General features: G+C 55.7%; 57 protein-coding genes and 1 pseudogene. 24 read left to right on the forward strand and 34 right to left on the reverse strand.

All coding sequences use genetic code 11. From position 1 onward, the window contains the following. Window positions 1–194 precede the first annotated feature (194 nt). On the forward strand, window positions 195–614 hold the full coding sequence (locus tag E0L20_RS21925; RefSeq protein WP_063428959.1) for a translesion error-prone DNA polymerase V autoproteolytic subunit: 420 nt from the start codon (window positions 195–197) through the stop codon (window positions 612–614). A gap of 2 nt (window positions 615–616) precedes the next feature. Beyond that, entirely contained in the window at window positions 617–1,885 is a 1,269-nt protein-coding gene (locus E0L20_RS21930) for a Y-family DNA polymerase (protein WP_131635751.1), read from the forward strand. On the opposite strand, the gene E0L20_RS21935 is transcribed toward E0L20_RS21930, so the two are convergent. From E0L20_RS21935 to rstA, 4 genes are all read right to left on the reverse strand, one after another. Then, window positions 1,868–2,449, reverse strand: a complete 582-nt coding sequence (locus tag E0L20_RS21935) for a hypothetical protein (RefSeq protein WP_131635752.1) — start codon at window positions 2,447–2,449, stop codon at window positions 1,868–1,870. The genes E0L20_RS21930 and E0L20_RS21935 overlap by 18 nt on opposite strands. A 48-nt stretch (window positions 2,450–2,497) precedes the next feature. Beyond that, complete coding sequence (locus tag E0L20_RS21940; RefSeq protein ID WP_131635753.1) at window positions 2,498–3,172, reverse strand: SOS response-associated peptidase; 675 nt, start codon at window positions 3,170–3,172, stop codon at window positions 2,498–2,500. 419 nt (window positions 3,173–3,591) lie between these two features. Then, window positions 3,592–3,852 carry a hypothetical protein gene (locus E0L20_RS21945; protein ID WP_131635754.1) on the reverse strand — a complete coding sequence of 87 codons (261 nt, stop codon included), beginning with the start codon at window positions 3,850–3,852 and terminating at the stop codon, window positions 3,592–3,594. A gap of 262 nt (window positions 3,853–4,114) precedes the next feature. After that, a complete protein-coding gene (gene rstA / locus E0L20_RS21950) occupies window positions 4,115–4,831 on the reverse strand; it encodes a two-component system response regulator RstA (RefSeq protein WP_131635755.1) in 717 nt (238 codons plus the stop codon). Between the two features lie 127 nt (window positions 4,832–4,958). On the opposite strand from rstA, the gene E0L20_RS21955 reads away from it, so the two are divergent. Next, window positions 4,959–5,294 (forward strand): GlpM family protein, encoded by a 336-nt coding sequence (locus E0L20_RS21955; protein ID WP_014070008.1) that lies wholly within the window; start codon window positions 4,959–4,961, stop codon window positions 5,292–5,294. Here the strand turns inward: E0L20_RS21955 and folM are convergent. The 3 genes from folM to ydgH all read right to left on the reverse strand — a co-directional run bounded on the left by folM (window position 5,291) and on the right by ydgH (window position 8,564). Further along, entirely contained in the window at window positions 5,291–6,013 is a 723-nt protein-coding gene (folM, locus tag E0L20_RS21960) for a dihydromonapterin reductase (RefSeq protein ID WP_131635756.1), read from the reverse strand. The genes E0L20_RS21955 and folM overlap by 4 nt on opposite strands. 38 nt (window positions 6,014–6,051) lie before the next feature. Further along, window positions 6,052–7,434, reverse strand: a complete 1,383-nt coding sequence (locus E0L20_RS21965) for an amino acid permease (RefSeq protein ID WP_131635757.1) — start codon at window positions 7,432–7,434, stop codon at window positions 6,052–6,054. 185 nt (window positions 7,435–7,619) lie between these two features. Beyond that, window positions 7,620–8,564: a DUF1471 family protein YdgH gene (gene ydgH / locus E0L20_RS21970; protein ID WP_131635758.1), complete on the reverse strand. Its 945-nt coding sequence runs from the start codon at window positions 8,562–8,564 to the stop codon at window positions 7,620–7,622. 535 nt (window positions 8,565–9,099) lie between these two features. Here ydgH and pntA point away from each other — a divergent pair. Further along, window positions 9,100–10,629 carry a Re/Si-specific NAD(P)(+) transhydrogenase subunit alpha gene (pntA, locus tag E0L20_RS21975; RefSeq protein WP_131635759.1) on the forward strand — a complete coding sequence of 510 codons (1,530 nt, stop codon included), beginning with the start codon at window positions 9,100–9,102 and terminating at the stop codon, window positions 10,627–10,629. 10 nt (window positions 10,630–10,639) lie between these two features. Continuing rightward, window positions 10,640–12,028, forward strand: a complete 1,389-nt coding sequence (pntB, locus tag E0L20_RS21980; RefSeq protein ID WP_131635760.1) for a Re/Si-specific NAD(P)(+) transhydrogenase subunit beta — start codon at window positions 10,640–10,642, stop codon at window positions 12,026–12,028. Window positions 12,029–12,150: 122 nt separating this feature from the next. Here pntB and uspE read toward each other — a convergent pair whose 3' ends face one another. The 6 genes from uspE to E0L20_RS22005 all read right to left on the reverse strand — a co-directional run bounded on the left by uspE (window position 12,151) and on the right by E0L20_RS22005 (window position 19,024). Beyond that, entirely contained in the window at window positions 12,151–13,101 is a 951-nt protein-coding gene (gene uspE, locus E0L20_RS21985) for a universal stress protein UspE (protein WP_131635761.1), read from the reverse strand. A 138-nt stretch (window positions 13,102–13,239) separates the two neighbouring features. Beyond that, window positions 13,240–13,992: a fumarate/nitrate reduction transcriptional regulator Fnr gene (gene fnr, locus E0L20_RS21990; protein ID WP_006174991.1), complete on the reverse strand. Its 753-nt coding sequence runs from the start codon at window positions 13,990–13,992 to the stop codon at window positions 13,240–13,242. Window positions 13,993–14,175: 183 nt separating this feature from the next. Next, entirely contained in the window at window positions 14,176–14,691 is a 516-nt protein-coding gene (gene ogt, locus E0L20_RS23940) for a methylated-DNA--[protein]-cysteine S-methyltransferase (protein WP_207389465.1), read from the reverse strand. A gap of 9 nt (window positions 14,692–14,700) precedes the next feature. Next, window positions 14,701–16,227 (reverse strand): p-aminobenzoyl-glutamate transporter, encoded by a 1,527-nt coding sequence (abgT, locus tag E0L20_RS21995; protein ID WP_207389466.1) that lies wholly within the window; start codon window positions 16,225–16,227, stop codon window positions 14,701–14,703. 41 nt (window positions 16,228–16,268) lie between these two features. Beyond that, the gene (locus tag E0L20_RS22000; protein ID WP_131635762.1) at window positions 16,269–17,714 is read right to left on the reverse strand and encodes a M20 family metallopeptidase; all 1,446 of its coding nucleotides are present in this window, start codon (window positions 17,712–17,714) and stop codon (window positions 16,269–16,271) included. Beyond that, window positions 17,714–19,024 carry a M20 family metallo-hydrolase gene (locus tag E0L20_RS22005; RefSeq protein ID WP_131635763.1) on the reverse strand — a complete coding sequence of 437 codons (1,311 nt, stop codon included), beginning with the start codon at window positions 19,022–19,024 and terminating at the stop codon, window positions 17,714–17,716. Before E0L20_RS22005 ends, E0L20_RS22000 begins: the two co-directional genes overlap by 1 nt. Before the next feature lie 175 nt (window positions 19,025–19,199). On the opposite strand from E0L20_RS22005, the gene E0L20_RS22010 reads away from it, so the two are divergent. Next, window positions 19,200–20,111 carry a LysR family transcriptional regulator gene (locus tag E0L20_RS22010; protein ID WP_131635764.1) on the forward strand — a complete coding sequence of 304 codons (912 nt, stop codon included), beginning with the start codon at window positions 19,200–19,202 and terminating at the stop codon, window positions 20,109–20,111. A gap of 342 nt (window positions 20,112–20,453) precedes the next feature. Beyond that, complete coding sequence (smrA, locus tag E0L20_RS22015) at window positions 20,454–21,017, forward strand: DNA endonuclease SmrA (protein WP_131635765.1); 564 nt, start codon at window positions 20,454–20,456, stop codon at window positions 21,015–21,017. A 40-nt stretch (window positions 21,018–21,057) separates the two neighbouring features. Here the strand turns inward: smrA and tcp are convergent, their stop codons facing one another. Then, window positions 21,058–22,722: a methyl-accepting chemotaxis citrate transducer gene (gene tcp / locus E0L20_RS22020; RefSeq protein WP_131635766.1), complete on the reverse strand. Its 1,665-nt coding sequence runs from the start codon at window positions 22,720–22,722 to the stop codon at window positions 21,058–21,060. Window positions 22,723–22,863: 141 nt separating this feature from the next. Here tcp and E0L20_RS22025 point away from each other — a divergent pair, with 141 nt between their 5' ends. After that, a complete protein-coding gene (locus tag E0L20_RS22025; protein WP_131635767.1) occupies window positions 22,864–23,730 on the forward strand; it encodes an aldo/keto reductase family oxidoreductase in 867 nt (288 codons plus the stop codon). On the opposite strand, the gene E0L20_RS22030 is transcribed toward E0L20_RS22025, so the two are convergent. Then, entirely contained in the window at window positions 23,727–23,978 is a 252-nt protein-coding gene (locus tag E0L20_RS22030) for a hypothetical protein (protein WP_131635768.1), read from the reverse strand. The two genes, E0L20_RS22025 and E0L20_RS22030, sit on opposite strands and share 4 nt — an antisense overlap. A 256-nt stretch (window positions 23,979–24,234) precedes the next feature. On the opposite strand from E0L20_RS22030, the gene E0L20_RS22035 reads away from it, so the two are divergent. From E0L20_RS22035 to E0L20_RS22045, 3 genes are all read left to right on the forward strand, one after another. Beyond that, entirely contained in the window at window positions 24,235–25,623 is a 1,389-nt protein-coding gene (locus E0L20_RS22035) for a M24 family metallopeptidase (protein WP_131635769.1), read from the forward strand. Between the two features lie 210 nt (window positions 25,624–25,833). Then, complete coding sequence (locus tag E0L20_RS22040; protein ID WP_131635770.1) at window positions 25,834–26,253, forward strand: translesion error-prone DNA polymerase V autoproteolytic subunit; 420 nt, start codon at window positions 25,834–25,836, stop codon at window positions 26,251–26,253. A gap of 2 nt (window positions 26,254–26,255) precedes the next feature. Next, complete coding sequence (locus tag E0L20_RS22045) at window positions 26,256–27,530, forward strand: Y-family DNA polymerase (protein WP_131635771.1); 1,275 nt, start codon at window positions 26,256–26,258, stop codon at window positions 27,528–27,530. A gap of 9 nt (window positions 27,531–27,539) precedes the next feature. Here E0L20_RS22045 and E0L20_RS22050 read toward each other — a convergent pair whose 3' ends face one another. Continuing rightward, on the reverse strand, window positions 27,540–27,809 hold the full coding sequence (locus E0L20_RS22050) for a hypothetical protein (RefSeq protein ID WP_131635772.1): 270 nt from the start codon (window positions 27,807–27,809) through the stop codon (window positions 27,540–27,542). A 196-nt stretch (window positions 27,810–28,005) separates the two neighbouring features. On the opposite strand from E0L20_RS22050, the gene E0L20_RS22055 reads away from it, so the two are divergent. Next, entirely contained in the window at window positions 28,006–28,350 is a 345-nt protein-coding gene (locus tag E0L20_RS22055) for a DUF1294 domain-containing protein (protein WP_131635773.1), read from the forward strand. Window positions 28,351–28,373: 23 nt separating this feature from the next. Beyond that, entirely contained in the window at window positions 28,374–28,778 is a 405-nt protein-coding gene (locus E0L20_RS22060) for a YybH family protein (protein WP_131635774.1), read from the forward strand. 31 nt (window positions 28,779–28,809) lie between these two features. On the opposite strand, the gene yajD is transcribed toward E0L20_RS22060, so the two are convergent. Continuing rightward, entirely contained in the window at window positions 28,810–29,157 is a 348-nt protein-coding gene (gene yajD / locus E0L20_RS22065; RefSeq protein ID WP_131635775.1) for an HNH nuclease YajD, read from the reverse strand. A 115-nt stretch (window positions 29,158–29,272) separates the two neighbouring features. Next, complete coding sequence (locus E0L20_RS22070) at window positions 29,273–29,854, reverse strand: nuclear transport factor 2 family protein (RefSeq protein WP_131635776.1); 582 nt, start codon at window positions 29,852–29,854, stop codon at window positions 29,273–29,275. Between the two features lie 111 nt (window positions 29,855–29,965). On the opposite strand from E0L20_RS22070, the gene E0L20_RS22075 reads away from it, so the two are divergent. From E0L20_RS22075 to E0L20_RS22085, 3 genes are all read left to right on the forward strand, one after another. Next, entirely contained in the window at window positions 29,966–30,847 is an 882-nt protein-coding gene (locus E0L20_RS22075; RefSeq protein ID WP_131635777.1) for a LysR substrate-binding domain-containing protein, read from the forward strand. Between the two features lie 114 nt (window positions 30,848–30,961). Further along, window positions 30,962–31,984 (forward strand): LLM class flavin-dependent oxidoreductase, encoded by a 1,023-nt coding sequence (locus E0L20_RS22080; RefSeq protein WP_131635778.1) that lies wholly within the window; start codon window positions 30,962–30,964, stop codon window positions 31,982–31,984. Next, window positions 31,981–32,928 (forward strand): zinc-dependent alcohol dehydrogenase family protein, encoded by a 948-nt coding sequence (locus E0L20_RS22085; RefSeq protein WP_131635779.1) that lies wholly within the window; start codon window positions 31,981–31,983, stop codon window positions 32,926–32,928. Before E0L20_RS22080 ends, E0L20_RS22085 begins: the two co-directional genes overlap by 4 nt. Before the next feature lie 6 nt (window positions 32,929–32,934). On the opposite strand, the gene E0L20_RS22090 is transcribed toward E0L20_RS22085, so the two are convergent. After that, window positions 32,935–33,969 carry an AI-2E family transporter gene (locus E0L20_RS22090; RefSeq protein WP_131635780.1) on the reverse strand — a complete coding sequence of 345 codons (1,035 nt, stop codon included), beginning with the start codon at window positions 33,967–33,969 and terminating at the stop codon, window positions 32,935–32,937. Window positions 33,970–34,102: 133 nt separating this feature from the next. Here E0L20_RS22090 and E0L20_RS24315 point away from each other — a divergent pair. The 4 genes and pseudogenes from E0L20_RS24315 to E0L20_RS22105 all read left to right on the forward strand — a co-directional run bounded on the left by E0L20_RS24315 (window position 34,103) and on the right by E0L20_RS22105 (window position 37,316). After that, a pseudogene (locus tag E0L20_RS24315) lies at window positions 34,103–34,273 on the forward strand (protein YdgV). Window positions 34,274–34,390: 117 nt separating this feature from the next. Further along, complete coding sequence (mdtJ, locus tag E0L20_RS22095; protein WP_131635781.1) at window positions 34,391–34,753, forward strand: multidrug/spermidine efflux SMR transporter subunit MdtJ; 363 nt, start codon at window positions 34,391–34,393, stop codon at window positions 34,751–34,753. Further along, window positions 34,740–35,069 (forward strand): multidrug/spermidine efflux SMR transporter subunit MdtI, encoded by a 330-nt coding sequence (gene mdtI, locus E0L20_RS22100; RefSeq protein ID WP_131635782.1) that lies wholly within the window; start codon window positions 34,740–34,742, stop codon window positions 35,067–35,069. Before mdtJ ends, mdtI begins: the two co-directional genes overlap by 14 nt. 84 nt (window positions 35,070–35,153) lie before the next feature. Then, a complete protein-coding gene (locus E0L20_RS22105; RefSeq protein ID WP_131635783.1) occupies window positions 35,154–37,316 on the forward strand; it encodes a bifunctional diguanylate cyclase/phosphodiesterase in 2,163 nt (720 codons plus the stop codon). 1 nt (window position 37,317) lies between these two features. Here E0L20_RS22105 and E0L20_RS22110 read toward each other — a convergent pair whose 3' ends face one another. From E0L20_RS22110 to E0L20_RS22130, 5 genes are all read right to left on the reverse strand, one after another. Further along, the gene (locus E0L20_RS22110) at window positions 37,318–38,139 is read right to left on the reverse strand and encodes a trypsin-like serine peptidase (RefSeq protein ID WP_131635784.1); all 822 of its coding nucleotides are present in this window, start codon (window positions 38,137–38,139) and stop codon (window positions 37,318–37,320) included. Between the two features lie 102 nt (window positions 38,140–38,241). Further along, window positions 38,242–38,325 (reverse strand): small membrane protein YdgU, encoded by an 84-nt coding sequence (ydgU, locus tag E0L20_RS24320; RefSeq protein WP_131635812.1) that lies wholly within the window; start codon window positions 38,323–38,325, stop codon window positions 38,242–38,244. 89 nt (window positions 38,326–38,414) lie between these two features. Then, window positions 38,415–38,792, reverse strand: a complete 378-nt coding sequence (asr, locus tag E0L20_RS22120) for an acid resistance repetitive basic protein Asr (RefSeq protein WP_131635785.1) — start codon at window positions 38,790–38,792, stop codon at window positions 38,415–38,417. Window positions 38,793–38,940: 148 nt separating this feature from the next. Then, a complete protein-coding gene (locus E0L20_RS22125; RefSeq protein ID WP_131635786.1) occupies window positions 38,941–40,425 on the reverse strand; it encodes a carboxypeptidase M32 in 1,485 nt (494 codons plus the stop codon). 74 nt (window positions 40,426–40,499) lie between these two features. After that, complete coding sequence (locus tag E0L20_RS22130) at window positions 40,500–41,750, reverse strand: MFS transporter (RefSeq protein WP_131635787.1); 1,251 nt, start codon at window positions 41,748–41,750, stop codon at window positions 40,500–40,502. 121 nt (window positions 41,751–41,871) lie between these two features. Here E0L20_RS22130 and E0L20_RS22135 point away from each other — a divergent pair, with 121 nt between their 5' ends. From E0L20_RS22135 to bioD, 3 genes are all read left to right on the forward strand, one after another. Next, entirely contained in the window at window positions 41,872–42,777 is a 906-nt protein-coding gene (locus E0L20_RS22135) for a LysR family transcriptional regulator (protein ID WP_131635788.1), read from the forward strand. Window positions 42,778–42,898: 121 nt separating this feature from the next. Further along, window positions 42,899–44,119 (forward strand): sugar metabolism global transcriptional regulator Mlc, encoded by a 1,221-nt coding sequence (gene mlc / locus E0L20_RS22140; RefSeq protein ID WP_131635789.1) that lies wholly within the window; start codon window positions 42,899–42,901, stop codon window positions 44,117–44,119. 129 nt (window positions 44,120–44,248) lie between these two features. After that, window positions 44,249–44,944 carry a dethiobiotin synthase gene (gene bioD, locus E0L20_RS22145; RefSeq protein ID WP_131635790.1) on the forward strand — a complete coding sequence of 232 codons (696 nt, stop codon included), beginning with the start codon at window positions 44,249–44,251 and terminating at the stop codon, window positions 44,942–44,944. Here the strand turns inward: bioD and clcB are convergent. The 9 genes from clcB to E0L20_RS22190 all read right to left on the reverse strand — a co-directional run bounded on the left by clcB (window position 44,879) and on the right by E0L20_RS22190 (window position 54,001). Further along, entirely contained in the window at window positions 44,879–46,189 is a 1,311-nt protein-coding gene (gene clcB, locus E0L20_RS22150) for a voltage-gated ClC-type chloride channel ClcB (RefSeq protein WP_131635791.1), read from the reverse strand. The two genes, bioD and clcB, sit on opposite strands and share 66 nt — an antisense overlap. 103 nt (window positions 46,190–46,292) lie before the next feature. Further along, entirely contained in the window at window positions 46,293–47,441 is a 1,149-nt protein-coding gene (osmV, locus tag E0L20_RS22155; protein ID WP_131635792.1) for an osmoprotectant ABC transporter ATP-binding protein OsmV, read from the reverse strand. Beyond that, window positions 47,441–48,088, reverse strand: a complete 648-nt coding sequence (osmW, locus tag E0L20_RS22160; protein ID WP_131635793.1) for an osmoprotectant ABC transporter permease OsmW — start codon at window positions 48,086–48,088, stop codon at window positions 47,441–47,443. Before osmW ends, osmV begins: the two co-directional genes overlap by 1 nt. A gap of 8 nt (window positions 48,089–48,096) precedes the next feature. After that, complete coding sequence (gene osmX / locus E0L20_RS22165) at window positions 48,097–48,996, reverse strand: osmoprotectant ABC transporter substrate-binding protein OsmX (protein ID WP_131635794.1); 900 nt, start codon at window positions 48,994–48,996, stop codon at window positions 48,097–48,099. 18 nt (window positions 48,997–49,014) lie between these two features. Beyond that, the gene (gene osmY, locus E0L20_RS22170) at window positions 49,015–49,725 is read right to left on the reverse strand and encodes an osmoprotectant ABC transporter permease OsmY (protein WP_131635795.1); all 711 of its coding nucleotides are present in this window, start codon (window positions 49,723–49,725) and stop codon (window positions 49,015–49,017) included. Window positions 49,726–50,038: 313 nt separating this feature from the next. Continuing rightward, window positions 50,039–50,776, reverse strand: a complete 738-nt coding sequence (locus E0L20_RS22175) for a YoaK family protein (protein ID WP_131635796.1) — start codon at window positions 50,774–50,776, stop codon at window positions 50,039–50,041. A gap of 155 nt (window positions 50,777–50,931) precedes the next feature. After that, window positions 50,932–51,555 (reverse strand): glutathione S-transferase family protein, encoded by a 624-nt coding sequence (locus E0L20_RS22180; protein WP_131635797.1) that lies wholly within the window; start codon window positions 51,553–51,555, stop codon window positions 50,932–50,934. Window positions 51,556–51,627: 72 nt separating this feature from the next. Continuing rightward, window positions 51,628–52,824 carry an MFS transporter gene (locus E0L20_RS22185; protein ID WP_131635798.1) on the reverse strand — a complete coding sequence of 399 codons (1,197 nt, stop codon included), beginning with the start codon at window positions 52,822–52,824 and terminating at the stop codon, window positions 51,628–51,630. Window positions 52,825–52,873: 49 nt separating this feature from the next. Continuing rightward, window positions 52,874–54,001, reverse strand: coding sequence for an alpha/beta hydrolase (locus E0L20_RS22190; RefSeq protein ID WP_131635799.1), 1,128 nt, complete (start codon window positions 53,999–54,001; stop codon window positions 52,874–52,876). Window positions 54,002–54,112: 111 nt separating this feature from the next. On the opposite strand from E0L20_RS22190, the gene E0L20_RS22195 reads away from it, so the two are divergent. Continuing rightward, a complete protein-coding gene (locus E0L20_RS22195) occupies window positions 54,113–54,997 on the forward strand; it encodes a LysR family transcriptional regulator (protein ID WP_131635800.1) in 885 nt (294 codons plus the stop codon). A 43-nt stretch (window positions 54,998–55,040) separates the two neighbouring features. Here the strand turns inward: E0L20_RS22195 and E0L20_RS24120 are convergent, their stop codons facing one another. Further along, window positions 55,041–55,199 (reverse strand): YnfU family zinc-binding protein, encoded by a 159-nt coding sequence (locus E0L20_RS24120; RefSeq protein ID WP_242673428.1) that lies wholly within the window; start codon window positions 55,197–55,199, stop codon window positions 55,041–55,043. Window positions 55,200–55,319 lie beyond the last annotated feature (120 nt).

The following is a 55,319-nucleotide window of genomic DNA, read 5'->3' on the forward strand; positions in this document are numbered from 1 at the left end:
TCCCGCTTCAAAGTCGGCTTAATTTTGCTCACATAGAATTGCGGCCATAAAATTTACAAAACTGATAATTCGAAGCGACGTAGAAACTTAGAAACGAAACGGTGAAGCTTTAATCAGCTATGACAGACCCTCTGTCTTGCGTGCATACTCAAATGAAACTACTGTATATAAAAACAGTATTTGAGGTGTGCATTATGGAATTTATCAGGCCTGCAGAACTGCGAGAAATTATTACTCTCCCGCTATTCAGTGACTTAGTGCAGTGTGGTTTCCCAAGCCCCGCGGCTGATTATGTTGAACAGCGCATCGATCTCAATGAGTTACTTGTCGCTCACCCGAGTTCGACATATTTCGTCAAAGCCGCGGGTGATTCTATGATCGAAGCCGGGATCAGCGACGGTGATCTACTGGTGGTGGACAGCTCCAGGACTGCTGAACATGGTGACATTGTCATCGCCGCAGTGGAAGGGGAGTTCACTGTGAAACGCCTTCAGTTGCGCCCGACCGTGCAACTCAATCCTATGAACAGCGCCTACAGTCCGATTGTTGTAGGCAGCGAGGACACGCTTGATGTGTTCGGCGTCGTGACTTTCATCGTGAAATCTGCGAGCTGAGTATGTTCGCACTCTGTGATGTGAATTCGTTCTACGCATCATGCGAGACGGTGTTTCGGCCTGATTTGAAGGGGCGCCCGGTTGTCGTTCTCTCGAATAATGATGGCTGCGTAATCGCACGCAGCGCAGAAGCAAAAGCGGTCGGAATCACCATGGGGGAGCCGTTCTTCAAGCAAAAGGAGCTTTTCCGGCGCGCTGGCGTTGTTTGCTTCAGCAGCAACTATGAGCTCTATGCTGACATGTCTAACCGGGTAATGACGACGCTTGAGGAAATGAGCCCCCGCGTTGAAATTTACAGTATCGACGAAGCTTTTTGCGACCTGACAGGTGTTCGCAACTGCCGGGACCTGACTGAGTTCGGCAAAGAGATCCGCGCTACGGTTCTGAAGCGGACGCATCTGACTGTCGGGGTTGGCATTGCCCAGACGAAGACACTGGCTAAGCTGGCCAACCTCGCCGCTAAGAAATGGCAGCGCCAGACGGGCGGAGTTGTTGATTTGTCCAATATCGATCGCCAGCGTCGGCTATTGGCTATCGTGCCTGTTGAGGATGTCTGGGGCGTCGGCAGACGCATCAGCAAGAAGCTGAACGCAATGGGCATTAAAACTGCCCTCGACCTTTCGGAGCAGAGCACGTGGATAATCAGGAAGCATTTTAACGTTGTACTCGAGCGGACAGTCCGGGAGCTGCGCGGCGAGCCTTGTCTCGATCTTGAAGAGTTTGCGCCGGCAAAGCAGGAAATCGTCTGCAGTCGCTCATTCGGCGAACGCGTTACCGAGTACGAACAGATGCGTCAGGCTATCTGCAGTTATGCGGCAAGAGGTGCTGAAAAGCTTCGGGGCGAGCATCAGTATTGCCGCTTTATTTCAGCATTCGTGAAAACCTCTCCCTTTGCGATTAACGAGCCGTATTACGGTAACAGTGCTTCAATGAAGCTTCTCACCCCTACACAGGATTCCCGCGACATCATCAACGCCGCGGTAAAGTGCCTGGACAAAATCTGGAAGGATGGCCACCGGTACCAGAAAGCCGGCATTATGCTTGGGGACTTCTTTAGCCAGGGAGTGGCCCAGCTCAACCTGTTCGACGAGAACTCGCCGCGTGCAGGTAGCGAAAGGTTGATGGAGATTCTCGATCATCTCAACGCGAAAGACGGGAAAGGCACGCTCTTCTTTGCTGGGCAGGGCATACAGCAGCAGTGGCAGATGAAACGTGACATGCTCTCACCTCGCTACACAACTCGTTATGCCGATTTATTGACGGTCAGATAGGCCGCCATGGGATTGAGATACCTCGAAAGGCGAACACGTAAAAGGATAAGTAAAAGTTTTGTTGCTGCCATTAAGTTCGACGTATTGGATGACTAAAGTACAGTTTTTTGGAACATCTTCTTTGGAATTTAAAATCGTTTGAATTTCATAGGGAAGAGGGGAAGGTATAGGTGCCCCGTTTGAGGCATTAAGTACTTTAGCTTGCCCTGGTTCAAGGAGTGTGCCATCAAGCTGATTGTCGAGGTACCATGTACCTATCCCGAAACTCATCTTGCTGTCAATTTCAATAGAAGTAATTGCTGCCGGCTGATTGCCGTTATTGGCGATCATAAAATGAAGCTTATTTGACTCGCCAGATATGATAGAGGTAACTATTTCTGCCTGTTTAGATTGAAAAACACCATTAATAAATGGAATTGTCCATATTGAAAGCAATGTCAGAAAGAAGCCAGTAAACAGAGCAAACGTATTGAGGTGACGGATCCAGTTCTGATAGCTTCCACAGTGGTGACATTTTTTAGCTCCGTGGTGTATTGGATTTCTACAATCACGACAGTTATTCATAAGGCATTCCCTGCTTATACCATGAACAATATTATTGAATACATAGTACTAGAGCGAGACTGGTTCTAATAGGTCATGTCCTTGGTTTTTTACATTACCCACGGCGCGCGTCACGGCGTGCCAGATAAACTTGTCGGGGGGCTCTGCTCCGTCGGCAGCTATCTCTTCAGCTTCTTTCCCTCCAATATCCTGACGCATCCATTCGCGCGCTGCTTCAGGTGACAGAACCAGCGGCCGGCGGTCGTGAATGTCGACCAGTCCTTTGTCAGCTGCAGACGTCACTATCAAAAAGCCCTCAGCTTCGTCACCACGCTCAAACGGCGTGCTGCCGATCGCCGCCATGAATATTGGCTGGCCGTCGGCACGGTGAATGAAGTAGGGCTGTTTCTTGTCGCCTTCCTTTTTCCATTCGAACCAACCATCGGCGAAGCAGATTGCCCGGCCATGCTGCCAGAGAGGTTTGAACATTCTGCTGGTGGCCGCTGTTTCGACGCGCGCGTTAATCAGTGGCGGCTTATCCCACCACCCGGGCGCGTAGCCCCAGAATACCGGATCGAGGTGCAGTTGTTCATCGCGTTCGCTCAACAGCAGAACTTTGGTTCCGGGGGAGACGTTGTACCGGCCAATGGGTTCAGGGTCGTATGCTATGTCGCGATCAGCTTCATCGGACAGGTAAGCCAAGTATTCTTCACGCGTTTGAGCTTGTGCAAAACGTCCACACATAGAAACCTCCAGTCGGATGTCAGACTGAAAGTATAGGGCAGGGAGAAAAATCAGCGCGCTGGTAAAGTCTTACAAACGGATTCGTGGCGATTATGCTGATCAGGTAGAGAGGCGTAAAGCGGTGTGTTACGAAACTGGAAGGAGCTACGCAAAAGAGGGGATTTTGGGGGCAAATTTGGGGGCATTTTGAAGGAAGGGACACCGATAGGGGCACAAAAAAGACCGTGCACGTCCGTAGATGTCCGTTAAATGATTCGGGCTAACTCACTGATTTAATGGCAAATAAAGCTATTTCAATGAGTTGCGAATTTTCTGCACACTAAAACTGCACAAACAGCTTTTTCATTAAATTTTACCGAAATGAATGTGGCTACGATCTTACGTTGGCGAACTCATCGCCCTCGCAAAGTCGATCATACCTACATTGCGTGCGCGCTGCTTTTAATTTTAGTTATAAGCTTTTCAGTGTTAGATAAGCCTTCCGCAACGTCATTATCAATGACGGAAGTGCCAAATTCGTTGATTAAATCAAGCAAAATCTCGTATGCCTGGATGAGTTCCAGAAGATTAAACAGGGCTTTTTGATCGGCGTTTGAGGGACACGGATGGTTGACGGAAGTTTGATTTACAATCCATTCAAGATTGGTTTTGATGGCTTCTACTTTTTGGTAGCTATACATATTTCATTGGCTTAAATCCTCATATCAAGATTTTCGTGAAAACATAGTGTCAGGCTTTCTTTGAGAGCCTTTGATATCACTGAAGGAACGGTTGGCGACCAGGCCGGGATGAGAGAACTGCAGTAGCATTGCGATCGCGCTACTGCTGATATGTCCCCTTGAATACGGGTTCGAGGAGAGTGACTTAATTATGAAGCAATTCACCCTATTTTCAAGGGAGATGTTGCGCAATTGTATAAATCAGGCATTCGGAGAGACGTGATTAGGTCTCCCAGGCGTGCGGAGCAAACAGATACCCCTTATTTCGCACGGTTTTAATGCGGTAGGGTTCCGTGGCGTTATCCAGCAGTTTTTTACGCAGGCGTGAAATCGCGACGTCTACGCTGCGATCCATTCCGTCGTAACTCACGCCGCGCAGATTTTTCAGCAACGCATCCCTGTCCATAATCTGCCCGGCGTGGGTTGCCAGCTCCCACAGCAGGTCGAAATCTGCGGTAGAGAGTGCGATAAGCTCACCTGAAAGCAGCACCTGGCGGTTGACCGGGTCAATAGATAAGGTCCCAAAGCGCATTGCCTTATGTGGCGTGAGTGAGGGGGCGGGCGCTTCACGCTCGATGCTCGCACGCTGGCGCAAATGGAGTCGCAGACGGGCAAGCAGAACGGCAGGAGGGGTCGTTTTGAGAATGTAGTCGTTGGCACCCATCTCCAGCGAGAGAATATGGTTCATGTCGCTGTCGAGAGAGGTAAGCAGTACGATAGGGCCATCCCATTGGGCGCGCAGGTCACGGCAAAGCGTCATCCCGTCTTTACCGGGGAGCATGATGTCCAGCAGGACCAGATCCGGATTTTCGCGTATCACCACCTCTTCAGCGCGATCGCCGCGCGGCTCAACAATGACGTCCATATCATGCTTACCCAGATAGGCGGCGATCAGTTGGCCCACTTCGGGTTCATCTTCTACATAAACAATCTTATTCATACAGCGTCTGTTATTGCGAAAAATGTCAACATACACCGCGCAACCTTAACCTTCCATTAATCTTTCAAAATTAGCGCCAGTTCCGTTATTCTGGTTCGCATTGTTACTTGATTGTTATGGGAAAATCATGGGGCTGGTGATTAAAGCCGCGCTGGGTGCGCTGGTGGTGTTACTGATTGGCATTCTGGCTAAAACGAAAAACTACTACATTGCCGGGTTGATTCCTCTTTTCCCGACGTTCGCGCTGATTGCGCATTACATCGTTGCCTCTGAGCGAGGAACGGAAGCGCTGCGCACGACTATCGTGTTTGGCATGTGGTCTATCATCCCTTATTTTCTCTATCTGCTGTCACTCTGGTACTTCACCGGTTTTCTGCGTCTTCCCCTGGCGCTGGGCGGGGCAGTGGTCTGCTGGAGCCTCAGCGCCTGGGTGTTGATCTTCTTCTGGAGCCGTTTCCACTAGCGTAGCGGACGTCCACCGTCCACCGCGAAGGTTCTGCCGGTGACGTAACAGCTGGTGAGCAGATAGTCGATAAGATCGATCACCTCTTTCTCGCCGGGGGCGATTTTCATCAGCGATTTGTTCAGCGCCTGCTGGCGGTACTCCGCGTCATCGCCTTCGTTGAACAAAATCATCGCCGGGGCGATGGCGTTCACTTTTACTTCAGGCGCCAGCTTGCGGGCAAACGAGCGCGTCATGTTATCCAGGGCGGCTTTGCTGGCTGCATAGGCGATGTGCTTGTCGCTGCCGCGCTCCACCACGTAATCCGTGAAATGAATAATGTCGCCAGCGGCATGCCCGTGGCCGCGGAGCAGATCCTGCAGCGCATGGTTTAGCAGATAGGGAGCATTCACGTGAATTTGCAGCATGCAGGAGAGCGTTTCGCTGAGCGCCGTGCCTGACGTTTCTGCCTGCCATGCGCTGGCATTATGGATAACGGCGCGAAGCCCGTGGGTGGTGGATTTCACCTTTTCGGCAAAGGCAAGAATACCTTCATCAGTAGAAAAATCCGCCTGAATGCAGGTTGCACCCGCTTTCCGCAGCCCCTCAATCGAGGGATATTCATTGCGATAGCTCACGATGACGGGATGACGCAGGTTCAGAAAGTGATGGGCAAGGGCGAGGCCGATACGACGGCCTCCACCGGTAATCAGAATTGGACGCTGCTGCGCATTTCCCATCGTATTCTCCATTTCAGTTCAACAATGGGAAAGCGGCGTTATCCCATTAGCATCCAGGTTGCCGGTACGGCGGCAATCAGTAACAGGCCGATCAAGGCCATTTCACGGCGTTTCAGCGCATTCTCCAGCTGATGCGTGCGGCGGGCGTAGATAAAGACCAGCAGACCCGGCGCATACAACACTACCGACAGCAGGAGGTGCATCGGGCCGGAAGCATACAACAACCACAGGCCGTAAATACAGGCACCCACACCTACAGCATAGTGCGCCGGGCGCGTGGCGATTTTTAATAAATACGCACCCACCAGGAAATAGGGTACCAGAATCATCTCTGAAGCGATGGTCAGCAGGGTGTTATAGTCCGAACCTGTGAGCCAGATCAGCACCAGGCAGACCTGTACGCTGATGTTGGTAAGCCACAGCGAGGCTGAGGGTGCATTGTTTTTATTTTGACGTGCAAAAAGGCGCGGGAACGCTTTGTGCGTGGCGGCCAGGAAAGGCACCTCAGCGGCCATGATGGTCCAGCTCAGGTATGCGCCACACACGGAGACGATCAGCCCCGCAGCGATCACCACGTCACCCCAGGGGCCGAGCATTTTCACCATCAGCCCGGCCATGGAGGGGTTACGCATTTCCGCCAGTTCAGGACGCGCCACCACGCCCAGCGACAGCAGCGTCACCAGCAGGTACACGCCCAGCGCCGCGAGTACGGCCAGCAGCGTAGCGCGGCCCACGTCGCGTTTATTACGCGCCCGGGCAGAGACGACAACCGCACCTTCAACCCCGATGAATACCCACAGGGTAATAAGCATCGTGTTTTTTACCTGCTCCCAGACCGGCACGCCCAGCGCGATACCGGTGAAGTCGAGCTTGAACACGTCGAGGCGGAACGCGATAAACGCGAGCACGATAAACAGGCCAAGAGGAACCAGCTTCGCCAGCGTTGCCACCAGGTTGATGCTGGCGGCGGTCTGAACTCCGCGCAATACCAGCCAGTGAACCACCCACAGCAGTACCGACGCCCCGACGATGGATTGCCAGGTATTGCCGTCGCCAAACAGTCGCAGTTCGGGGGTGTCGGTAAAGAAGCTGAGCGCTGAGAAGACGATGACCAGGTAAGATACGTTGGCGATAACCGCACACAGCCAGTAGCCCCATGCCGAGCAGAAGCCGATTAACTCTCCGAAACCCTCACGGGCGTAGGTAAAAATTCCGCCGTCCAGATCCGGGCGGATGCGCGTCAGCAGGAGCATGGCGAAGGCCAGCAGCAGTATACCGGCTCCGGTGATGCCCCAGCCGATCAGCAGCGCGGCAGGGCTTGCGACCGCCGCCATATTTTGCGGCAAACTGAATACACCTGCACCCAGCATTGAGCTCAAAACGAGTGCAGTTAAAGCACTCAGGCCAAGTTTCTTTTCCATTGGCTTCCTGTTATGAAAGGTCCAAATCCAGAATAATTATTTCGCACAGGCGCATAAAAATGGTGGATCACACTAAGGCGCGGGATTTTACGGAGTGTCAGGAAAGCATGCAATGATGTGTGGCAGAAATCAGAAAAAAAGTAACAAAAAAGGCGGCATTGCGCCGCCTTTTTAAAACTGTTTTGTTACTTGTACAGATCGGCACTGATGGTGATGTTGTTACCACGTTCCTGCCACTGGCGGGTGATGTGGTAGTACTTCGCCCCTTTTTTGGCCGCACGCTTCGCTACCTGGTAGGAGATTTCCGTCATGTTGCCATAGTTGCCGGTGAACTTGACGCTGTCGAACGGCACCATCTGCGCGGCAGTGGCTTTGTTCAACTCTTCAATTTTAGTGCCATCCGGCAGCGTAACGGTGTAGCGCCCGCCTTTGGTGGACTGCGTTTCAAAGAAACGACCCACTTCGGCGCTTGGTGCCGCAGAGGTGGCCACGCCCGGGATCTCAACTTTCTTCGCTTCTTCGCCGCCTTTCGCTATCGCAGCGCGACCCGCTTCTGAATCCGCAGGGATGGCGTCCGGGCTTTGCAGTACGCGTTTTTTCGCATCTTCTTTATAGATGAATGCGGTAATACGCTGGTTGCCGCCCTGGTTCGCATCCACCTGACGCACGATATAGAAAGAGTAGGCCCCTTTCTCTTTTGCCGCTTTGGTGATGGCGTCGTTCACTTCAGGCTGGCTACGGTAGAAGCCCTGAACGGTGACGGTGTCGTACGGTTCCAGGAGAACAGCCTGATCTTTTGGCAGCTCAACGATGCCGTTGATCACGCGGTTTTTCGGTGCGTCAGCTTTTGGCGCATCGTCTTTATACAGCGCAACGGTGACGCGCTGGTTGCCGCTGTTGCCCGCATCAGACTGGTCGACAACGTAAAACGAGGCCGCGCCGTTTTTATCGGCGGTTTTTGATGCGGCGGCGACGGCATCGCCAATGGAGTTGTAACGACCCACAATGACCTTATGGTCAAAAGGTTTTAACGCTGCCGCTTGCTCCGGCGTCAACTCTGTCGCGGCATTCGCGGACAGGGCGGTCGCGGAAAGAAGTGCGGACGCCAGGAGTGTGTTCTTAAGCTTCATAAAAATAATCCTTCGCCTTGCGCAAACCATGTACTGGTATTGTTGTTAATTTGAGACGGTCCCGATTATGGCATTTAAAACCCGTCGCTGTCTGCGCCATTTTTCACAGCCTGTGCGAACGCAACGACCGGATTCTATAACATTTAGTGATATGTTGAAAAAAGACGCATTTGACAAGAAAAACTGATTAAGCTTATGACTTTTACAAGTTAATTTAATGTTAATAAGTTGATCTCTTATGGCGCTATATCATGTTTTTACCGCTTCGCTTGCGCGATTTATCGGTCCCGGCAGCGAATTTAAGGTAAATATCGCTGTCAGTGACGCCGATCGCTTATTTTTCACAGATAAAGTAAGAAATAGTGTTTTCTGACGGTAGATCGCGGGCGCTATTTTCAGTAGGTTATAGAAAGTTTGTTACTGTTTTATTTTCTGGGGTTAATCATAGTTCGCAGCTATAGGGCTGGCGAAAAGTGATACAAACCACGGGCGTTTATTGACAAACCATCATCAAAAACCGATGGAAGGGAAAACTATGCGTATTGGGGTACCAAAAGAACGGTTAGCCAATGAAACCCGCGTAGCGGCAACACCGAAAACGGTGGAGCAACTGCTTAAGCTGGGTTTTACCGTCGCGGTTGAAAGCGGCGCGGGCAAGCTGGCGAGTTTCGACGACGACGCCTTTATTCAGGCCGGTGCGGAAGTGGTGGACGGTGCAGAAGTCTGGCAGTCACCCGTTATTCTGAAGGTGAACGCGCCGGAAGAGAACGAGATTGAACTGCTGAACGTGGGCACGACGCTGGTGAGCTTCGTCTGGCCTGCACAAAACCCGGAGCTGATGGAGAAGCTGGCGGCGCGCGGCGTCACGGTGATGGCGATGGACTCCGTGCCGCGTATTTCGCGTGCCCAGTCTCTGGACGCCCTCAGCTCGATGGCCAACATCGCGGGCTACCGTGCAATCGTTGAAGCCGCGCATGAATTCGGTCGCTTCTTTACCGGTCAGATCACTGCCGCGGGCAAAGTGCCGCCGGCGAAAGTGATGGTGATTGGCGCGGGCGTGGCAGGCCTTGCGGCCATTGGCGCAGCAAATAGCCTGGGCGCAATCGTGCGTGCTTTCGATACCCGTCCGGAAGTAAAGGAGCAGGTACAAAGCATGGGGGCCGAGTTCCTTGAGCTGGATTTCAAGGAAGAAGCGGGCAGCGGCGACGGTTACGCGAAGGTGATGTCCGAAGCCTTCATTAAAGCCGAAATGGCACTCTTCGCCGCGCAGGCGAAAGAGGTCGATATCATCGTGACCACTGCGCTCATCCCGGGTAAACCGGCACCGAAGCTCATCACCCGCGAGATGGTTGACTCCATGCAGCCGGGTAGCGTGATTGTGGATCTGGCGGCGCAGAACGGCGGCAACTGCGAATATACCGTGCCGAATCAGGTCACCACGACCGCCAACGGCGTGAAGGTCATTGGTTATACCGATCTGCCGGGACGTCTGCCAACCCAGTCCTCCCAGCTGTACGGCACTAACCTCGTCAACCTGCTGAAGCTGCTCTGCAAAGAGAAAGACGGCAACATCACCGTTGATTTTGACGACGTGGTGGTGCGTGGCGTCACCGTGGTCCGCGAAGGTGAAATCACCTGGCCCGCGCCGCCTATTCAGGTTTCCGCGCAGCCTCAGGCGGCACCAAAAGCAGCCCCAGCGCCGAAAGAGCCCGCTAAACCTGCCTCTCCATGGCGTAAATACGCGATCATGGCCCTGGTGGTGATTCTGTTTGGCTGGCTTGCTGACGTCGCGCCGAAAGAGTTCCTCGGCCACTTTACCGTCTTCGCGCTCTCCTGCGTGGTAGGTTACTACGTGGTGTGGAACGTCTCCCATGCGCTGCATACGCCGCTGATGTCGGTCACTAACGCCATCTCCGGGATCATCGTGGTGGGGGCGTTACTGCAAATTGGTCACGGCGGATGGATTAGCTTCCTGAGCTTCGTTGCGGTGCTGATCGCCAGTATCAATATTTTCGGTGGTTTCACCGTGACTCAGCGCATGCTGAAAATGTTTCGTAAAGGCTAAGGGGTAGCATATGTCTGGAGGATTAGTGACAGCCGCATACATTGTTGCTGCAATCCTGTTTATTTTCAGTCTGGCGGGGCTTTCCAAACACGAAACGTCTCAGCAGGGGAATAACTTTGGTATCGCCGGGATGGCGATTGCGCTGATTGCCACCATCTTCGGGCCGGACACCGGCAACGTGGCGTGGATCCTGGTGGCGATGATCATCGGCGGCGCGATTGGTATTCGTCTGGCAAAACGCGTTGAAATGACCGAAATGCCCGAGCTGGTGGCCATTCTGCACAGCTTCGTCGGTCTGGCGGCGGTGCTGGTGGGCTTCAACAGCTACCTGTATCACGAACCGGGCATGGAACCGATTCTGGTGAACATTCACCTGACGGAAGTGTTCCTTGGCATCTTTATTGGTGCGGTAACCTTCACCGGTTCAATTGTGGCCTTCGGGAAACTGCGCGGTAAGATCTCGTCTAAACCGCTGATGCTGCCTAACCGTCACAAGCTGAACCTGGCGGCGCTGGTCGCGTCGTTTGTCCTGATGGTCATCTTCGTACGTACCGAAAGCACCGGCATGCAGGTGCTGGCGTTGCTGGTGATGACCATTATTGCGCTGGCGTTCGGCTGGCACCTGGTGGCGTCGATCGGCGGCGCGGATATGCCGGTGGTTGTCTCCATGCTGAACTCCTACTCCGGATGGGCAGCGGCGGCGGCAGGCTTTATGCTGAGCAACGATCTGCTGATCGTCACCGGTGCGCTGGTCGGTTCTTCCGGTGCAATCCTGTCTTACATCATGTGTAAAGCGATGAACCGTTCGTTCTTTAGCGTCATTGCTGGCGGCTTTGGGACCGATGGTTCTTCCTCAAGCGCTGATGAAGAAGTGGGTGAGCACCGCGAGATTTCTGCAGAAGACACCGCGGATATGCTGAAAAACTCGCATACGGTCATCATCACCCCAGGCTATGGCATGGCGGTGGCGCAGGCTCAGTATCCGGTCGCGGAGATCACCGAGAAGCTGCGCGCGCGCGGTATCAAGGTTCGCTTTGGTATTCACCCGGTAGCCGGGCGTCTGCCAGGCCACATGAACGTGCTGCTGGCGGAAGCGAAGGTGCCTTACGACATCGTGCTGGAAATGGATGAGATCAACGATGATTTCGCCGACACCGACACCGTGCTGGTCATTGGCGCTAACGATACCGTCAACCCGGCAGCGCAGGACGATCCGGGCAGCCCAATTGCCGGAATGCCGGTGCTGGAAGTGTGGAAGGCGCAGAACGTGATTGTGTTCAAACGCTCCATGAATACCGGCTATGCGGGCGTTCAGAACCCGCTGTTCTTCAAAGAGAACACCCACATGCTGTTTGGCGATGCCAAAGCCAGCGTGGATGCGATTCTGAAATCACTCTGACAGGGTAAAGCCCGGTGGCGCAAGCTTACCGGGCCTACCAAACCCGTAGGCCGGGTAAGGCGAAGCCGCCACCCGGCAAAAAAAACCGCCGGTTCCCCGACGGTTTTTTTTCATCCTGCTGGTCAATCGTCTTCCGGATCGTCCAGCTCAACCGGCGTCTGGTATTCATCCGGCTTAATGACCAGCAGATCGCAGCGCAGATGGTCGATCACCTGTTCGGCGGTATTGCCGAGGAACGCGGCGGAAATGCCGGTGCGGCCAATGGTGCCAAGCACCACAATCCCTGCCTGCAGATGCTCGGCCAGGTCCGGGATCACCTCTTCAGGCAGCCCTTTTTCCACGTGCGTCATTTTCTCATCGATGCTGAATTTCTGGCGCAGAGATTTCATCGCAAGAAGGTGCTGACCGCGTATAGCGTCGTTATAGACGCTCGGGTCAAATTCAGGCAGTTCGATGGCAATATTGATCGGCGTCACCGGGTATGCGCCAACCAGATGCACTTCGGTGTGGTTAACCTGCTCGGCTAGCTGGATCGTCTCTTTCACCAGCTTCTCGTTCAGTGAATTGTGATAATCCTCTTCGCTGGCCAGGTTCACCGCCACAACGGCTTTCCCCCCTTCAGGCCACGGCTGGTCTTTTACCATCCAGACCGGGCAAGGGCACTTACGCAGCAGATGCCAGTCGGTAGGGGTGAAGATCACGGATTCCAGCTTGTCATGCTGGTGCGCCATCTTCAGCAACAGATCGTGACCGCCTGCAATCACCTCCTGGATAATGGCTTCGAAAGGTCGGTTGTGCCAGACCACTTTGATATCGATAGGCACGCCCGCTTCGAGGTAGAACTTCGCCTGTTCGCGGATCCACGCGGTACGCTGGCTAATCACTCCCTGACGCATAGCGGTGCGCTCGTCAGGCGACAGAAGGGTGGTCATCTCATACGAGAAGTCATAGATCGGCAAAAACGCTTTGATTTTGCCACCAATCCGTTGATGTAAATACACAGCACGTCGTAATGCCGGCTGATCGTCCTGATTAGGATCGATAGCCACCAGCATGTTTTGATACTTTGCCATACAGGTCTCCTTACTACTGTCACCACAGTCTGTAAGTAAAAGAGTAACCTATATATCTTGAATGAAACAGGGGGGAAGTTTTTGCCAGATCAATAAATCACGAAAATTTATCGACCTGGCAGGCGTCGGGCGAGGGGCTTATGCCACGTTGCGCGCGTGCCCGGCGAGAACCGCCAGCGCTTCACCGTTTTCGATGGTGATGTATTTACCTTTTACCGCCAGCATACCGCTCTTCTGGAAGCGTCCCAGCAGACGGCTGATGGTTTCAACGGTCAGGCCCAGGTAGTTACCAATATCGCCACGGGTCATGGTCAGGCGGAATTCACGCGGGGAGAAACCACGCTCCGCGAAGCGGCGGGAGAGGTTATAGATAAACGCGGCCAGGCGCTCCTCTGCGTTCTTCTTGGACAGCAGCAGGATCATGTCCTGATCGCCTTTGATCTCACCGCTCATCAGACGCATCATCTGCTGGCGCAGGTTAGGCATCTTGCCGGAGAGGTCGTCCAGCGTTTCGAACGGAATTTCGCAGACCATCGAGGTTTCCAGCGCCTGAGCAAAGCTCGGGTGATGACCCGTACCGATAGCATCAAAGCCAACCAAATCGCCCGCAAGATGGAAGCCGGTGATCTGCTCATCACCCTGTTCGGTGATGGTATAGCTTTTGATGGTGCCAGAACGGATAGCATAGAGCGATTTCAGTTCGTCTCCGGCCTTAAACAGCGTCTGCCCCTTCTGAATAGGCTTTTTACGCTCGATGATATTATCAAGCTGATCGAGTTCATGCTCATTCAGAGTAAACGGGATACAGAGCTGGCTGATGCTGCAATCCTGGCAATGGATAGCACAACCGCCAGACTGAATGCGTCGTATAATTCGCTTTTCCGGGATCATAGGTTTGCTCAAGCCTTAATTGATATTGGTCAATTTTAACATCTTTTTGGTAAGTACGTAAGCCTGGCAAACCACCAATAAGGACAAGAGACGGCAACGTGTTGCCATCTCCTTGAAATTCCACAGCTTGATTAAGGATTTTTGGCCTAACCGGAAGAAAATTAAGCACTAAAAGCCTGGGATCTACAGCAAAAGATAGCCTTCGTGGCGCAGCAGCCACTCTTTTCGCTGTACGCCTCCGGCATACCCGGTCATGGTGCCGTTGCGTCCAATAACGCGATGACACGGCACAACGATGCTGACGGGATTTGAGCCGTTAGCCGCGCCCACTGCACGCGCCGCGCCGGCACGACCGAGCAGTTCGGCAAGCTGGCCGTAATGCATCACGTGACCACAGGGAATGGTGCGCAACGCCTGCCACACCTCACGCTGGAAGGGGGTGCCGGCCGTAGCGGTTGGCAGGTCATTAATGATGCTGAGATCGCCTTCGAAGTAGGCTGCCAGTTTATCGCTCAGTCCGCCCGGGTTACTGGCGCTCACGCGTTCAAAACCCTGGGCGCGGTAATGAATATTGAGCAGCTCTTCCATGCGGTCGCTGTGCTCTTCCCATTCAACGGCGCGCAGGTTGTACTGTTCATCCGCGATAACCCACAGCGGCCCAAGCGGCGTTGTAATTTTATCTTCGAGTAATCTCAGCATCCTCAGTCCTTAATTCAGCCTCGGGTAAATCCCCGGCCCAATCGGCAGACCGACAAGATACCATGCCACCAGCATGAGCAACCATACCCCTAAAAAGATAAGCGGATAGGGTAAGACCAGCGAATAGTAGGTACCCAGCTTCGCTTCGGGCTTATAGCGCTGCAGGAAGCCTAAAAACAGCGGAACGAACGGGGAAACGGGCGCCAGTGGGATCACCGACGAGTCGGCCACGCGGAACAGGATTTGGGCAAACGCCGGATGGAACCCGAGCATCATAAACATCGGTACGAAGATGGGGGCCAGGATTGACCAGATGGCGGAACCGCTGGCAATAAACATGCAGAGCAGCGACGACAGCAGCGCCAGCCCGACAAACGCCGGTACGCCGCTTAACCCGGCCGCCTCCAGCGCGTCGGTCAGGCCCACGGCCATAAACTTGCCCATGTTGCTCCAGTTAAACATCGCCACGAACTGCGCCAGCGGGAACACCATCACGATAAAGCCCGCCATCTCCTTCATCGGCTCAATCATCAGCTGCGGCAGATCGCCCTGGCGGCGGATTTTGCCGGTGGCGATGCCGTAGGCAAGAGAGACGACAAAGAAGAAGAGGATAATCAGCGGCACAATACCCTGAATAAACGGCGAGGGCAGGACGGTATGTTTAACCGGATCGCGCAATATGCCGTTCTCCGGCACCACCATCAGCGCCACCGCGGCGATAAACGCCAGCGAGACAATCCCGGCGACGCGCAGGCCGAACTGCTGCTCTTTGCTCAGCGTATCGAGTTTTTCATCGCTGCGGCCTTCCCATTTGCCCAGACGCGGCTCGACGATCTTATCGGTAATCAGCCCGCCGACAATCGTCAGGACAATTACCGAGCTGGCCATAAAGTACCAGTTGTCGATCACGCTGACGTGCATGGCTGCGTCGATGGTTTTTGCCGCCTCGGTGCTGATGCCGGAGAGCAGCACGTCGGTGGTGACAATCAGCAGGTTGGCGGTAAAGCCGCAGCCCACGCCCGCGATAGCCGACAGCAGGCCCGCGACGGGATGGCGTCCGACGGCGAGGAAAATCAGCGCCCCCATCGGCGGCATGATCACCAGCGCAGCATCGGAAGAGATATGGCTGAAGAAGGCGATAAACAGCACCATATAGCTGGCGTAACGCGCGCTAACGTGTGAAGCCATCTTTACCATCAGCGCGGGCAGCAGGCCAACGCGTTCGGCCAGCCCCGCGCCCAGCACCAGTGCCAGAATGGCACCTAACGGCGCGAAGCCGCTGAAGTTCTTAATGACGTTCGGTAAAAACCAGTGCAGCCCCTCAACGCTGAGCAGGTTTTTCACCGCCACCATGCTGCCGTCGGCGGGGCTGCGCACGCTCACGTCAAATGCAGACAGCACGGCTGTCGCGACCATCAAAATCACAATCAAATAGATGAAAAGCAGGAAAGGGTGCGGCACTTTGTTGCCGATCCTTTCAACCCAGCCATAGAGCTTACCGGATGGGGAATGCGAAGGTATGGATGACATACTCATGGGCGTTCCTCGGGACTGTTGTGTTGTTGTGTTGTATTTTTTTATTTTAAAGGTGACGGTGTCACGCCTCGTGGGATCGGACACACGTACGGTTTTTCTTGTAATTGTTGTTCGAACTCTTCACGGCATTTTTTCAGCAGCGCGGCGTCCTGCAGCAGATTGAGCGCGGTTGCGCCCATCACCTTTCCGGCCAGCAGCATGCCTTTGTGGGCAATAGAGGTACGCCCCTGCGCCACCAGTTGCCAGGTATGCAGCGGCGTGCCGACGGTAAAGCAGGGGCTGAAGCACTGGGCGACGGGCATCTTCCAGCTGACATCGCCCACGTCGGTGGAGCCTGCCAGCACGTTATCGGTGATGGCGTAAGGGGCGACTTCGTCCACCAGCAGCGTCTCCTGATGACGCCGGGCAAAGGCTTTACCCGCGTCACCGCCCGTTGCGGCAATGTTTTTCAGGCTGTTTTGCAGGTCATTCGGCGTGAGCGTGGCGCGGATCTCGCGAGCAAATTCACGCTCTTCTTCCGTCCAGGCCGGGGTGCCGTAGTGCTGCAGCGCGCGATACATTGCCGCTTCGAGCGTGCGGTTCGGCAAATAGCTGGAACAGGCTTTATCAAAGCGGCAGTCGACGGTGGTTTCGGTCATCATCGCCGCGCCCTGAGCGATTTTCTCGATGCGGGCGTAGATTTCCTGCGCGTCGGCCATTTCCGGCGCGCGAATGAGGTACAGCACCTCGGCCTGCGCCTGTACCACGTTGGGCGAAATGCCGCCGGTATCGGTGATGGCGTAATGGACGCGGGCCTTCTCAATAATGTGTTCGTTGAGGAAGTTGGTGCCGGTGGTCATTAGCGTGACGGCATCCAGCGCGCTGCGTCCCAGATGGGGCGAGTTGGCCGCGTGGGCAGCGATGCCCTTAAAACGCCAGGCGGCCTGAATGTTGGCCAGCGTGCTGACGTTAAACATCCCGGCAAAGGCTTCCGGATGCCAGGTGACGGCGGCATCGACGTCGTCGAACAGACCTTCGCGCACCATAAAGGTTTTCCCGGAGCCACCTTCCTCGCCGGGACAGCCGTAAAAACGCACCGTTCCGCTGCCGCCGTGCTGCGCCAGCCAGCTTTTTGCCGCTACCGCGCCCGCAAGCGCCGCAGTGCCCAGCAGGTTATGCCCGCAGCCGTGGCCGTTGGCGCCCGGCGTGGCGGATTGCGCGCTCGCGCAGTGCGCCTGCTGGCTTAGCCCGGCCAGCGCGTCGTATTCTCCGAGCAGGGCGATAACCGGTTTCCCGCTGCCAAAGCTGGCGATAAAGGCGTTTGGAATGCCTCCGGCTTCGCGGGTCAGCGTAAAGCCTTCCGCTTCTAGCGCGCTGGCGAGCCGTTCGGCTGACCAGAATTCTTCAAACCGCGTTTCGGGATGATCCCAGATTTCGTCGGCAATATCGGTTAACGTCCGACATCGCGTCTCGATCGCATCAGATACAAAAGCATAGCTCTCCTGCATTACACACCTCGCGTCCAGGGGAAATTCAGCGCGGTACGCGCCAGCGTTTCGATGGCAACGTTCATAATCTGCTCATCAAAGTCGAATTTTTCATTGTGGTGTCCGGCGCTCAAATCGGTGCCAAAGACCATATACGAGGCCATGCCGCCGTTCTGCTGCACGCGAGCCATCATCAGCGTGGCGTCTTCGGAGCCTGCCGGGGCTTTGACTTTATCGATGGCGTGCATCACGCCGGACACCTGACTCGCCTGCTCGCGCAGATAATCAACCCAGGCCGGCGTTGGTGAACTTGATGTCGCCGCCCCCATCAGGTGTATCTCTGCCGTCACGCCGTAGAGCGCTGCAGCACCGGTAATCACGTCCCGCGCGCGCTCGAAGACGTACTGATTAATGGCTTCACTTTCGCCACGGGTTTCGACCTTAAGCAAGGCATTTGCCGGAACAACGTTGCGCCCGCTGCCCGCCTGCATCACGCCGACGTTGACGCGGGACGCCCCTTCGCTGTGTGGCGCAATGCTGTGCAGGGCGAGGGTCGCCTGTGCGGCAGCGAGCAGGGCGTTACGACCATCCTCCGGCTTGCCGCCCGCGTGTGCGGCAACGCCGGTAAAGTGCACGTCAAACTTGGTGGTCGCCATAAAGTTATCGCTACCGCAGATCACCGTACCTTTTGGAACGCCGGTACCGATGTGGATGGCCGTAAAGTAGTCCACGCCGTCCAGCGCGCCTGCAGCGACCATCGCCCGCGCGCCGCGCGTACCCTCTTCAGCAGGCTGGAAGATGAGCCTGATGGTGCCGTTCAGCTGCGCCTCGTTCTGTTTCAGCACGTGCGCCAGCCCCAGCCCGATGGTGGTATGTCCGTCGTGAGCGCAGGCGTGCATCATCCCCGGATTGCAGGAGGCAAAACCCTCGCGGAACGGGCGGTGGCTGTCGTCGAGCGCTTCACTCAGATCGAGCGCGTCCATGTCCACGCGGAAGGCCAGCGTCGGCCCCGGACGGCCCGTGCTGAGCGTGGCGACAATGCCCGTAAACCCGCCTTCGAACGGGGCGAGCCATTTTTCGGGCGCCCCCTGCGCGCGGGCGCGGGCAAACTCGTGCGCCAGGGTGGCGTCATCCGGTAATCCCATACGGCTTTCGGCATCGACCACGTCGCGTCCCATCGCCAGCTCATAGCCGAGGCGATCGAGGATCTCCGCCACTTTTGCGGCGGTACGAAATTCCACCCAGCCGGATTCAGCGAAATGGTGGAAATCGCGACGCCAAGCGCTCAGCTGCGGGGTTAATGTCTGGATGTACTGCGCCAGTGATTCCATATCTGTTCCTGTCATTATTAAAATATGTGAACTGCTTCACGCTGTGATAGTTTTTACTTATCACTAACCGATTTTTCACAGTTTTAACCGTTCAGGAATTACCCTCGCACATCTATTTCCATTAAAGTAGATGACAGTTTCTTTACTCTGATAAACAACGGTTATCGGTCGGGATATGACATTTCAGATTAAATTTCATCACATCCGGGCGTTTGTCGAAGTGGCGCGTCAGGGCAGCATTCGCGGGGCCAGCCGAACGCTTAACCTCTCGCAGCCGGCCCTGACGAAGTCGATCAAAGAGCTGGAAGAGGGCATGGCGGCGCAGCTTTTTATTCGCCGCAGCAAGGGCGTGGCGTTAACCGAATGTGGGGAAGGGTTTTATCATCGCGCGAACTTGATTCTGGAAGAGCTGCGTGCCGCGCAGGATGATATCCGCCAGCGGCAGGGTGAACTTGCCGGGCAGATCAATATAGGAATGGGGGCCAGCATCTCGCGGAGCCTTATGCCCGCCGTGATCACACGCTTTCACGCGCAACATCCGCAGGTCAAAGTGCGGATTATGGAGGGACAGCTGGTGTCGATGATTAATGAATTGCGCCAGGGCGAGCTGGATTTCACCATTAATACCTATTATAAGGGGCCTTACGATCACGAATTTACGTTTGAAAAACTGTTTGAAAAATCGTTTGCCGTATTTTGTCGGGAAGGGCATCCCGCAACAGGCGCCAATTCCATTAGTGAATTACTGCATTATAACTGGACGATGCCTACGCCTCGTGGAAGTTATTATAAGCAGCTGCAGGATACATTTAGCCATCGTTCTCAAATACCCCACATTGGCGTTGTATGTGAAACCTTTTCCTCCTGTATTAGCCTGGTGGCCCAAAGTGATTTCATCAGCATATTGCCGCAGGAGCTGGGCTGCGATCCGCTTCTGGCGCACCGCCTGGTCATGCTGCCGGTTATCGAGTCGCTTCCCAGGGCCGCTTATTATTTAATTCAGCGTCGTGATTCCCGACAGACGCCGCTGGCGGAGTCGTTAATAACGCAGTTCAGAAGAGAAGCGCGGAAAATAGTTTCGGAATAAATAATCAGAATAAAAAAACAGAGTCTGCCCGACATCAGACAGACCCTATAGTACACACAGCAGTGCATCCTTTCACGGACCCTACGTGTTTTATCCATTTGGCAGGTTAATTTAGTTATAACACCTTTCTTCTAAAAGAAAAGGTGCAGGAGTGATTGATTTCACGATTTTTTAACTTAAATCGCGTATTTTACCGCCGCTAAAATTTCAGTTAAGGTTTGTTTAACCAGCCATTCATTTATATTTTATATATTTCGGATTATTATTTGTACTATTGCCTGAGATTGAGGCCCGCGCCTGACGCAGGTATAGTACAGGCTCAGATGTAGCCGGAGAATTTCCATGAAGCCTGACGACAAATCACTATTTCTTGACGCCATGGAAGATGTCCAGCCCCTGAAACGCTGTAGCGACATTCACTGGCAGCAGAGCCGCAATACGCGGGCGCGCCAGGAGATAGATACCGAGCAGCTTGATAACTTTTTGACGCTGGGGTTCCTGGAGCTTCTGCCGCTTGATGAGCCGCTGGCCTTTCAGCGTGAAGGCGTACAGCAGGGGGTTATCGATAAGCTGCGCGCGGGCAAATATTCCCGCCAGGCCAGTTTAAACCTGTTACGCCAGCCCGCAGAACAATGCCGCCAGATGCTGTTCACCTTTATCCGCCAGGCCGGACGCGACGGGCTGCGTAATCTGATTATCGTGCACGGAAAAGGGCGCGAGCAGAATTCGCACCCCAACGTGGTGCGCAGCTATCTGGCGCGCTGGCTGGCCGAGTTCGACGAAGTTCAGGCGTTTTGCGCGGCGCTCCCGCACCACGGCGGCAGCGGAGCCTGCTATGTCTCGTTACGAAAATCTGACGACGCTAAACAAGAGAACTGGGAACGTCACGCCAAGCGCAGCCGCTAGGGGATGATGGATGCGGGCGAGGCCATCGCCCGCATCTCAATTAGAAGGTTTCCCAGTTTCCGTCGGTAGCCGTCACGCCCGCCGCTGCCGGACGCAGCAGCTGAGGTGTTTTTACATGGGCTGGACGAGGGGCGACAGCGCTCTCTTTCCCGCTCAGGCGAAACGCGGCCACGGCCTGGCGCAACTGCTCCGATTGATCTTCCAGCGCGGCCGCCGCCGTTGCGGACTCCTGAACCAGGGCGGCGTTTTGCTGCGTCACGCTGTCCATCTGCGACACGGCCAGGCTAACCTGCTCAATCCCGCGGCTTTGCTCGTCGGACGCTGACGAAATCTCGCCCATGATGTCGGTCACGCGGGTGACCGCCGCAACGATCTCTTTCATGGTTGCGCCCGCCTCGCTCACCTGATCGGAACCGGTATTGACCCGGCTGACGGAGTTCTCAATCAGGCCTTTGATCTCTTTTGCCGCCTGCGCGCTGCGGCTCGCCAGCGTGCGTACTTCCCCTGCCACCACCGCAAAGCCGCGGCCTTGCTCACCGGCGCGAGCGGCTTCTACCGCCGCGTTGAGCGCCAGAATATTGGTCTGGAAGGCGATACTGTCAATGACGCCGGTAATGTGCGCGATTTGCTGCGAACTGTCGGCAATTTCAGTCATGGTGCGAACAACGTTATCGACTACCTGACCGCCGCGCGCGGCGGTTTCAGAGGCGTTTTTCGCCAGCAGCGTGGCCTGGCGGGCGTTATCGGAGTTCTGTTTAACCGTCGCGGTCAGCTCTTCCATGCTGGCGGCGGTTTCTTCCAGCGAGGCGGCCTGCTGTTCGGTGCGGGCGGAAAGATCGTTACTTCCGGCGGCAATTTCACCCGCGCCGGTGTAGATAGCGTCGGTACTGCCGCGCACGGCGCTGACCGTGCTGACCAGCGACTGCTGCATCTCATGCAGGCCGGACGCCAGCTGACCCATTTCGTTGCGGCCTGAGGTGTCGATGCGTTGCGTCAGATCGCCGCCTGCGATGGTGCGGATCTGGTTCATGATGCCTTTCAGCGGTTTTAACAGCAGGTGCTGCAACCCCTGCCAGATCACGACCAGTACCGCGATAACCGCCAGCAGGATAGCGCCCAGCGTCCACTGCATTTGGGTAAAGCTGCTCTGATTCTCTTCAGCCGCAGCCTTCAGCAGGGTGTTGTTTTCCGCGCGCCAGCGGTTGTAGACCGTCTCCATATTATCCTGCGCCTGTTGAGCATCCAGATCGCCATACGCCTGATAGTTGTCGGCGCGCAGATACTCAATCGACAGACGCATGACTTCATGCATCTGGTGCCAGGATTTCTGCATCTCCTCGGTTAACGCCGCGCTCTGGCCGTTAACCTGCGGCATGGTCTGCCAAGCCTTGTTGTAGGTTTCAGCTTTCGCCAGCGACTCGCCTGCCGTGCCGAGCAGCGTGTTGATTGCCGCCAGGGAGGCCGGATCACGCTGGTTTTTCAGGTAGCGGATCGCCACGCGGGTGACGGTAACGCGCGTTTTCACCAGCGTGTTCACGCTGTCGCTCAGGCTCTCCTGCTGGGCATTGAGCACCCCGGAGTTCTGAAAGTTATGACGATCGTTGTTGACGGCAGAGTAGAACAACCCTCCCGTGACAACTTGCAGCAGACAGAATATGGTAAGAGCAAAGATGATACCGGTAATCACGTGCAGATTTTTCAGCATGGCGGTTGTCCGTTAGAGATGCGGGGGTGACTTAATTACTATCGTCGTAGCGAAATTAAACTTTAATTTAACTATTGCTTAACTAATGGTTCCACTGCGGAACCTGTTGTAATTCCGGATTATTTTTATGAGGACGTCAGCATGAGCAGCATTGAGAAAAGCGGGACGTACGCGCTCGGCACGCGCACGGTTAAGCGGCTGGGTTATGGCGCGATGCAGCTTGCGGGGCCAGGCGTATTTGGCCCGCCGAAAGACAAAGCCGCCGCGCTGGAGGTGCTGCGCGCGGCGGTGGCGGCAGGCGTGAATCACATCGATACCAGTGACTTTTATGGCCCACACGTGACCAATCAGCTTATCCGCGAAGCGTTGCATCCCTACCGGGACGATCTGACGCTGGTCACCAAAATCGGTGCCCGACGCGGGGACGATGCTTCCTGGCTACCGGCGTTTTCCGCACAGGCGCTGACGCAGGCGGTACATGACAACCTCAGAAACCTTAATCTGGACGTGCTGGACGTGGTTAACCTGCGGATCATGTTTAGCGCGCACGGGCCCGCGGAAGGATCGATTGCCGAGCCCCTGACCACGCTGGCAGAGCTGCAGCAGCAGGGGCTGGTGCGTCATATCGGGTTGAGCAACGTTACCGCAGCTCAGGTTGCAGAAGCGCAGAAGATGGTTTCCGTTGTGTGCGTGCAGAACATGTACAACATCGTGAACCGGGGCGACGATGCGCTGGTGGATGCTCTGGCACGGCAGGGGATTGCCTATGTGCCGTTCTTCCCGCTGGGAGGCTTTACGCCGCTGCAGTCGTCCGGGCTGCAGGCCGTTGCGGATTCGCTTGGGGCGACGGCAATGCAGGTGGCGCTGGCATGGCTGCTGCAGCGTTCCCCGAATATCCTGCTGATCCCGGGAACGTCCTCGGTCGCGCATCTGCAGCAGAACCTTGCTGCCGCAGATCTTGTCCTGCCGCCAGAAGCGATCGCAGCGTTGAACGCGCTGGTGGATTAACGCTTGCTTACGCAAAGCCCGAAGGGTTCTTCCGGGCTTTGTTCTTCATTGACTCCCGCCAGGCTTGTCATCCTGTGAAGCGCTAACGCTTCCGCCACAATCTCTTGCTTACTTTTGCGGGTCTCATAGGCTGTGATCCTGATGTACTCCATCAGCGCGGGGTCAATGCGCGCGCTCAGCATTTTGAGATCGGCCTCTTTTGCTAAACCGCGTGCAACACGTTTGTCAGGATAATCACGGGCTGGCATAGCAAACATCCTCTCAATAAAGTCTTGTTAATTCGTGCCGTGAAATATGCTTTTCTTTGCTTTTAAAGTCAATATGTAGTGAGTGAGTAGTGAGTGTTTTTTTCAAGTTTGCTTTTTATTAAGTCTAAACGAAGTGATTGGTAATGACTTATTAAACACTTAAGGGGAAAGGAAGAATGTATTCCCCGTCACGGGCATGATAAAACAGGGTATCACTATGGCGTAAAAGGGCTTGCTCAGAAGCTGAGGGAATAATATGGACTTTAAGGCAGTTAAATTGCAGGAAACGGTACCACCGCAGGCATTTCCGGACGTAGCGCCTGTTCCGCTCGCGGACGCCACGCTGCAGGAGCGGAAAGCGAAGATCCTGCAGCGCATGGTGGTAGAAGGGTTCGACGCGCTTATCATTTACGCCGACAAAGAGCACGGAAGTAACTTTGAATACCTGACCGGCTTTATTCCCCGCTTTGAAGAGGGGCTACTGATGCTGGAGAAGAACGGTGAGGCGACCGCGATCCTCGGTAATGAAAACCTCAAAATGGCCGCGCACTCACGCATTCCCGTGACGCTCAGGCACAGCCCTTACTTCTCATTACCCAATCAGCCGATGGATAACGAAAAGCCGCTGGAGGCGTTGTTCAGCGAGATGGGGTTACCGGCCATGGCCCGTATCGGACTGGTGGGCTGGAAAATGTTCACCTCTGCCCGGGGCGATAACAAACAGCTCTTCGATCTTCCGGCTTTTATTGTTGATGCCGTCCGCAGCGCTGCTTCAGCCGATGCGATGTTAGAAAACGCGGCCCATCTGTTTATCGGGGGGAATAACGGCGCACGCACGATGAATAACGCCAATGAAATCGCCCACTATGAGTACGGCGCAAATCTTGCGTCAAACTGCATACTCAACGCGATGAATGCTGTTGTGCCGGGGATCCGTGAGGTGGAGCTGGGTGGCTATCTTACGGCTGAAGGCCAGTACAATACGGTGGTGACCATCGCTGCTGCCGGACAGCGCTTTGAAAAAGCCAACCTGTATCCGACCTACAAGCCGGTGCAGCGAGGCCAGCCGCTTTCCATGACCACCGGCTTTAAGGGCGGATTGTCGAGCCGTACCGGGTTTGTCATCGCCGACGAAAGCGAGCTGCCGGACGCGCAGAAGGATTATCTCGATCGAGTGGCGAAACCCTATTTTGCCGCGGTCGCCACCTGGCTTGAGGATATTCGCATTGGTATGACCGGCGGGGAGATGTATTCCCTGATGGAGACCGTTCTGCCTCGGGCAACGTTTGGCTGGCATCTGAATCCAGGCCATCTCAGCGCGGATGAAGAGTGGATGTCCTCGCCCATTTTTGAACACTCTCCGCAGACGCTGAAAAGCGGCATGATCCTGCAGATAGATATTATCCCGTCCGTGAAGGGATATACCGGCACCAGCGCGGAAGAGAGCATTGCGCTGGCTGACCGGGCGCTTCAGGCAGAGATCGCACGCCTCTATCCTGCACTCTGGGCGCGCATTGAAACCCGCAGGCGTTATATCAAAGAGGTGCTTAAGATTAACCTGAGCGACGATGTCATCCCGCTCTCCAGCACGGTGGCTTATTTGCGCCCGTTCTTCCTTTCGAAGGCGCTCGCTTTTGTCGGTTAACAGAAGGTGTGAGGGTGGAGGAGTGTGCCTGTGTATTTAAAATGCGCAATCGCGCTGTCCACCTTAAAAATTTACAAAGCGAATATTCCTTATTGCAAGATAGGCTTACAGGCGAGGCGGTTACGCGATAACCAGCTTGTATCCCTGCGGTGCCTTGATCGGTTCCTCGGTTAAAACTACTGTATATAAAAACAGTATCGAGGGCGTATCATGATCTTTTCCAGACCTGCAGAGCTACGAGAAATTATTGCCATTCCGCTTTTCAGCGATGTCGTGCAGTGTGGGTTTCCGAGTCCGGCCGCTGACTACGTTGAACAGCGCATTGATTTAAATGAGCTATTGGTTGCTCATCCCAGCTCCACTTACTTTGTGAAGGCCGCCGGCGACTCGATGATCGAAGGGGGCATTCATAACGGCGATCTGCTGGTGGTGGACAGTTCCCGCACGGCCGAGCATGGCGACATCGTCATTGCTGCCGTGGATGGCGAATTTACCGTTAAGCGCCTGCAGCTCCGCCCGACCATCCAGCTCAACCCGATGAACAGCGCCTATTCGCCGATTGTGGTGGGCTGCGAAGATACGCTCGATATCTTTGGCGTGGTTACCTACATTGTGAAGTCGACGGGCTAATCGTGTTTGCTCTGTGTGATGTGAACTCATTCTATGCCTCATGCGAGACGGCGTTCAGGCCGGATTTGAAGGGGCGGCCGGTCGTCGTACTGTCAAACAACGACGGATGCGTGATTGCGCGATCGGCGGAAGCGAAAGCCGTGGGCATTGTCATGGGGGCACCATTTTTCAAGCAAAAAGAGCTGTTCCGGCGCTACGGGGTAGTCTGCTTTAGCAGCAACTATGAGCTGTATGCCGATATGTCGAACCGCGTGATGACGCTGCTCGAAGAGATGTCTCCCCGGGTGGAAATTTACAGTATCGACGAAGCGTTTTGCGACCTGACAGGCGTTCGCAACTGCAGGGACCTCACCGAATTTGGCAAAGAGATCCGGGCGACGATTTTAAAACGGACGCGTCTGACGGTGGGGGTGGGGATCGCTCAGACAAAAACGCTGGCAAAGCTTGCCAACCATGCGGCAAAAAAGTGGCAGCATCAGACGGGGGGCGTAGTGGATTTATCCAGCCTGGCGCGCCAGAGAAAGCTGATGGCCGCGCTGCCGGTTGATGAGGTGTGGGGCATTGGCCGACGCATCAGTAAAAAGCTGGACGCAATGGGCATTAAGACGGCGCTCGACCTGGCGGATACGCCTACCTCTATGATCCGCAAGCATTTCAGCGTGGTGCTGGAAAGAACGGTTCGGGAGCTGCGCGGCGAGCCGTGTCTGGAACTGGAGGAGTTTGCGCCCGCGAAGCAGGAGATCGTCTGTAGCCGGTCATTTGGCGATCGGGTTACAGAATACGAACCGATGCGCCAGGCGATTTGCGCTTACGCGACGCGCGGGGCAGAAAAACTCCGGGGCGAACACCAGTACTGTCGTCATATTTCCGCCTTTGTGAAAACCTCACCGTTCGCACCAAATGAGCCTTATTACGGCAACAGCGCCTCCGTCAGCCTGCTGATACCCACGCAGGACACGCGGGATATTATCACTGCGGCGACACGGTGTCTGGATGTCATCTGGAAGGACGGGCATCGGTATCAAAAAGCGGGAATTATGCTCGGGGATTTCTTCAGCCAGGGTATTGCCCAGCTAAACCTTTTCGATGAAAACGCGCCGCGAGCCGATAGCGACACGCTCATGGAGGTGCTGGATCGCCTGAATGCGAAAAAAGGCAAAGGGACGCTGTTTTTTGCCGGGCAGGGCATCCAGCAGCAGTGGCAGATGAAGCGCGAGATGCTTTCGCCCCGCTACACGACGCGCTTCTCCGATCTTCTCAAGGTATCGGGAAAGTGAATCAGCAGGCTATTTTTTTCGAAACAGCGCTGTTGCCGCTGCGGCCATCAGGCCTATAAACGGCATTTGACCGGCCCCCGCGAGGAAGTTGTTGCGATCGATCTGGTTATTTCGACGAATATCGGCAAAACGGGCGAGTGCCGCGCGTTCATCAGGGGCGCAGACCTCCTCGAATTGTTTTTCAAAACCCTGAGCAATCAGCTGAGAAGCGCTGTTGACGTCGGTGCTCTCCAGCGCAATATACTGCTGACCTTTTTGAAAAAAACGGTAATCCGGCATAAGAGCTCCAAAAAGAGAAGGGCGGTTTGAATACTATATTTGTTATGGTTGAAAAATGCACATGCTTTGCCGGGGCTGTCGCCCTGCTTGCCCGGGATAGCTATTGTTATCGGGTCCGATCAAAAGCAGAATAGCAATCCGGATAAGCAATTTCTTAACACGTGGCGGACCTTTTGTCCCCCCACCCAATAATGGTATGAATCTTAATCGCTTTTGCTATTTGCTTTTGATCGCGGCTGCGCTCGGAAGCGTGTTTACGCCGCAGCCCTTCGTCATGTGGTTTCTGTTTGCGAACATACTGACGCTGGTGATTTACTGCGCGGATAAACTGGCGGCGCGCAAGGCCTGGCGGCGAGTGCCAGAATCCACCTTGCTGGTGTTTGGCGTTGTGGGCGGGTGGCCTGGCGCGATGGTGGGCCAACGGCTCTTTCGCCATAAAACGCAAAAACAGCCGTTTAAAACATATTTTATCGTCAGCGTTATCGTAAGTATTGCAGTAATAGTGGGGATTTATCAGCTCTATCCCTTCGTCACGTTATGATGTTAAAGCCAAAGGACACGTTTATGCACGCTCACCCGCTACGCCAGATAATTGAATCCTGTGACAGAGCGATCACCGCCAAAGACTTTGATGCTCTGATGGATTATTACGCGGAAGATGCCGCCCTGGTGGTTAAGCCCGGCATGGTCGTTAAAGGCAAAGAGAATATCCGCAAGGCCTTTATCGCCATCTCTGATTACTTCCAGGATCAGCTGCTCGTAGAGCAGGGGGAGATGCAGGTCATTGAAGGCGGCGATAATGCGCTGGTGATCATGGAAACCCGGCTCCGGTTTCCGGACGGGCAGGGTGGAACCGTTGAGACAACGCGTCGGGCAACCTATGTATTCAGGCTAGAGCCGAGCGGCCGCTGGCTGTGCACCATTGATAACTCATACGGTACGTCGCTTCTGGACGCAGAGACTGATTAACGTCTGTGCGTCAGAAGCAACGCCATAATGTTTATTTCTTCTTATTCATCATCGACTTCAGGTCGGCAAACGGGTTAAAGGTGGCGACGCCCATATCCTTTTGCGCGTCTTCTCCCGCCACGACCGTGGTGCCGTACTGGTCAGCCTCGGTGTACTTCGAGTGTTCGTGGTCGTGGCAAAACAGACACAACAGCTCCCAGTTGCTGCCATCTTCCGGGTTGTTAGTGTGATCGTGGTCGATATGGTGAACCGTCAGCTCGCGAAGGTTGGAGTAAACGAACTCTCGCGAGCAGCGTCCGCATACCCACGGGTAAATTTTTAGTGCTTTTTCACGGTAGCCGCTTTCCAGCCGCGCGTAGTTTTTGGGGATCAGAGCCATGGCCGATATTACCTGTCATAAAAAATATGGCGTCAATATATCCCATAGATAATGGAAGGGGAAACCCGCGCCCGCATCAAAGCGTAAATGTGCCTTCGAGCGTAATAACGCTAAATTAGGTAGATAACCAGCGTTGACCTTCCGCTTTCATGTTGGCTTCGAGGTCGCTGCCACGCGTAGCAAAAACGCGTCCTAGAGGGAAACCGCTCTGTTCCAGCAGATACGCCAGCGCAGCATACTCGCGTGGATATTTTGCCGCGATGCGCCGATCAATCTCGACGGGGCCCAATGGGAACGTAAATGTGCCCATGTCGTACACGCTTTGACGGTGGAACAGCTTCCAGACGCCATCCCGCTTTTCGGCCAAATCATAAAAACGGTTGTGGCATTCACAGCCGATATTCAGCTTTACGTTCTCGGCGAGGATGATGGCATTTGTCTCAAGGATCGCCTTATTTCCGCTGGCATTGAAGGTGACCGCCGGGGATGCAATCAAATGTTTGGTGCGCAGGTCCGATGCCCCCATGCGCATTGAACCATCAACAAAATCGCCCGCCAGCCCTTCAAACCAGGTGATTTCAATGGTGCCATCTGGATGAAAGAGATCGCGTAGCTGCTGCCATTCACCCAGATCCCGGTGCATCCAGCCATTCATCAGATCGTTAAGCTGCTGACGGTCATTCAAGTGAGTATTCATTGGGGTCGCTCCTGTTGTGTGGGATGTGATGCAGTTTGCAGCGGAATCACGTTAAAATGAAATATATAGATGTTACCGATTAATCAGTTTTAATTATTGATAGGTTTGAGGATGGAGCTACGCCACCTGCGGTACTTTTTAGCCGTTGCAGAAGAAGGGCATTTTGGCCGGGCAGCCGAGAGGTTGAATATTGTTCAACCCGCGCTGAGTATGCAAATCAAGGCGCTGGAGGCCGAACTGGGCGGGGCGCTTTTTGTGCGCACCAGCCGTCGCGTTGAGCTAACCGACGCGGGCGTGCTTTTTCAGACAGAAGCCCGACGCACGCTTGAACAAGCAGAGCACGCGCGGTTAACCGCAGAGCGCGCGATGCGCGGGGAAACGGGGCGCGTGCGGGTTGGTTTTGCCGGGAATGCGATTTTTAGCGGAAAACTGATCGCAGATCTGCGGCTTTTTCATCAACGTTTTCCCGATGCCGAACTGATGATTGAGGAAGTCGGCCCGCAGGATCAGGTGGAAGCCATTCGGGCCGGTCAGCTGGATATCGGCTATACGCCGGCAAACGGCCACATCGCGGATCCGACGATCGTCGCCAGGCGAATCGGAGACTGGGAAATTTTGGTGGCGATGACGGACGATCATGCGCTTACGCAGCATGAAAACGTAACCCTCGACATGCTGGCAGGGCTTCCGCTTGTGCTTTATGACGCTCACGACGCGCATGAACATCTGTTTATCACGCTTACCCGGAAGCTTGGGGAGCAGTGCCATGTCGCGTACCGCTCCGGCAGTACGCTCAGCATTCTGGCGATGGCGGCGACCGGGTTAGGGCTTGCGCTGATCCCGGCACCTTTGCGGCAGGTTCATATCCCGGGCCTGGTATATCGGCCTTTGAATGAACCGGATTTAACCGCCAATCTGCTGCTCATTAGCCGCAGGCAGGAGCCGGGCGCCGCGGTAAACGCCTATCTTAACCTGGTGGCTCGCACGGAATAATACGTCGCTATTCCATCAATTAATTTGACGTATTCAGTGAAATAAACGGCATTTATTCTCGTGCGCTAAGGCGTAAAGTAGAGAAAACCCAAAGCATCATCAGGATTCATCGCTATGAAAAAAATTGGCTTTTTATCGTTCGGCCACTGGACGCCGTCGCCACAGTCCGGCACCCGAACCGCAGCGGACACGCTGCTGCAGTCCATCGATCTTGCCGTGGCCGCTGAAGAACTCGGTGCAGACGGGGCCTATTTCCGCGTTCACCACTTCGCCCGGCAGCTGAGTTCTCCGTTCCCGCTGCTGGCCGCGATAGGCGCCAAAACCAAACGTATCGAAATCGGTACCGGCGTTATCGATATGCGCTATGAAAACCCGATGTATATGGCGGAAGATGCGGGGGCGGCGGATCTGATTTCCGGCAGGCGCTTGCAGCTCGGCATCAGCCGGGGTTCCCCTGAACAGGTGATTGATGGCTGGCGGCATTTTGGGTATGCCCCTCAGGAAGGCGAAAACGAGTCGGACATGGCTCGCCGCCATACCGAAGTGCTGCTGGACGTGCTGCGCGGCGAAGGTTTTGCAAAACCTAACCCGCAGCCAATGTTCCCCAATCCGCCGGGCCTGCTGCGCCTTGAGCCGCATTCCGAAGGCCTGCGCGAGCGTATCTGGTGGGGCGCGGGGTCGAACGCGACGGCCGTATGGGCCGCAAAGCTGGGCATGAATCTGCAGAGTTCAACGCTGAAAGACGATGAAACGGGTGAGCCTTTCCACATCCAGCAGGCAAAACAGATCCGCGCCTATCGACAGGCCTGGGCGGAAGCGGGGCATGCCCGTCAGCCGCGCGTGTCGGTTAGCCGCAGCATTTTTGCCCTGATGGACGATCGCGATCGTATGTATTTCGGTTCGAGCCGGAACGACAGCGACAGCGTCGGTTTTCTTGATGAGAAAACCCGCGCGATTTTCGGCCGTAGCTACGCCGCGGAGCCAGAAAAGTTGATTGCGCAGTTGAAACAGGACGAAGCCATCGCTGAAGCGGATACGCTGCTGCTGACCGTGCCGAATCAGCTCGGCGTGGACTACAACGCGCATGTTATCGAGTCAATACTGAAGCATGTTGCACCGGAAATGGGCTGGAGATGATGAATCTGGCCCTCTGGTATCGCCGCTTCGGCGAGCCAGAATCCGTTCTGAGCGCGGAAGCCTCAGCGCCTGCTCTGCGAAAGTCGGGGGATCTGCGCGTACGCATGCTGTTTTCACCGGTGAACGCCTCCGATCTGATCCCCATCACTGGCGCGTATCGTCATCGGACGCCGCTACCGGCGGTGGCGGGATATGAAGGGGTCGGCATCGTCGAGCAGGCGCCCGAATCCTTTGCTCATCTGCTGGGCAAGCGCGTGTTACCGCTACGCGGGCAGGGAACCTGGCAGCGCGTGGTCGATTGCCCGGCTGAGTATGCGATCCCCGTACCGGATGATATTGACTCCCGGCTGGCCGCGCGGGCGTACATCAACCCGCTGGCGGCGCAGATGATGCTAACGCGGTATTCGCCGCAGGGTAAGCAGGTGCTGCTAACGGCTGCGGGGTCTGACTGCGGTATTCTTTTGGGGCAGTGGGCGCGGCTGGCGGGGGCCGCAGCGGTATACGGAATTCATCGTTCGCCCGTCCACGCGGAGCGGTTAGCCCGCATGGGCATTGCTCCGATTGCGCAAAACGATCTGCAGGAGGTGCGGGCCGCTGCCGCACGCGCCGACGTGGTGTATGACGCCACGGGCGGCACGCTGGCGGAGACGATCCTCAGCACCATGCCAGAGCCGGGGATTTTCATCTGCTATGGGCTGCTGTCCGGGCAGACGTTCCGCCAGCAGCGGGCGCTGCCGCGCGTGGCGTGGTTCCATATTCGTAACTATCTGGATGCTCTCAGCGTGGAGGCGTGGCAGGCGGCGTTCCATCGCATCTGGCCTGCGCTACGCGCCAGCCAGCACGGCGATGCCACGGTCTACCCCCTGACGGAATGGCAGAGGGCGCTAGGCGCGTACCGTGAAGCGGGGCGCGTGAGCAAGCCCATGCTGTCGATGGACGCTTAGCGCCTGCTATTTATGGCTCATATCGCTCAGCAGCACCGCGATGCTTTGCCCGCCCGCGGTCTGCTCAAGCCCAATCTTCACGATGATGGTCAGCGGAACGGAGAGCAGCATCCCGACCGGGCCGAGCAGCCAGCCCCAGAAAATCAGGGATAAAAAGACCACCAGCGTGGAAAGCCCCAGCCCGCGGCCCATCATTCGGGGTTCCAGAATGTTGCCGAACACCAGGTTAATGACCAGATAGCCGGCCAGCAGCACCAGGGCGTCGTAGAGTCCACTGAACACCAGCACCTGCAGAATCGGCGGAATGGCCGCCAGCACGGAGCCGATATTGGGAATGTAGTTGAGCGCAAAGGCCAGCAGGCCCCAGACGAACGCAAAGCGAACATCCAGCGCAACGAGCATGCCCCAGACGACTAATCCCGTCACCAGACTGATGGCCGTTTTCAGCACCAGATAGCGGGAAACGCTGTCCAGCGCGCGCTGAATCGCCCCCATGCCTTCCACCGGACGCACCATAATCTGCTGCAGCTTCGCGGGAAGCTGGGGCACTTCAAGCAGCATAAACACCACCGTTAAAAACAGCAGGAAGATAGAGGTCATGGCATTGGAGAGCTGCGCCAGCAGGCTGGTGACGATGGTCATGGCCGCGTTCGGATCGATGTACTTTAGCAGCTCATCAACCGAAACCTCGATCCCCGCCCGCTGTAGCCAGGGTTCCAGCTGCAGGAGCGGGATCGCCAGCGACGAGCGGTATTTTGGCAAGGTGCGTGCCAGTTCATTCAGCGAGGTCCCCAGATACGCGACAAGCAGCACCATCGCGATGATGATGATGCTGATAAGGACGGTTATCGCCAGCACCCGGGGAATGCGCAGCCGCACCATCCGCTGCACCAGCGGATTAAGGATCACCGCGATAAAAAGCGCCAGGATGAAGGGCACGATGATATCGGCGGCAAAACGAACGCCCGTCAGTATGATCACCAGCATGCCGAGCATGATGACAATTTTTAATCCGTTCAGGGTGATGATGGGTTTTGACATGGCGGTTCCTGCATAATCGTTTTATTTATAATAGATGCGAAAGCGGTTCCAATAAACTAACCAAAATCAAACAGAATGGGTAAAGAAATGAAAAGACTTTGAGTAAAATCCTGGCTTATGGTACAAATCAGGCGTGTTCAACTACTGAGGACAATTTTCATCCGCAAAGACGAGAAGCAAGATCGCGGATAATTGTAATTTTATGGACAATTTGTTCAGGACGTACTTTTCAAATAACACCGCTGTATTTTCAACCTCCCTCTGCCTTCTGTCTTGTGAGCAACACTGGCGCACCGCGCTATAGTCACGTCTTCTGCCTGAGCTGGCGCTACGCGCTTAGCTATCTGATCTGATTTCCTATTTTTTGGTTTGCTGCCCGCAGCGAGCCCTGATGGATTATATTCTCAAGCAGGAGAAAAACATGTTTTACTGGATTTTATTAGCTCTGGCTATCGTTGCAGAAATTACGGGTACGCTGTCTATGAAATGGGCAAGCGTCAGTGATGGCAACGCCGGTTTTATTTTAATGCTGGTGATGATTTCACTTTCCTATATTTTCCTCTCTTTCGCCGTGAAAAAGATTGCGCTGGGTGTGGCCTACGCACTGTGGGAAGGTATCGGTATTTTGTTGATTACGTTGTTTAGCGTCATGTTATTTGACGAAACATTATCAACCATGAAAATCGCCGGATTAACGACGCTGGTGGCAGGTATTGTGCTGATTAAATCGGGTACGCGTAAACCGACAAAACAGCAGAAGGAGCGAACCCATGCAGCAGTTTGAATGGATCCACGCGGCCTGGCTGGCGTTGGCAATCGTACTGGAAATTGTGGCAAACGTTTTTCTTAAATTCTCCGACGGCTTCCGCCGTAAAGCGTATGGCCTGTTGTCGATTGCCGCCGTACTGGGCGCGTTTAGCGCCCTGTCGCAGGCGGTAAAAGGTATCGATCTTTCCGTAGCCTATGCGCTGTGGGGCGGTTTTGGTATTGCCGCGACCCTTGCGGCGGGCTGGGTACTTTTTGGTCAGCGCTTAAATAACAAAGGCTGGATAGGGCTACTATTGCTGCTTGCCGGCATGATTATGATAAAACTCGCCTAATCCACGCCTTGCCATCATTTACAGGCAGCGAAATTCGCTGCCTGTATTACGCTTACAACAGCAGAGCGTTGAAGAGGATGGCGGATGGTCTACACATTAAGCTGGCGCAATATTCCTACGGCGAGAACGCTGTTTGCCATGATATTCATGGCGGGGATCGGCTTAATTATTTCCATCGTGGCGCTGCTCTACCTCTCGCTGCACCTTATCAGCACCAAAACCAATGAAATAGATGAGCATCGCTCGGCGCTCTCCGTGCAGGGGGCGATCCAGACCTCGGTCAACCGCGTCTCCTCGCTGGTGATTGATAATGCCGTCTGGGATGACGCGGTGCGGGAGGTGTATAGCCCTACGCTCGATACGACGTGGTTGTACAACACCTGGGGTGCCGGTTTTAAAATCAATAATCTCTACGACGGCACCTTTATTCTCGATGAACATTTCAGCGTGCTGTGGGGATCGTTTCAGAGCAAACCGTTTACCGAGACGGATCTCGAATTTTTTGGTCAGGGCCTGAAAGCCATTATTGCCCAGCACCGCCGCGCATTGTCCAGCGACAAAAATATCTATGCCGGGATCACCCAAACGCGGCACGGCGTTGCTTTCGTGGGCATTGGTTTAGTTCGGCCAATGGTTGGGCGATTGCAGGTTAACAATGATACGCGCCGTTATCTGGTGATTACCCGCCATCTGAACGCCAAAATAGTGTCCGATCTGGGCGCAACGTTTCAGATTGATAACCTCAACTATACCGCAGACAAAATCAATGACATGAGTATGCCGCTGCACAGCTCGGCAGGGGAGCTGCTGGGCTATCTCAACTGGCAGCCGCGGCTTCCCGGCGCTCAGGCCGCCCGGGCTGCATCATCGGATATTACGCAGATTGTGGTGCTGGCGGCGGCGCTGATCCTGCTGTTTATACTGGTGAGCAGCGTGGGGCTGTACAAGCTCGCACGAGGGGAAAGCCAGGCGCGCCTCATCGCCCGAACCGACTGGCTCAGCCATCTGCCGAATCGACGAGCGTTAATCGAAGCGCTGGATCAGGTCAGCTTACGCGGCGACATCGACGTGAAAAGCGTGGTGTTTATCGACCTCGACGGCTTTAAGGATGTGAACGACATCTATGGCCACAGCGTTGGCGATGATCTGATCGTTGCGATTGCGAAAAACCTGAGCGCGCGCGTGCCGCCGGGCGGGATGCTGGCGCGAATGGGGGGCGACGAATTTGCTATGACCATTGGCGGCGATCGCGCGGAGGCGCTGGCTGCCGAATTTGCCGAATCGGTCCTTGAATACCTTAAATCACCCATTCGCGTTGGGCAGCGCACCATTCATATTGGGGCCAGCATTGGGATTGCCAGCGGAACGTTGATCGAATGCACCAGTTCCGAGCTGTTCCGGCGCGCCGACATTGCCATGTATCACGCGAAAATAACCGGAAAAGGGCGTATCACGCAGTACGATGCGGAGCTCAACAGCGCCCGTGAGCGCCAGCTGGCGATTGAGGATCAGATCCGAAGCGGGCTGGCGCGCGATGAATTTGACGTCTGGTATCAGCCGATCGTAGATGCGCGCAGCCAGAAAATGACCAGCGTGGAAGCGCTGGTACGCTGGCCGCGCCGTCCTGAAGGGGAGCTTGGCCCGGATACTTTCATCGCCATTGCCGAAACCAGCGGCCTGATCGACAGGCTCGGCCAGTTTGTTCTCCATCGCGCCTGTCAGGATCTTGAGCCGTTCAGGGAATTAAAACTGTCCGTTAACATCTCCCCGGCGCAATTCCGCGATCCTGAATTTGAAGACAAGGTGGCAAAGGTGCTGGAGAAAACGCGTTTCCCGGCCAACAGGCTACAGCTTGAGGTGACGGAAACCTATGTTCTGGAAAATCCTGAACGAGCCCGCACGGCGATAGCCAATCTGAAGGCGCTGGGTACGGCGGTGGCGCTGGATGATTTTGGGACCGGGTACTCGAGTATCGGCTATCTACGGCGGTTTAATTTTGACACGATTAAGATCGATAAATCGTTAGCCGGGCTGGTGGATAACGATGAACAAGCCGCGGCGCTGGTAAGCGGTACGGTGCGGATTGCCACCGCGCTGGGCATGGCGGTGGTCGCGGAAGGCGTGGAAAACGAAAAACAGATGAAACTGCTGCGGCTGGCTGGCTGCGATCAGCTGCAGGGATTCTGGTTCAGCCAGCCGATGCCGATTGAGGCAATAATAGCGTTACGTCAGGTCAGGCAGTGCTGACTCATTGCTGCGCCAGCGCCTCCAGCTTGTCGCGAAAACCGGTGACGGACAGGGCTCTGTTATCGGCACGCCATCGGTCTTTGGCCGCCGGGGCCGAGCTTTGAACGCCGATTAACTGCCAGCCGTTCTGCGTATTCAACATCAGCGGCGAACCGCTGTCGCCCGGTAAGGTATCGCACTGATGGGAAAGAACGCTGTTTTGCGCCCATCCTGTGACCACGCAGTCTGAGTGGGTGTACAGCGCATCCAGGTGATCAACCGGGTAGCCCGACTGCGTCACTTTGCGATCGGCAGCTTTCAGCGCGGCGGTCAGGGCGGCCTTATCCCCGTCGAACAATGGCAGAGGCGTAATGCCTGACGGCGGATAGCGTAAAATGATGAGGCCAAAATCCCAGGATGCTGCTGATGGCGGGACGATCCAGCCGTCACCGTCGGGCTTGAGGCGTTTGCCAAGAGAAGGGTCAACCCGGCCTTCAATCCCATGAATTTCATAGCGCCACAGCCCTTTTTGCGACACAAAGCGTAAAGCAACGGCTTTATCCGGCTTTCCGTTCGGGGGCGTTAACAGACAGTGGCCTGCCGTCAGCGCAAGCTGCGGGGTAATTAAGGTTGCGGTGCAGAGGTTGCCGCTGGCGGTTTCCAGCTGTCCGATGGCATCCCAGGGAGCCTGAGTCGGATCGGCGACGCGCGTACGGTCATCGTGACCAAAAAACAGCGTCTTAACGTCTTTGGCGCTAATGGCGTCATCATCGCCATCATCCGCATGTGAAAATCCACAAAAAAGACTGAACGTTCCCAGTAACAGCACAACAGATTTACGCATATCACACTCTGGTGGGGGTAATTATGATTATTAAAAGTGAACCCTATGAAATTACTATAGACGGGACCGCGCGAAAGTGGGAGTAAAATCAGCGTACTACGATCAGGAAAGATAAAAATGGCTTGCGATGAGCGCGCATAAAATAAGCACGATAAGAATGAACTCAAACCGATAGCGTCGCAGCATACGCCCTCCGGATAAAAACCGGCGCGGAACTGGAAGGTTCAGCGCCGGTTTACCAACGTGCCCCGAAGGGCACGGTTAAGCGTGTACTCTTACGCAGCTGGCTGTGCAGCTGGTTTAGCAGCTTCGTGTTTTACTGCTTTTTTGTGATGCTTTTTAGCAGCCTGCGCTTTCTGCTCTACTGCAGGTTTGGTCGCTTTTTTGTGGTGCTTTTTAGCAGCCTGCGCTTTCTGCTCTACAGCGGGTTTGGCTGCTTTTTTGTGGTGCTTTTTAGCCGCCTGCGCTTTCTGTTCTGCAGCAGGTTTTGCCGCTTTATGGTGTTTCTTGTGATGAACCGCTTTGGCTGGCGCAGCGGTGGTGGTTGCAGCTGGCGCAGCAGCAGGCGTTGCGGTCGCGGTGGTTTCAGCAGCAAACGCAGCAGAAGACAGACCCATAGCAGCGGCAACAACCAGAGCTAATACTTTTTTCATTCTCATACCCTCGAATTTGGTTTTTCATTTAACCCCACTGCGGGGCCGTTGAAAGAACTATATCCCTGTAAACTCGGGGTTTCCGTGAGTGATTGGTATCGGCGTGTAACCATATGTACAACGCCGGGGTTTCCCCCGGCGATGCAGGTTACAGATAGCGGGCGGTTAGGTGCTCGCGGAAATAGCGGATGTTCAGATCTTCGCCCGTTGCCTGGGCTATCAGTTGCGAAGTGCTGAAACGGCTGCCGTGCTGCCAGATGTTCTGGCGCAGCCAGTCAAAGAGCGCGGAGAAATCACCGCCAGCGATCGCATTCTGCAGCCCCGGCAGCGCGGTTTTGGCCGCATGGAAGAGCTGCGCGGCGTACATCGCGCCCAGCGTGTATGACGGGAAATAGCCAAAGCCGCCGTCGGTCCAGTGGATGTCCTGCATACAGCCGTTGCGGTAGTTGTCTTTGGTAGACAGTCCCAGCCAGGCCTGCATTTTCTCATCCCATAGCGCCGGAATATCGTCGACTTCAATTTCGCCGTTAATCAGCGCACGCTCTATTTCATAGCGCAGGACAACGTGGGCCGGATAGCTCACTTCGTCGGCATCAACGCGGATGTAGCCTGGTTTTACGCGCTGGTTCCAGGCGATAAAGTTCTCCTCGCTGAACGCCGCCTGGCTGCCGAAACGGGCATGAACGGCAGGAAGCAGATGCTTCAGGAACGCGTCGCTGCGGCCCAGCTGCATTTCAAAGAACAGGCTCTGGGATTCGTGGATGGCCGTTGAGCGCGCCAGCGCGACGGGCTGACCGGCCCAGGCGCGCGGCAGATTTTGCTCGTAGCGCGCATGCCCGGTTTCGTGGACAACGCCAAAGAGCGCGCTGAGCAGCTCTTCTTCGTCATAACGGGTGGTGATGCGCACATCTTCCGGCACGCCGCCGCAGAACGGATGCGCGCTAACGTCCAGGCGCCCGCCGTTAAAATCGAAGCCGAGCATCTTCATGGCTTCCAGGCCCAGCTCGCGCTGCGTGGCGGTCGGGAAGGGGCCCTGCGGCGGAACGAAGGACTGCTGGGCCTGCTTATCCACCACCTTGGCCAGCAGGTCCGGCAGCCAGGACTTCATGTCGCCAAACAGCACGTCGAGGCGGGCGCTGGTCATGTCCGGCTCGAAGATATCCAGCAGCGCGTCGTAGGGCGTGCAGCCTTTGGCCTCGGCGCGCAGGCGAGCCTCTTCGCGGCTGAGTTTTACCACCTCTTTCAGATTGGCGGAAAAACCCTGCCAGTCGTTGGCCGGGCGCTGGGTGCGCCAGGCGTGTTCGCACTTGCTGCCCGCCAGCGATTTGGCTTCCACCAGCGATTCGGGGAGCAGTGTTGCTTGTTGATAATGACGCGTCATTTCACGCAGGTTGGCCTGTTCGACGTCATTCAGATCTTCGCTTGCCGCGGCGGCCAGCCAGTCGCCCACTTTTTTATCGGTCAGGATCTGGTGCTGCAGCACGCTCATCTCGGCCAACGCCTCTCCGCGCGCGGCGCTGCCGCCCGGCGGCATCATGGTGAACATGTCCCAGCTGGCGATGGAGGTGAGGTGCGAGAAGCGGGAGAGGCGCTGGAAGGTGCGGGTGAGTTGCTGGTAGTTATTGTTCTTCATGAAGTCCTCGTGTCTGAATCAGCCGATGACAAAAAATAGCATCGGCTCGATTTAAACACGAAGGCCGCAGAATGTTAATGCAGACGTTTATGCAAACTTGCCCCGACCAGCAGCGCTGCGCACAGCATCAGGGCGATAAATCCGCCCACGCCGTTCCAGCCGTAGTTATGCCAGAACACGCCGCCGAGGGTCCCGGCGATGCTGGAGCCCAGGTAATAGCTGAACAGATACAGCGAGGACGCCTGGCCTTTGGCGCGGCGCGCGCGCGGGCCGATCCAGCTGCTGGCGACCGAGTGGGCGGCAAAAAAGCCCGCAGAGAAAAGCAGCATTCCTGCAAAAATCAGCCACAGGGAGGAGAAGAGCGTCATCAGCAGGCCGACCAGCATTACGCCTGTTGAAACCAGCATGACCGGGCCGCGTCCATAGCGTGCGGTCATCGCCCCGGCCTTCGGCGAGCTCCAGGTGCCCGTGAGGTACGCCACGGAAAGCAGGCCGACCACCGCCTGGCTCAGATGCCACGGGGAAAGCATCAGGCGATAGCCAATATAGTTAAACAGCGTCACGAACGAGCCCATCAGCAGAAAACCGGTCAGGAACAGCCGCGGCAGCCCTTTATCACGCCAGTGCAGGCGGAAGTTAATAAACAGCGTTTTCGGGCGCAGGGACGTGGGGCGAAAATGGCGTGAATCCGGCAGAATTTTCCAGAACATCAGCGCCGAAGCGAGCGCAAAACAGCCAATTACGGCCACCGCAATTCGCCAGTTAAAGAAATCGGTAAACACCCCGCTGAGCAGACGTCCGCTCATCCCGCCGATCGAGTTTCCGCTAATGTACAGCCCCATCGAGAAGGCGACAAAGCTCGGGTGGATCTCTTCGCTGAGATAGGTCATTCCAACCGCCGCCACGCCGCTCAGCGACAGGCCAATCAGCGCGCGCATCACCAGTATGCCGTGCCAGCTGGTCATCATGGTGGAGAGCAACGTACACACCGACGCCAGCATCAGTGCGGTGACCATCACCTGCTTGCGGCCAATCGCGTCGGAAAGCGGCCCGGTGAATAGCAGCCCAACCGCCAGCATCCCGGTCGAAATGGAGAGTGAAATACTGCTGCTGGCGGGCGATACGCCAAATTCATGGGACAGGACGGGCAGGATCGGCTGAACGCAATAGAGCAGGGCAAAGGTTGCCAGCCCCGCTGAAAAGAGCGCCAGCGTGACGCGCATAAATTGAGGTGTACCGCGCTTAATGAACTGAACCGGCTGTGCTGCAGGTAAATCATCAATATCGCTTGCCGGATCGATATCAATAGTAGTTGTACGACTCACACATGTTCCTTGCTTAAACATCCCCGTGATTTCTGGTGACGGGTATGACCACAGGATCAGGGTAGGAAAATGTAAATATTCTGTCTAATATATTAATAATCTCAAATGATACTTATAAAATATGAATATCGAGCTGCGTCACCTTCGCTATTTTGTCGCCGTCGCCGAGGAGCTGCATTTTGGGCGCGCCGCGGCGCGGCTGAACATTTCCCAGCCGCCGCTGAGCCAACAGATTCAGATCCTGGAGCAGCAGGTTGGGGCACGTCTTTTGGCACGCACCAACCGCAGCGTAAGCCTGACGGCGGCGGGAAAACAGTTTTTGGCGGACAGCAGGCAAATTCTGAGCATGGTCGATGATGCTGCCGCGCGCGCCGAGCGGCTCTATCTGGGGGAGGCGGGGGAGTTGCGCATTGGGTTTACCTCCTCTGCACCTTTTATCAGCGCCGTGTCCGCAACGCTCTCGTCGTTTCGTCGACATTTTCCGGACGTGCATATTCAGACGCGCGAAATTAATACCCGCGAGCAGATTGCGCCGCTCAATGAAGGCGCGCTGGATCTGGGGCTGATGCGCAATACCCAACTGCCGGATACGCTGGAGTGGCAGGTGATTCTTCGCGAACCGCTGATGGCGATGATCCCGCAAGACCACCCGCTGGCGTCGAAGCCTGCCGTTACGCTGGCGGAACTTGCCAAAGAGCCGTTTGTCTTTTTCGATCCGCAGGTGGGAACGGGCCTGTATGATGATATTCTTGGCCTGATGCGCCGCTACGATCTTGCCCCGGTTATTACCCAGGAGGTCGGGGAGGCGATGACCATTATTGGACTCGTGGCCGCAGGCCTGGGCGTTTCAATTCTCCCGGCCTCCTTTAAGCGGGTGCAGCTGCGCGAAATGCGCTGGGTTGCCATCGCGGAAGTGGATGCCGTTTCAGAGATGTGGCTGGTATGGTCCAAACATCGTGAACTGAGCCACGCGGCACGGCGTTTCAGGCAGCAGCTTATCACCGCCGCCACAGGGCGGAATTTATAGGGAAATGTGGGCAAAAATGTGCGGTAAATCACATGGCTAAGTAAATATTTGACGACAGCCAGTGAAGTGCTTCACCATAGCCCAAAGTTTATTTCGAAGCTCGAAAATAAGGGAGTACGAGGTGGTTGCTGATAGTCAGCCAGGGCATATTGATCAGATTAAGCAGACCAACGCGGGCGCGGTTTATCGCTTGATTGATCAGCTTGGTCCGGTTTCGCGTATTGATCTTTCGCGCCTGGCACAGCTGGCACCCGCCAGTATCACCAAAATCGTCCGCGAAATGCTGGAAGCCCATCTGGTTCAGGAGACGGAGATTCAGGAGCCGGGCAGCCGTGGCCGTCCAGCGGTCGGGCTGGTCGTGGAAACCGAGGCCTGGCACTACCTGTCAATGCGGATTAGCCGGGGGGAGATCTTTCTGGCGCTGCGCGATCTCAGCAGCAAGCTGGTGGTGGAAGATCGGCTGGAGCTCCCGCTTAAAAGCGAACAATCGCTTATTGATGCCATCCTCGCCCATATCGATCGGTTCTTCATTCGTCACCAGCAGCGCCTTGAGCGCTTAACCGCAATCGCCATAACCCTGCCGGGTATTATTGATACCGAGAATGGCATTGTGCACCGCATGCCGTTTTATGAAGACGTCAAAGAGATGCCGCTTGGCGAGGTGCTGAAAAACCATACCGGGGTGCCGGTCTATATTCAGCACGATATTAGCGCCTGGACAATGGCGGAGGCGCTGTTTGGCGCATCACGCGGCGCGCGGGATGTGATTCAGGTCGTTATCGACCATAACGTTGGCGCGGGCGTGATCACCGACGGGCGTCTTCTGCATGCCGGAAGCAGCAGCCTGGTCGAGATTGGGCATACCCAGGTCGATCCCTACGGCAAGCGCTGCTACTGCGGGAACCACGGCTGTCTGGAAACCATCGCCAGCGTTGAAAGCGTGCTGGAGCTGGCGCAGGTGCGGCTTAGCCAGTCAATGAGCTCTTCGCTTCACGGGCAACCGCTCACCGTTGATGCGCTCTGTACCGCCGCGCGGCAGGGCGATTTGCTGGCGAAGGACATTATTACCGGCGTGGGGAATAACGTAGGCCGCATTCTGGCCATCATGGTGAATCTCTTCAATCCGCAGAAAATCCTGATCGGCTCACCGCTGAGCCAGGCGGCAGAGATCCTCTTTCCCGCGATTTCCGCCTGTATCAACCAGCAGGCGCTGCCTGCCTACAGCAAAAATATCGTCGTTGAAAGTACCCAATTTTCTAACCAGGGCACCATGGCCGGTGCTGCGCTGGTGAAAGATGCCATGTATAACGGTTCCTTACTGATTCGCTTACTGCAGGGTTAACTCTTTTCCGTAGATGTAAGAAATATTGCGCTATCTCAAGCCGGGTAGCGCACGCTTCCCGTAGACTTCCCCCACTGAATTATTTACTTGGTTTATATTTCGAAGCATACCCAAGAGGTGGAATGAGTCATGCTTAAGCGTTTCTTTGTTACTGGTACTGATACCTCCGTCGGGAAGACAGTGGTATCCCGTGCGTTGCTGCAGGCCCTGACGGCAAACGGTAAACGTGTTGCAGGGTACAAACCGGTCGCAAAAGGCAGTAAAGAGACGCCAGAGGGACTGCGCAATAAAGACGCCCTGGTTCTGCAAAGCGTTTCGTCACTGGAGCTGCCTTACCACGCCGTCAATCCTATTGCGCTGAGCGAAGATGAAAGCAGCGTGGCGCACAGCGGCCTGATCAACTACAGCCTGCTCTCCGATGGACTGTTAAACCTGAGTGAGAAAGTCGATCACGTTGTGGTCGAAGGCACCGGCGGCTGGCGTAGCCTGATGAACGATTTACGTCCGCTCTCGGAGTGGGTGGTACAGGAGCAGCTGCCGGTGGTGATGGTGGTCGGCATTCAGGAAGGATGCATCAACCATGCGCTGTTAACGGCGCAGGCCATTGCCAATGATGGCCTGCCGCTGATTGGCTGGGTGGCTAACCGCATTAACCCTGGGCTTGCGCATTACGCCGAAATTATCGACGTGCTGAGCAAAAAATTGCCAGGGCCGCTAGTAGGCGAGCTGCCTTATCTGCCTCGCGCAGAGCAGCGTGAATTATCGCAGTACATCGATCTCTCGGCCTTCGGCAGCGTGTTGCCCGTAGATAGAGTCGTGGCGTAACGTTCTCGACAGAACGGAGGCCACCACGCAGGCAACCAGCAGGCCGGGCAGTAAAAAATACTGCCCGGTCATTTCGCACACCATCAGTGCCGACATAATCGGCGCGTGCGTCGTTGCAGCCAACAGCGTTGCCATTCCCGCCAGCCCCAGCAAAATTACCGTCTCCGAACCCGGCAAAAACAGCGTGACGATTTGCGCAAAGAGCATCCCTGTCGCCATCCCCACGAACAGCGTTGGGGTAAATACGCCGCCCGGCGCGCCCGAACCGCTGCTCGCCAGCACCGCCAGTAATTTACAGATAAACACGCCAGCAATCACCGACAGCAGCGGCGGCGCGATAAGAAACGCCTGTACCACGCTGTAGCCATTGCCCCAGACTTTCGGCGTCAGGAGCGACAGCAGTCCGACAATCAATCCCCCCAGCGCCAGCTGCAGCGGGGGCGTGAGCTTGAGCCGCAGAAAAAGCGCGTGGCTCGCGCTCATCAGCCACATCAGGAGTGGACCGCATACGCCTGCCAGCAGGCCGACGCCCGCGATCAGCGAATAATCCGTTGCTGTAAGCACCTCGCTAAGATGCACATCATAAAGCGTGCTGGCTCCCGGGCTGAGCAGGCGCGTTGTGAGTAGCGCCACCACGGCGGCAATCACCACCGGGCCGAGGGAGGCCAGCATCAGCGTGCCAAACAATATTTCCGCGATGAAAAGGCTGCCTGCTAAAGGCGCGTGATAGGCGCTGGCCATCCCGGCGGCGGCTCCGCAGGCGATCCAGAGTTTCCATTCAGCTTTCGGCGTAAAGCGCCGGGCGAAAAAGGAGGCGGCCAGGGCAGCGAGCAGGATCATTGCCCCTTCACGACCGATGGCGCTACCGCTGGCGACCACCAGCAGCGAGGCGAGGGATTTCACCAGGCTCGCCCCATAATCGAACCGTCCGTCTTCGGTTTCCAGCGCTTCCATATAATCGGTTGGCGCATGAGGGCGCTGTGCGGTCAGCCGCTGCCAGCCCCATAACAGCAATCCTGCGGCCAGCCCGCCAAGTGCCGGGGTCAGCGCGCGTCGCCAGGGTGATAACGCGGCGGCGGCGTTGACCAGGCTGCCGCTGTCGTTACTCAGAAACAGCCACTCCAGCAGGTACATGCTGTGGCGAAATACCGCAACGGCCAGCGCGGCCAGCACGCCGGTAACGGTGGCAATCAGGAGTCGGCGAAACATCGCGCGGATGTCGGGGTAGGGGTGAAGACGTTGCATGAGGTCGCGATTAAACGGTGAAGATACACTATTGTGGCGGCAAATCGCGGGGTTAGCAAAAGGTATGCGTGCGAAAAAGCCGGGCATAACCCGGCTGTAGGCATTAGCTCTCGCTATGAATATTCAGCGCACGGCGCGTGCGGCCTGAGCTGAGATACTCCGCAATGTAATCCTGCGAAATTTCGCCGTTGTAGCGCCCGTCCTCATCGACAATCGGCATCCAGCTGGTGTTGCTCTCATACAGGCGGGAGAGCACCACGCGCAGGTTATCCTCCGCCTTACCGGTCATGCGGAACGGATGCAGAATGTCGGCGCAGGCACCGCTGGCGTGGCGCGCTTCGCGGCGCTTCACAAAGCCCAGCGGCTTGCCGTGCTCGTCGACCACGGTGATGGCGCGAATATCGTTGTCGTCCATGATGGCAAAGGCCTCAGGCAGGGGAGTCGATTCACGCACCGTGATCGTAGGCTGCTGGTCCGTTACGTCGCCAGCAGAGACGAGCAGCAGGCGCTTCAGCGTGCGGTCCTGGCCCACAAACGACCCGACAAACTCGTTCGCCGGTTTCGCCAGCAGTTCATCCGGGCTGGCGCACTGCACGATTTTCCCCTGACGGAAAACCGCAATGCGGTCGCCGAGCTTGAGCGCTTCATCAATATCGTGGCTTACCAGCATCACCGTCTTTTTCAGCTTGCGCTGCATCTCGAGGAATTGGTTCTGGATCACCTCGCGGTTGATCGGGTCGACCGCACCAAAGGGTTCATCCATCAGCAGTACCGGAGGATCCGCCGCCAGGGCGCGGATCACGCCAATACGCTGCTGCTGGCCGCCGGACATCTCGCGCGGATAGCGATTCAGAAACTTATGCGGGTCCATCGCCACCATGTCCATTAGCTCTTCGGCACGCGTTTTACAGCGCGCTTTATCCCAGCCCAGCATGCGCGGTACCACGGTAATGTTCTCTTCGATGGTCATGTTCGGGAACAGGCCAATCTGCTGGATAACGTAGCCGATGTTGCGGCGCAACGTCACGGTGTCCATGCCGCTGGTGTCTTCACCGTTAATCAGGATCGTCCCGCTGCTTGGCGTAATGAGGCGGTTAATCATCTTCAGCGTGGTGGTTTTGCCGCAGCCGGACGGGCCGAGCAGGACGCACATTTCACCTTCGGGCACGTTCAGGTTAACGTTGTCGACGGCCTTAAAGGTCTGACCATGCTTCTGCGAAAATTGTTTAGTGAGGTTTTCCAGTTTTATCATTATCGTATCCCCTTCGGAGTCAGTACTACCTGCAGACGGTGCAGCAACCAGTCGAGCACAATCGCTAAAAGACAGATCATCAGCGCGCCCGCAATCAACATGCGAATATCGCTTCCGCCGATGCCGTTAAGCAGCAGCAGGCCCAGTCCGCCCGCGCCGATCACGGCGGCAATCGCCATCACGCCGATGTTCATCACCACGGCGGTGCGAATACCGCCGAAAATCACCGGCAGCGCCATCGGAATTTCGACCCAGCGCAGACGCTGCCAGAAGGTCATGCCGATACCGCGTCCGGCTTCGCGCAGGCCCGGCGGCAGGCTGTCGAGCGCGGTGTGGGTATTACGTACAATCGGCAGCAGCGAGTACAGAAATACCGCCGTGATCGCGGGCAGGGCGCCTATACCCTGACCGATCAGCGAAAACAGCGGGATCATCAGGCCAAACAGGGCGATAGACGGGATAGTGAGCACGATGGTGGCAACCCCCAGCACCGGCGTCGCCAGCCATTTGTGTCGCACAATCAGAATGCCCAGCGGTACGCCGATGATGATGGCTAAACCTACGGCCAGCGCCACCAGCCACAGGTGCTGCAGCGTCAGCGTTAACAGGTAGTCCCAGTTATCAAGTATGTAGTGAACGGTATCCATAGAGCCTCCTACAGCAACTGTTTGCTACGCAGGAAATCACGGGCGACCTGCTGCGGTGACTGATGGTCGATATCCACCTTTTTGTTCAGTTCGGTGATAACGTCGTTGTTAAGCTGGGCAGAAAGGGTATTGAGCGCCTCTTCCAGACCCGGGTTTGCCTCCAGCGTGTCCTTACGCACCACCGGCGTCACCGCGTAGCTCGGGAAGAAGCCCTTGTCGTCTTCCAGCACCTTGAGGTCGAAACCCTTCACGCGGCCGTCTGTGGTGTAGATCAATCCGGCATCAACGAACCCGTCGCGCACGGCGTTATAGACCAGACCGGGGTCCATCTGGCGGATCTGCGGGCGATCCAGTTCCATCTTGTAGGCCGCCTGTAGCGGCTTCATGCCGTCGCTTCGCCCGGCAAATTCCAGGTCTAAGCCCAGCAGCCAGTTGTTATCCGGATCGGTTTTACGAACCTGTTCAATCTTTGCCACCATCTCGGACATGGTGTTGATGTGTTCCGCCTCGGCGCGCTTGCGCTGCATGGCGAAAGCGTAGGTGTTGTTCATATCGGCCGGTTTGAGCCATACCAGTCCGTGCTTCGCGTCCAGGCGCTTCACCGTCTCGTAAGACTCCTGCGGCGACATGCGTTTGTTGATGTGGTTGAAGATGATCAGCGAGGTGCCGGTATATTCCCACGTCATATCAATCTGTATGTTGATCATTGCGTTGCGGGAGATCACCGTCGCGATATTGGTCTGGGGCTGTACCTGAAAGCCTTTCTTCTGCAGGTACTGCACGGTCATTGCCGAAAGGATGTGCTGCTCGGTAAAGCTCTTGGTTGCCAGAATCAGCGGGGCAGCGAGCGTCTGGCTGGTGAAAAGCGCCGCGGCACAGAAGGCCGTCAGGCCGGAAAACAGTCTCATAAAAGCTCCTTGTTATAGTTATCGAGCGAGATGCGGACTCATCACGCGACCCAGCGCAGCCAGCAGGGTATCGAGGATCAGGGCGAACAGGGCGGTGGCCGCCGCGCCGAGGATCAGCGTCGGGAAGTCGTTCAGGTAAATGCCGGGGAAAATCAGCTCGCCGTAGCTGCTGGCGCCGATCAGGAACGCCAGCGGCGCCGTACCCACATTGATGGCGGTGGCGATGCGAATGCCCGAGAGCATCACCGGCCAGGCGTTGGGAATCTCTACCTGACGCAGGCGCTGCCATTTGGTCATGCCGATACCGTTAGCCGCTTCCAGCAGCGAGGCTGGCACCGAGCACAGTCCCGCATAGGTGTTGCGCACAATCGGCAGCAGCGAAGCGAGGAACAGGGCGATGATGGCGGGCGTATCACCGATGCCAATCACGACCATCGCCAGTGCCAGAACGGCCAGCGGCGGCAGGGTGTTGCCAACGTTAAAGATCTGCATCACGTATTCTGCGATACCCCGCGCAGCCGGGCGGCTGAGCAGAATGCCGCTGGGAATTCCGACCAGCAGGGCAAAAAACATGGATGAGAAAACCAGGATTAAGTGCTGCTGCCCGAGGTAAATCAGGTCAACCTGACGCGCTTTGATCGTCTCAAGCCCAATTCCCCAGGTCAGGAGAGCCAGAACAACGATAATCGCGCCGATAAAAAGCAGCGAGCGTTTGAGTAATGGGTGCATTGCGGTGTGTCTCCCTGTGCGCATGCGTTATAGCAACCACCGGTTGCCTGTTGTAATGCCATGTTTTGGCAGGGGGTCATTTAGCTATAGCAAGCGTTTGGGAAGGGTACCAGCGAAGGGGGGAAATCAGTAACCCTATGAAATTAGTGAGAACCTTATGCCAGCCCTTATGGCATAAGGGCGGAGCGCGGCATGGGCAGAATAGTCTTAAAAACGAAAATTAGAAGTGACATTGTCACAAATAAGAGGCCGTCCCCTGGCCTTGCGGCACCGCGTCGACCTGTTTTCCGCTTAGGATAACGACAGGCAACATTCAGGCGGCGGCACGCACCCGTCGAACCCGCGTTGAGACGGTGATAATTGAAACGATAGCGACCACGGCAAGCATCAGCCCGATCGCCAGCATGGCGTTAAACCCGATCCACCTGAACAGCAGCAGCCCCGCGATACCGCCCGTAATAAACGAGAAAAGGGTCGTTAAGTGGGTTTTCAGCTGACTTTTTTGTGCCGCCGTATCTTTGGAATAATCCCTGCGGAGCATCGCCACCAGGACGGAGGCCAGTGAGATCCCCGCGTCCGTCAGCGTGCCGGTAATGTGCGTCGATCTCACCCGTCCGCCGGAAAGTTGCGTGGAGGTGGAGTTGTGAATGCCCATCAGGCCGCACAGAAAAAGAATAATCTCGCGGTTGCTGGTGAGGGCATGAAAATACATCTCGTAGACGGAGACGCCGGTCAGCAATATCCCCTCGACAAACAGGATCTGGCAAAAAACCAGCCTGACGTTATGGATAATGCCCCATATCACGATTGTGCGCGCAATAATGGCGCCTGCGACAAAGGAGAGAATAATCGAGCCGAAGAAAATAATATCGCTCAGGTCGGTGGAAGAGACTTCGCTGGATAACTGTGAGGTGTTGCCGGTCATGTGTGAGGGGAAAAAGCCAAATGCCCCGAGGGCGATGGCATTCAGCAAACCTGCCGAGGTCGCCAGCCAGAGAGCAAGCCGGCGATCCTCCTTATGCGTTCGTTCTTTCTTGAGTCTAATCAGCAAGAATACCTCCGGGTTGAGCGTTGCCTGAATAGTCAGGCTAGCAAAGCGGTGCAGCGGGCTGTCCAGGATATGGCTTAATTATTATTCCCTCTGGCGACTTTCAGGGTTAAGTAATTAAATAAAATATCCTTGCTCAAGATAGGGGCGTGAAGACTTTATATCATGCCGTTATTGCCGTGACGCAAAAACGCCGGGCGCTGGTTAAGACGTTCAAACCAGGCCTCAATTGCAGGCACGTCGGGCTTATCAAACGGCGTCATCTTCCAGCGGTTCACCGACAGCCCAAGCACGACATCCGCAAGGGTAAACGTTTCGCCCGCCGCAAAGGCACCGGTGCGCTGCAGCTGGTTTTCAAGAATGGTGATGCAGTGGTTCCACTCTTTTATTCCCGCCGCAATGCGCGCCGGATCGTTAAAGTCCGGGTTTTTACGCCCTAGCGCCGGAAAGACGTAGCGCCAGGCGTTATTGAATTCTGAAGCCTGCCAGTCCATCCAGCGCTCGACGTTGGCGCAGGCCTGCGGCTCGGCCGGAAGCAGATCGTGACGTCCAGCCTTGCGCGCCAGATAGCGGCAGATGGCGTTGGACTCCCACAGCACAAAATCATCGTCAATCAGCACGGGCACCATGGCGTTCGGGTTCAGGGCGCGGAATGCGTCCGTTTCCGTAGAGGCAAAACCGCTGCCGTAGTCTTCCTGAAGGTAATCAAGACCTGCTTCTTCGCAGGTCCAGAGCACTTTACGCACGTTGATGGAGGTGGTTTTGCCGAGAATGTTAATCATGTCGCCGCTTCTCTTCAAAGTGATGAATCGTTTAAAAACAATACACCAGCGGTGAAGAAAAGCGTCAACAAATCATCCGGCGAGTGATTTATGAAGACGCGAAAGCAGAAGCGTCAACACAACCGCGCCCAGGAGCAAAATTCCGCTCAATGCAAACGTGCTCTGCCAGCCGCTATGATCGAACACCATACCGCCTGCCGTTGAACCTAGCGCAATAGAAAGTTGGATCACGGCGACCATTAACCCGCCACCGGCTTCGGCATCTTGCGGCAGCGTTCGCGCAATCCATGTCCACCATCCCGTTGGTGCTGCCGTCGCCAGCATCCCCCAGAAGCCTAACAGCAGGGCAACGATCCACACGCTGTGACCGGTCAGTATCAACACGCCTGCAATGACGGCCATCAGCAGGGGAATGGCGATTAACGTCTGGTAAAACGCCGCGTTCAGAACCATGGCAACGAGCAGTGTGCCAACAAAACCCGCGACGCCGATCGTGAGTAAAATCAGCGATAAGCCAGAGGGACTGACCTGCGTGACGGTTTCAAGAAACGGCCGCACATAGGTAAAGAGCGCAAACTGTCCCATAAAGAACAGGCCGCAGGCCAGCAGACCCACAGAAACCGCTCGCTGACGGAACAAACGAAAAATGCTTCCACGCGAGGCATCGTACTGATTCCCTTTCATACCCGGCAGGCTAAAACACTGCCAGATGAACGCGACTATCGCCACGGGAACGAGGCACAGGAAGGCGCCGCGCCAGCCAATGGTGGCGCCGAGATAACTCCCGAGCGGGGCGGCGACCACCGTCGCCAGCGCATTCCCCCCGTTGAATATCGCCAGCGCGCGCGATACCTGATGCTGAGGAACAAGGCGAATTGCCGTTGCGGCAGACATGGACCAGAACCCGCCTATAGCGATACCGATCAGCGCGCGGCCAGTCATGTAAACCAGATAGTTTGAGGCGAAAGCGATAATCATCCCCGAGAGCGCCATCAGGAGCGTCATTCCCAGCAGAAGGTGTTTGCGGTTCATATTCCCGGCAAGCCGGGAAAGGAAGAGGCTGGTCAGAACCGCCAGCGCGCCGGAGATGGCGATCCCCTGGCCTGCGAGCCCCTCCGTAACGCCCAGATCTCTGGCAAGAGGGGTAAGCAGGCTGACGGGCATAAATTCCGAAGCAATCAGGACGAATACGCACAGGGTCATGGCAAAAATACCGCCCCAGTGCGCGCGTTCCTCATTCTGTGAGGTGGTAGGGTTCAGAGTGGACATAGTCATCTTTCACGAAGGGCCGCCCGCTCAATACGGGCGGCGGAGAGGGTTATTTCAGGCTGGTTTTGAAGAACTGCTCAAACTGGCCGAACGGGATCTTCCCGGCAGCATTGTCATAGAGGTCGACATGGTTCGCGCCCGTAACAATCACCAGTTCCTTCTGCTTACTACCGACCGCTTTAAACGCATCTTCCGCAAAGTAGCGGGAGTGTGCCTTTTCACCGGTGACGATAAGCGTCGGGATAGTAATTTCACCGGCGTAGCTCAGCAGCGGCATATTCATGAACGACAGCGGCATGGTGGGAGTCCAGGCTCCGGTGGAGTTGACGGAGCGCGCGTGGAACCCGCGCGGCATGCGGTAGTAGTCATAGAACTCCTTCAGCACCGGATGCGGGTCTGCTGGCAACGCCTCGGGCAGAATACGTTCAGCCGCCGTCACCTTGCCGTTCTCATCGACATAAATATCATGGCCGCCGTGCGCGAAGGTCCCGTTCTCAGCATCTTTCCAGCGCTGTGCGTTCAGATACTGCAGAACGGCCCGGCGGTCAGACGTTGAATAGCGATCTTTCCCGTCGCCCACGCCGTGGCCCATCGCCCGGCTCATGTCATACATCACGCTGGTGGCGACCGCTTTCACGCGGGTATCCATGGAGGCCGCATTCAGCGCCATACCGCCCCAGCCGCAGATGCCAAGAATACCAATTCGGTTACGATCAACCTCTTTCTGTAAACCCAGGAAATCCACCGCCGCACTGAAGTCTTCGGTGTTGATATCCGGAGACGCGACGTTGCGCGGCTGGCCGCCGCTTTCGCCCGTATAGGATGGGTCAAATGCCAGCGTCACAAAACCTTGTTCAGCCATCGTTTGCGCGTACAGACCGCTCGACTGCTCCTTAACTGCTCCAAACGGACCGCTAACGGCAATGGCAGCCAGCTTGTTGTCGCCACGATCTTTAGGAAGATAAAGATCTCCCACCAGGGTGATGCCGTATCGGTTCTGGAAGGACACCTTGCGGTGATCGACTTTGTCACTTTCGGCGAAGGTTTTATCCCATGTGCTCACCATCGAAACAGGTGCGTTTGGGTTGGTGGTTTCTGCATAACTCATTGTCGTTACTCCACTTAATGATGCGCATAGCAGCATCGCCACGGTTAGTTTTTGGGTGAATGTTTTCATCAGCGTTACCGCGTGTTGTTGTGATGCGACCATTATAATTAGCAAAAATAGTGCTGATTAGAGGCGGGTAAATGCTAAAATTCATACCATATTGTTATAAATGGGGGCGAAATGGCGAAGCGGGAAAACTACAATGAGCTTTATCTGTTTATGCAGGTGGTGCGTGAGGGAAGTTTTACGGCAGCCGCGCAGCGACTCGGGCTGGCACAGTCCGGTATCAGCCGTTCGGTGCGTGAACTCGAAGAGCGCCTTGGCGTGCAGCTTCTGGTGCGCACTACGCGAAAATTGTCGCTGACCCACGCAGGAGAGCAGCTCTATCAAACCGCCGAGTCTGCGTTTGATGCGCTGGATAGCGGCCTGGCGACGCTGGCACACTATCGCCAGACGCCATGCGGCACGGTGCGCATCAATGCCAGCCAGCATGCCATTGATAAATGCCTGCTGCCAAAGCTCGCGATGTTTAAGCAACGCTACCCGGACATTCGACTGGAGCTGATAAATGAAAGCCGCTTCGTGGACATCATCGCCGAGCGCTTCGACGCAGGGATTCGGCTGGGGCCGGAGGTAGGGCAGGGAATGATTGCCGTGCGCATCACCCCCGATATGGAAATGGCCGTAGTTGGTACCCCGGAACACTTTCGACGCTACGGTTTCCCCCAGACGCCAGCGGATTTAGCGGCGCATCCCTGTATTGCCTACCAGTTCGCCGACGGTAGCCGCTATCATTGGGAGCTGGTTCAGGAGGGGAAGACCGTCACACATCGACCAGAAGGCCAGTGGGGGCTGTCGGACAGCTATATGGAAGCCGAGGCCGCCCGGTTGGGGCTTGGGCTGGCCTATGTGCCGGTTGAGCTGGTGACGGACGATTTAGAGCGCGGAACGCTTATTCGGGTTTTGCAGCGTTACAGCCTGCGTATGGAAGGGATGTTCCTTTATTATCCGCACCGCAACGTGTCGCCCGCACTGAGGGTGGTGATCGATACGCTGAAAATATAGTTTTATTTCAGGGATAAATAGAATGTCAGGAACACGCCTTCATTCATTTAGAGGATTTAAAGAGGGTACTGCAAAATGGACAGACAAGTTGAGCGCCTTTCTGGACGCGGCTAAAGCTGTGTTCTGAATCTTTTGCACAGTTTGGACATGCGCATTTCACTAAATAATTACGATGAGTTTGTGTTTTTTTACGTACTGACATAGGGCGCTCCTGCTAAAAGGGGACAACAACAATACACGTTTAAAATGATAATTACTTATTTTTTTTAACAATATTTGTCGAGATTAAGACGTCAGAAAGTATAAATAAAAAACCCGCACG

Origin of the sequence: Enterobacter wuhouensis, assembly GCF_004331265.1 — a bacterium.
Lineage (GTDB): Bacteria > Pseudomonadota > Gammaproteobacteria > Enterobacterales > Enterobacteriaceae > Enterobacter > Enterobacter wuhouensis.

Excerpts from the sequence above, each read along its gene's own strand:
- E0L20_RS22000 (WP_131635762.1), bottom strand. The coding sequence starts at position 17,714 with ATGCAGGAGAGCTATGCTTTTGTATCTGATGCGATCGAGACGCGATGT.
- E0L20_RS22180 (WP_131635797.1), bottom strand. The coding sequence starts at position 51,555 with ATGATTAACATTCTCGGCAAAACCACCTCCATCAACGTGCGTAAAGTG.
- ydgH (WP_131635758.1), bottom strand. The coding sequence starts at position 8,564 with ATGAAGCTTAAGAACACACTCCTGGCGTCCGCACTTCTTTCCGCGACC.
- E0L20_RS22080 (WP_131635778.1), top strand. The coding sequence starts at position 30,962 with ATGAAAAAAATTGGCTTTTTATCGTTCGGCCACTGGACGCCGTCGCCA.
- E0L20_RS21930 (WP_131635751.1), top strand. The coding sequence starts at position 617 with ATGTTCGCACTCTGTGATGTGAATTCGTTCTACGCATCATGCGAGACG.
- osmX (WP_131635794.1), bottom strand. The coding sequence starts at position 48,996 with ATGAGACTGTTTTCCGGCCTGACGGCCTTCTGTGCCGCGGCGCTTTTC.
- osmY (WP_131635795.1), bottom strand. The coding sequence starts at position 49,725 with ATGCACCCATTACTCAAACGCTCGCTGCTTTTTATCGGCGCGATTATC.
- E0L20_RS22185 (WP_131635798.1), bottom strand. The coding sequence starts at position 52,824 with ATGTCCACTCTGAACCCTACCACCTCACAGAATGAGGAACGCGCGCAC.
- E0L20_RS22025 (WP_131635767.1), top strand. The coding sequence starts at position 22,864 with ATGAGCAGCATTGAGAAAAGCGGGACGTACGCGCTCGGCACGCGCACG.
- E0L20_RS21925 (WP_063428959.1), top strand. The coding sequence starts at position 195 with ATGGAATTTATCAGGCCTGCAGAACTGCGAGAAATTATTACTCTCCCG.
- E0L20_RS21940 (WP_131635753.1), bottom strand. The coding sequence starts at position 3,172 with ATGTGTGGACGTTTTGCACAAGCTCAAACGCGTGAAGAATACTTGGCT.
- E0L20_RS22190 (WP_131635799.1), bottom strand. The coding sequence starts at position 54,001 with ATGAAAACATTCACCCAAAAACTAACCGTGGCGATGCTGCTATGCGCA.
- tcp (WP_131635766.1), bottom strand. The coding sequence starts at position 22,722 with ATGCTGAAAAATCTGCACGTGATTACCGGTATCATCTTTGCTCTTACC.
- bioD (WP_131635790.1), top strand. The coding sequence starts at position 44,249 with ATGCTTAAGCGTTTCTTTGTTACTGGTACTGATACCTCCGTCGGGAAG.
- E0L20_RS22135 (WP_131635788.1), top strand. The coding sequence starts at position 41,872 with ATGAATATCGAGCTGCGTCACCTTCGCTATTTTGTCGCCGTCGCCGAG.
- folM (WP_131635756.1), bottom strand. The coding sequence starts at position 6,013 with ATGGGAAATGCGCAGCAGCGTCCAATTCTGATTACCGGTGGAGGCCGT.
- rstA (WP_131635755.1), bottom strand. The coding sequence starts at position 4,831 with ATGAATAAGATTGTTTATGTAGAAGATGAACCCGAAGTGGGCCAACTG.
- ydgU (WP_131635812.1), bottom strand. The coding sequence starts at position 38,325 with ATGCTGCGACGCTATCGGTTTGAGTTCATTCTTATCGTGCTTATTTTA.
- E0L20_RS22060 (WP_131635774.1), top strand. The coding sequence starts at position 28,374 with ATGCACGCTCACCCGCTACGCCAGATAATTGAATCCTGTGACAGAGCG.
- E0L20_RS22005 (WP_131635763.1), bottom strand. The coding sequence starts at position 19,024 with ATGGAATCACTGGCGCAGTACATCCAGACATTAACCCCGCAGCTGAGC.
- E0L20_RS22040 (WP_131635770.1), top strand. The coding sequence starts at position 25,834 with ATGATCTTTTCCAGACCTGCAGAGCTACGAGAAATTATTGCCATTCCG.
- E0L20_RS22195 (WP_131635800.1), top strand. The coding sequence starts at position 54,113 with ATGGCGAAGCGGGAAAACTACAATGAGCTTTATCTGTTTATGCAGGTG.
- E0L20_RS21945 (WP_131635754.1), bottom strand. The coding sequence starts at position 3,852 with ATGTATAGCTACCAAAAAGTAGAAGCCATCAAAACCAATCTTGAATGG.
- E0L20_RS24120 (WP_242673428.1), bottom strand. The coding sequence starts at position 55,199 with ATGTCAGTACGTAAAAAAACACAAACTCATCGTAATTATTTAGTGAAA.
- osmW (WP_131635793.1), bottom strand. The coding sequence starts at position 48,088 with ATGGATACCGTTCACTACATACTTGATAACTGGGACTACCTGTTAACG.
- fnr (WP_006174991.1), bottom strand. The coding sequence starts at position 13,992 with ATGATCCCGGAAAAGCGAATTATACGACGCATTCAGTCTGGCGGTTGT.
- E0L20_RS22110 (WP_131635784.1), bottom strand. The coding sequence starts at position 38,139 with ATGCGTAAATCTGTTGTGCTGTTACTGGGAACGTTCAGTCTTTTTTGT.
- E0L20_RS22010 (WP_131635764.1), top strand. The coding sequence starts at position 19,200 with ATGACATTTCAGATTAAATTTCATCACATCCGGGCGTTTGTCGAAGTG.
- ogt (WP_207389465.1), bottom strand. The coding sequence starts at position 14,691 with ATGCTGAGATTACTCGAAGATAAAATTACAACGCCGCTTGGGCCGCTG.
- E0L20_RS21955 (WP_014070008.1), top strand. The coding sequence starts at position 4,959 with ATGGGGCTGGTGATTAAAGCCGCGCTGGGTGCGCTGGTGGTGTTACTG.
- E0L20_RS22030 (WP_131635768.1), bottom strand. The coding sequence starts at position 23,978 with ATGCCAGCCCGTGATTATCCTGACAAACGTGTTGCACGCGGTTTAGCA.
- E0L20_RS22070 (WP_131635776.1), bottom strand. The coding sequence starts at position 29,854 with ATGAATACTCACTTGAATGACCGTCAGCAGCTTAACGATCTGATGAAT.
- abgT (WP_207389466.1), bottom strand. The coding sequence starts at position 16,227 with ATGAGTATGTCATCCATACCTTCGCATTCCCCATCCGGTAAGCTCTAT.
- asr (WP_131635785.1), bottom strand. The coding sequence starts at position 38,792 with ATGAAAAAAGTATTAGCTCTGGTTGTTGCCGCTGCTATGGGTCTGTCT.
- clcB (WP_131635791.1), bottom strand. The coding sequence starts at position 46,189 with ATGCAACGTCTTCACCCCTACCCCGACATCCGCGCGATGTTTCGCCGA.
- pntA (WP_131635759.1), top strand. The coding sequence starts at position 9,100 with ATGCGTATTGGGGTACCAAAAGAACGGTTAGCCAATGAAACCCGCGTA.
- yajD (WP_131635775.1), bottom strand. The coding sequence starts at position 29,157 with ATGGCTCTGATCCCCAAAAACTACGCGCGGCTGGAAAGCGGCTACCGT.
- uspE (WP_131635761.1), bottom strand. The coding sequence starts at position 13,101 with ATGGCAAAGTATCAAAACATGCTGGTGGCTATCGATCCTAATCAGGAC.
- E0L20_RS21965 (WP_131635757.1), bottom strand. The coding sequence starts at position 7,434 with ATGGAAAAGAAACTTGGCCTGAGTGCTTTAACTGCACTCGTTTTGAGC.
- pntB (WP_131635760.1), top strand. The coding sequence starts at position 10,640 with ATGTCTGGAGGATTAGTGACAGCCGCATACATTGTTGCTGCAATCCTG.
- E0L20_RS22075 (WP_131635777.1), top strand. The coding sequence starts at position 29,966 with ATGGAGCTACGCCACCTGCGGTACTTTTTAGCCGTTGCAGAAGAAGGG.
- mdtJ (WP_131635781.1), top strand. The coding sequence starts at position 34,391 with ATGTTTTACTGGATTTTATTAGCTCTGGCTATCGTTGCAGAAATTACG.
- E0L20_RS22035 (WP_131635769.1), top strand. The coding sequence starts at position 24,235 with ATGGACTTTAAGGCAGTTAAATTGCAGGAAACGGTACCACCGCAGGCA.
- E0L20_RS22050 (WP_131635772.1), bottom strand. The coding sequence starts at position 27,809 with ATGCCGGATTACCGTTTTTTTCAAAAAGGTCAGCAGTATATTGCGCTG.
- E0L20_RS22105 (WP_131635783.1), top strand. The coding sequence starts at position 35,154 with ATGGTCTACACATTAAGCTGGCGCAATATTCCTACGGCGAGAACGCTG.
- smrA (WP_131635765.1), top strand. The coding sequence starts at position 20,454 with ATGAAGCCTGACGACAAATCACTATTTCTTGACGCCATGGAAGATGTC.
- E0L20_RS22085 (WP_131635779.1), top strand. The coding sequence starts at position 31,981 with ATGATGAATCTGGCCCTCTGGTATCGCCGCTTCGGCGAGCCAGAATCC.
- E0L20_RS22055 (WP_131635773.1), top strand. The coding sequence starts at position 28,006 with ATGAATCTTAATCGCTTTTGCTATTTGCTTTTGATCGCGGCTGCGCTC.
- E0L20_RS22125 (WP_131635786.1), bottom strand. The coding sequence starts at position 40,425 with ATGAAGAACAATAACTACCAGCAACTCACCCGCACCTTCCAGCGCCTC.
- E0L20_RS22090 (WP_131635780.1), bottom strand. The coding sequence starts at position 33,969 with ATGTCAAAACCCATCATCACCCTGAACGGATTAAAAATTGTCATCATG.
- E0L20_RS21935 (WP_131635752.1), bottom strand. The coding sequence starts at position 2,449 with ATGAATAACTGTCGTGATTGTAGAAATCCAATACACCACGGAGCTAAA.
- osmV (WP_131635792.1), bottom strand. The coding sequence starts at position 47,441 with ATGATAAAACTGGAAAACCTCACTAAACAATTTTCGCAGAAGCATGGT.
- mdtI (WP_131635782.1), top strand. The coding sequence starts at position 34,740 with ATGCAGCAGTTTGAATGGATCCACGCGGCCTGGCTGGCGTTGGCAATC.